At 41.8% G+C, this 57,671-nt stretch carries 51 protein-coding genes, 1 other RNA gene, 3 pseudogenes and 1 riboswitch (2 of these 56 cut by a window edge); of the genes and pseudogenes, 48 read left to right on the top strand and 7 right to left on the bottom strand.

What is annotated here, in order from left to right; translation table 11 throughout:
• The 4 genes from nagA to ACWJAF_RS04635 all read left to right on the top strand — a co-directional run.
• Nucleotides 1-165: the end of an N-acetylglucosamine-6-phosphate deacetylase gene (gene nagA / locus ACWJAF_RS04650; protein ID WP_448862511.1), read on the top strand. 981 nt of this gene lie to the left of the window's left edge; 165 of the gene's 1,146 nt are visible here — the last part of the coding sequence; the start codon falls outside the window, past its left edge; the stop codon is at nt 163-165.
• Nucleotides 166-223: 58 nt separating this feature from the next.
• The gene (locus tag ACWJAF_RS04645) at nt 224-847 is read left to right on the top strand and encodes an SGNH/GDSL hydrolase family protein (protein WP_448862509.1); all 624 of its coding nucleotides are present in this window, start codon (nt 224-226) and stop codon (nt 845-847) included.
• 469 nt (nt 848-1,316) lie between these two features.
• Nucleotides 1,317-2,540: a tyrosine--tRNA ligase gene (gene tyrS, locus ACWJAF_RS04640; protein ID WP_117596930.1), complete on the top strand. Its 1,224-nt coding sequence runs from the start codon at nt 1,317-1,319 to the stop codon at nt 2,538-2,540.
• A gap of 89 nt (nt 2,541-2,629) precedes the next feature.
• Complete coding sequence (locus ACWJAF_RS04635) at nt 2,630-3,142, top strand: flavin reductase (protein WP_448862507.1); 513 nt, start codon at nt 2,630-2,632, stop codon at nt 3,140-3,142.
• 112 nt (nt 3,143-3,254) lie between these two features.
• Here ACWJAF_RS04635 and ACWJAF_RS04630 read toward each other — a convergent pair whose 3' ends face one another.
• Nucleotides 3,255-4,562 (bottom strand): alpha-amylase family glycosyl hydrolase, encoded by a 1,308-nt coding sequence (locus ACWJAF_RS04630; protein ID WP_448862505.1) that lies wholly within the window; start codon nt 4,560-4,562, stop codon nt 3,255-3,257.
• Nucleotides 4,563-4,643: 81 nt separating this feature from the next.
• A complete protein-coding gene (locus tag ACWJAF_RS04625) occupies nt 4,644-5,996 on the bottom strand; it encodes an MATE family efflux transporter (RefSeq protein ID WP_448862504.1) in 1,353 nt (450 codons plus the stop codon).
• A gap of 246 nt (nt 5,997-6,242) precedes the next feature.
• Between ACWJAF_RS04625 and rplM the strand changes: the two genes are divergently transcribed.
• Entirely contained in the window at nt 6,243-6,671 is a 429-nt protein-coding gene (gene rplM, locus ACWJAF_RS04620) for a 50S ribosomal protein L13 (RefSeq protein WP_028087194.1), read from the top strand.
• Between the two features lie 25 nt (nt 6,672-6,696).
• Nucleotides 6,697-7,089, top strand: a complete 393-nt coding sequence (gene rpsI, locus ACWJAF_RS04615) for a 30S ribosomal protein S9 (RefSeq protein WP_006427798.1) — start codon at nt 6,697-6,699, stop codon at nt 7,087-7,089.
• Between the two features lie 275 nt (nt 7,090-7,364).
• On the opposite strand, the gene ACWJAF_RS04610 is transcribed toward rpsI, so the two are convergent.
• The gene (locus tag ACWJAF_RS04610) at nt 7,365-7,697 is read right to left on the bottom strand and encodes a hypothetical protein (protein WP_448862501.1); all 333 of its coding nucleotides are present in this window, start codon (nt 7,695-7,697) and stop codon (nt 7,365-7,367) included.
• 253 nt (nt 7,698-7,950) lie between these two features.
• Between ACWJAF_RS04610 and ACWJAF_RS04605 the strand changes: the two genes are divergently transcribed.
• The 14 genes and pseudogenes from ACWJAF_RS04605 (at nt 7,951) to thiD (ending at nt 21,324) form a co-directional block, all read left to right on the top strand.
• Nucleotides 7,951-8,109, top strand: a complete 159-nt coding sequence (locus ACWJAF_RS04605; protein WP_448862499.1) for a hypothetical protein — start codon at nt 7,951-7,953, stop codon at nt 8,107-8,109.
• Between the two features lie 146 nt (nt 8,110-8,255).
• Nucleotides 8,256-8,903 (top strand): GntR family transcriptional regulator, encoded by a 648-nt coding sequence (locus ACWJAF_RS04600; RefSeq protein ID WP_448862497.1) that lies wholly within the window; start codon nt 8,256-8,258, stop codon nt 8,901-8,903.
• Nucleotides 8,904-9,065: 162 nt separating this feature from the next.
• Nucleotides 9,066-10,445, top strand: coding sequence for an APC family permease (locus ACWJAF_RS04595; RefSeq protein WP_448862495.1), 1,380 nt, complete (start codon nt 9,066-9,068; stop codon nt 10,443-10,445).
• 2 nt (nt 10,446-10,447) lie between these two features.
• Complete coding sequence (locus ACWJAF_RS04590; protein ID WP_448862493.1) at nt 10,448-11,881, top strand: serine hydrolase domain-containing protein; 1,434 nt, start codon at nt 10,448-10,450, stop codon at nt 11,879-11,881.
• 197 nt (nt 11,882-12,078) lie between these two features.
• Nucleotides 12,079-12,582, top strand: a complete 504-nt coding sequence (locus tag ACWJAF_RS04585; protein WP_296033977.1) for a GNAT family N-acetyltransferase — start codon at nt 12,079-12,081, stop codon at nt 12,580-12,582.
• A gap of 165 nt (nt 12,583-12,747) precedes the next feature.
• Nucleotides 12,748-14,304 (top strand): ABC-F family ATP-binding cassette domain-containing protein, encoded by a 1,557-nt coding sequence (locus tag ACWJAF_RS04580; protein WP_296033976.1) that lies wholly within the window; start codon nt 12,748-12,750, stop codon nt 14,302-14,304.
• A 124-nt stretch (nt 14,305-14,428) separates the two neighbouring features.
• Nucleotides 14,429-14,992: a TetR/AcrR family transcriptional regulator C-terminal domain-containing protein gene (locus ACWJAF_RS04575; RefSeq protein WP_296033975.1), complete on the top strand. Its 564-nt coding sequence runs from the start codon at nt 14,429-14,431 to the stop codon at nt 14,990-14,992.
• Between the two features lie 285 nt (nt 14,993-15,277).
• Complete coding sequence (gene fucO / locus ACWJAF_RS04570) at nt 15,278-16,423, top strand: lactaldehyde reductase (RefSeq protein ID WP_296033764.1); 1,146 nt, start codon at nt 15,278-15,280, stop codon at nt 16,421-16,423.
• 326 nt (nt 16,424-16,749) lie between these two features.
• On the top strand, nt 16,750-17,535 hold the full coding sequence (locus tag ACWJAF_RS04565; protein WP_296033766.1) for a Cof-type HAD-IIB family hydrolase: 786 nt from the start codon (nt 16,750-16,752) through the stop codon (nt 17,533-17,535).
• 26 nt (nt 17,536-17,561) lie between these two features.
• On the top strand, nt 17,562-18,065 hold the full coding sequence (gene greA, locus ACWJAF_RS04560; RefSeq protein ID WP_006427809.1) for a transcription elongation factor GreA: 504 nt from the start codon (nt 17,562-17,564) through the stop codon (nt 18,063-18,065).
• Nucleotides 18,066-18,087: 22 nt separating this feature from the next.
• A riboswitch (TPP riboswitch) is annotated at nt 18,088-18,201 on the top strand.
• A 201-nt stretch (nt 18,202-18,402) separates the two neighbouring features.
• Nucleotides 18,403-19,224, top strand: coding sequence for a hydroxyethylthiazole kinase (gene thiM / locus ACWJAF_RS04555; RefSeq protein ID WP_296092338.1), 822 nt, complete (start codon nt 18,403-18,405; stop codon nt 19,222-19,224).
• Nucleotides 19,211-19,879: a thiamine phosphate synthase gene (gene thiE, locus ACWJAF_RS04550; RefSeq protein ID WP_448862489.1), complete on the top strand. Its 669-nt coding sequence runs from the start codon at nt 19,211-19,213 to the stop codon at nt 19,877-19,879. Before thiM ends, thiE begins: the two co-directional genes overlap by 14 nt.
• A pseudogene (locus tag ACWJAF_RS04545) lies at nt 19,876-20,412 on the top strand (HAD family hydrolase); the annotation flags it as partial. The gene thiE and the pseudogene ACWJAF_RS04545, both read left to right, overlap by 4 nt.
• 99 nt (nt 20,413-20,511) lie before the next feature.
• On the top strand, nt 20,512-21,324 hold the full coding sequence (gene thiD / locus ACWJAF_RS04540) for a bifunctional hydroxymethylpyrimidine kinase/phosphomethylpyrimidine kinase (RefSeq protein WP_448862513.1): 813 nt from the start codon (nt 20,512-20,514) through the stop codon (nt 21,322-21,324).
• A gap of 12 nt (nt 21,325-21,336) precedes the next feature.
• Here the strand turns inward: thiD and ACWJAF_RS04535 are convergent, their stop codons facing one another.
• Nucleotides 21,337-22,695, bottom strand: coding sequence for a radical SAM protein (locus ACWJAF_RS04535; RefSeq protein ID WP_448862487.1), 1,359 nt, complete (start codon nt 22,693-22,695; stop codon nt 21,337-21,339).
• A gap of 343 nt (nt 22,696-23,038) precedes the next feature.
• On the opposite strand from ACWJAF_RS04535, the gene ACWJAF_RS04530 reads away from it, so the two are divergent.
• The 4 genes from ACWJAF_RS04530 (at nt 23,039) to ACWJAF_RS04515 (ending at nt 26,453) form a co-directional block, all read left to right on the top strand.
• Nucleotides 23,039-23,752, top strand: a complete 714-nt coding sequence (locus ACWJAF_RS04530; RefSeq protein ID WP_296033775.1) for an IMP cyclohydrolase — start codon at nt 23,039-23,041, stop codon at nt 23,750-23,752.
• 85 nt (nt 23,753-23,837) lie between these two features.
• Nucleotides 23,838-25,016 carry a phosphoribosylaminoimidazolecarboxamide formyltransferase gene (locus ACWJAF_RS04525; protein WP_296033776.1) on the top strand — a complete coding sequence of 393 codons (1,179 nt, stop codon included), beginning with the start codon at nt 23,838-23,840 and terminating at the stop codon, nt 25,014-25,016.
• Nucleotides 25,017-25,253: 237 nt separating this feature from the next.
• Nucleotides 25,254-25,832, top strand: a complete 579-nt coding sequence (locus tag ACWJAF_RS04520; RefSeq protein WP_448862485.1) for a manganese efflux pump MntP — start codon at nt 25,254-25,256, stop codon at nt 25,830-25,832.
• Between the two features lie 27 nt (nt 25,833-25,859).
• Nucleotides 25,860-26,453 (top strand): TetR family transcriptional regulator, encoded by a 594-nt coding sequence (locus ACWJAF_RS04515; RefSeq protein WP_296033779.1) that lies wholly within the window; start codon nt 25,860-25,862, stop codon nt 26,451-26,453.
• Between the two features lie 9 nt (nt 26,454-26,462).
• Here the strand turns inward: ACWJAF_RS04515 and ACWJAF_RS04510 are convergent, their stop codons facing one another.
• Entirely contained in the window at nt 26,463-27,305 is an 843-nt protein-coding gene (locus ACWJAF_RS04510) for a YitT family protein (RefSeq protein WP_448862483.1), read from the bottom strand.
• A gap of 163 nt (nt 27,306-27,468) precedes the next feature.
• On the opposite strand from ACWJAF_RS04510, the gene ACWJAF_RS04505 reads away from it, so the two are divergent.
• The 14 genes and pseudogenes from ACWJAF_RS04505 to ACWJAF_RS04440 form a co-directional block, all read left to right on the top strand.
• Nucleotides 27,469-28,584, top strand: coding sequence for a 4-hydroxybutyrate dehydrogenase (locus tag ACWJAF_RS04505; RefSeq protein WP_296033781.1), 1,116 nt, complete (start codon nt 27,469-27,471; stop codon nt 28,582-28,584).
• A 92-nt stretch (nt 28,585-28,676) separates the two neighbouring features.
• On the top strand, nt 28,677-29,993 hold the full coding sequence (eno, locus tag ACWJAF_RS04500) for a phosphopyruvate hydratase (RefSeq protein WP_296092346.1): 1,317 nt from the start codon (nt 28,677-28,679) through the stop codon (nt 29,991-29,993).
• Between the two features lie 93 nt (nt 29,994-30,086).
• Nucleotides 30,087-30,329 (top strand): preprotein translocase subunit SecG, encoded by a 243-nt coding sequence (gene secG, locus ACWJAF_RS04495; protein WP_296031073.1) that lies wholly within the window; start codon nt 30,087-30,089, stop codon nt 30,327-30,329.
• A 174-nt stretch (nt 30,330-30,503) separates the two neighbouring features.
• Nucleotides 30,504-32,660: a ribonuclease R gene (gene rnr, locus ACWJAF_RS04490; protein ID WP_448862481.1), complete on the top strand. Its 2,157-nt coding sequence runs from the start codon at nt 30,504-30,506 to the stop codon at nt 32,658-32,660.
• On the top strand, nt 32,647-33,111 hold the full coding sequence (smpB, locus tag ACWJAF_RS04485) for an SsrA-binding protein SmpB (RefSeq protein WP_296031080.1): 465 nt from the start codon (nt 32,647-32,649) through the stop codon (nt 33,109-33,111). The genes rnr and smpB overlap by 14 nt, the downstream gene beginning before the upstream one ends.
• Before the next feature lie 80 nt (nt 33,112-33,191).
• Nucleotides 33,192-33,425, top strand: a complete 234-nt coding sequence (locus tag ACWJAF_RS04480; RefSeq protein WP_296031084.1) for a hypothetical protein — start codon at nt 33,192-33,194, stop codon at nt 33,423-33,425.
• A 383-nt stretch (nt 33,426-33,808) separates the two neighbouring features.
• On the top strand, nt 33,809-35,563 hold the full coding sequence (locus ACWJAF_RS04475; protein ID WP_448862478.1) for an ammonium transporter: 1,755 nt from the start codon (nt 33,809-33,811) through the stop codon (nt 35,561-35,563).
• A 320-nt stretch (nt 35,564-35,883) separates the two neighbouring features.
• Nucleotides 35,884-36,231: a transfer-messenger RNA gene (gene ssrA / locus ACWJAF_RS04470) on the top strand.
• A gap of 310 nt (nt 36,232-36,541) precedes the next feature.
• A complete protein-coding gene (locus tag ACWJAF_RS04465) occupies nt 36,542-37,621 on the top strand; it encodes an FAD:protein FMN transferase (protein ID WP_448862476.1) in 1,080 nt (359 codons plus the stop codon).
• Between the two features lie 90 nt (nt 37,622-37,711).
• Nucleotides 37,712-39,493: an FMN-binding protein gene (locus ACWJAF_RS04460; RefSeq protein ID WP_448862474.1), complete on the top strand. Its 1,782-nt coding sequence runs from the start codon at nt 37,712-37,714 to the stop codon at nt 39,491-39,493.
• An 11-nt stretch (nt 39,494-39,504) separates the two neighbouring features.
• A complete protein-coding gene (locus ACWJAF_RS04455) occupies nt 39,505-39,939 on the top strand; it encodes an FMN-binding protein (protein WP_448862472.1) in 435 nt (144 codons plus the stop codon).
• Nucleotide 39,940: 1 nt separating this feature from the next.
• A complete protein-coding gene (locus tag ACWJAF_RS04450; RefSeq protein WP_448862470.1) occupies nt 39,941-40,813 on the top strand; it encodes a 4Fe-4S binding protein in 873 nt (290 codons plus the stop codon).
• A gap of 263 nt (nt 40,814-41,076) precedes the next feature.
• Nucleotides 41,077-44,859, top strand: coding sequence for a penicillin-binding Tp47 domain C-containing protein (locus ACWJAF_RS04445; protein ID WP_448862468.1), 3,783 nt, complete (start codon nt 41,077-41,079; stop codon nt 44,857-44,859).
• 171 nt (nt 44,860-45,030) lie between these two features.
• Nucleotides 45,031-45,240 (top strand): annotated as a pseudogene (locus ACWJAF_RS04440) (DUF6783 domain-containing protein); the annotation flags it as partial.
• On the opposite strand, the pseudogene ACWJAF_RS04435 reads toward ACWJAF_RS04440, so the two are convergent.
• Nucleotides 45,175-45,318: pseudogene (locus tag ACWJAF_RS04435) on the bottom strand (hypothetical protein); the annotation flags it as partial. The pseudogenes ACWJAF_RS04440 and ACWJAF_RS04435 overlap by 66 nt on opposite strands.
• A 155-nt stretch (nt 45,319-45,473) precedes the next feature.
• Here ACWJAF_RS04435 and ACWJAF_RS04430 point away from each other — a divergent pair.
• Genes ACWJAF_RS04430 through hflX form a run of 7 tightly spaced genes read left to right on the top strand, consistent with a single transcriptional unit; the run spans nt 45,474 to nt 51,646 of the window.
• Complete coding sequence (locus tag ACWJAF_RS04430; RefSeq protein ID WP_296031100.1) at nt 45,474-46,154, top strand: response regulator transcription factor; 681 nt, start codon at nt 45,474-45,476, stop codon at nt 46,152-46,154.
• A 26-nt stretch (nt 46,155-46,180) separates the two neighbouring features.
• Nucleotides 46,181-47,659 (top strand): sensor histidine kinase, encoded by a 1,479-nt coding sequence (locus tag ACWJAF_RS04425; RefSeq protein ID WP_448862466.1) that lies wholly within the window; start codon nt 46,181-46,183, stop codon nt 47,657-47,659.
• Nucleotides 47,660-47,708: 49 nt separating this feature from the next.
• A complete protein-coding gene (hisH, locus tag ACWJAF_RS04420) occupies nt 47,709-48,314 on the top strand; it encodes an imidazole glycerol phosphate synthase subunit HisH (RefSeq protein WP_296031105.1) in 606 nt (201 codons plus the stop codon).
• Nucleotides 48,315-48,327: 13 nt separating this feature from the next.
• Nucleotides 48,328-49,089: an imidazole glycerol phosphate synthase subunit HisF gene (gene hisF, locus ACWJAF_RS04415; protein WP_448862464.1), complete on the top strand. Its 762-nt coding sequence runs from the start codon at nt 48,328-48,330 to the stop codon at nt 49,087-49,089.
• Nucleotides 49,090-49,132: 43 nt separating this feature from the next.
• Nucleotides 49,133-49,801 carry a uracil-DNA glycosylase gene (locus ACWJAF_RS04410; RefSeq protein WP_296031110.1) on the top strand — a complete coding sequence of 223 codons (669 nt, stop codon included), beginning with the start codon at nt 49,133-49,135 and terminating at the stop codon, nt 49,799-49,801.
• A gap of 34 nt (nt 49,802-49,835) precedes the next feature.
• Complete coding sequence (locus ACWJAF_RS04405) at nt 49,836-50,357, top strand: tetratricopeptide repeat protein (protein WP_296031112.1); 522 nt, start codon at nt 49,836-49,838, stop codon at nt 50,355-50,357.
• A gap of 20 nt (nt 50,358-50,377) precedes the next feature.
• Nucleotides 50,378-51,646, top strand: coding sequence for a GTPase HflX (gene hflX / locus ACWJAF_RS04400; RefSeq protein ID WP_448862462.1), 1,269 nt, complete (start codon nt 50,378-50,380; stop codon nt 51,644-51,646).
• On the opposite strand, the gene ACWJAF_RS04395 is transcribed toward hflX, so the two are convergent.
• On the bottom strand, nt 51,598-52,437 hold the full coding sequence (locus ACWJAF_RS04395; protein WP_448862461.1) for an AraC family transcriptional regulator: 840 nt from the start codon (nt 52,435-52,437) through the stop codon (nt 51,598-51,600). The two genes, hflX and ACWJAF_RS04395, sit on opposite strands and share 49 nt — an antisense overlap.
• A 415-nt stretch (nt 52,438-52,852) precedes the next feature.
• Here ACWJAF_RS04395 and dapF point away from each other — a divergent pair, with 415 nt between their 5' ends.
• The 3 genes in view from dapF to addA are tightly spaced (at most 57 nt apart) and all read left to right on the top strand, a layout consistent with a single transcriptional unit that may run on beyond the window.
• The gene (gene dapF / locus ACWJAF_RS04390; protein WP_296031122.1) at nt 52,853-53,710 is read left to right on the top strand and encodes a diaminopimelate epimerase; all 858 of its coding nucleotides are present in this window, start codon (nt 52,853-52,855) and stop codon (nt 53,708-53,710) included.
• 57 nt (nt 53,711-53,767) lie between these two features.
• Nucleotides 53,768-57,121 carry a helicase-exonuclease AddAB subunit AddB gene (gene addB / locus ACWJAF_RS04385; RefSeq protein ID WP_448862459.1) on the top strand — a complete coding sequence of 1,118 codons (3,354 nt, stop codon included), beginning with the start codon at nt 53,768-53,770 and terminating at the stop codon, nt 57,119-57,121.
• Nucleotides 57,122-57,124: 3 nt separating this feature from the next.
• Nucleotides 57,125-57,671, top strand: partial view of a helicase-exonuclease AddAB subunit AddA gene (gene addA, locus ACWJAF_RS04380; RefSeq protein WP_448862458.1) — the start only. It continues 3,131 nt past the right edge of the window; only the first 547 of its 3,678 coding nucleotides appear in the window; its start codon is at nt 57,125-57,127; its stop codon lies off the right edge, out of view.

The following is a 57,671-nucleotide window of genomic DNA, read 5'->3' as shown; positions in this document are numbered from 1 at the left end:
ATTCCGCTTGAGACGGCTGTAGCATGTGCAACCATCAATCCGGCCAAGAGTCTTGGAATCGAAGATACTTATGGTTCTATTGCACCTGGAAAAAAAGCGAATATCGTATTATTGGACGAGAATCTGGATCTTAAAATGGTAATTAAGGATGGCCGGGAGCTATAATAGAATTCGTGGATTTGCATTAATGTATGGAATCGAATACGGAAAATAGATAGGAAAAATGAAGAAAATTATATTTTTAGGTGACAGCATTACAGACGCAGAGCACTGCTTTTCTGAAAATCCACTGGGGAACGGTTATGTGGATATGGTGGATAAAAAGCTGAATCACAGTACCGGCGGAGGGAAAAAGTACGACATTGTGAACTGTGGACATGACGGTTTCACAATCCAGGGTGTAAAGCGTATGTTAGAGCATGACTGTATTTTAAGACAGCCGGATATTGTGAGCCTGCTGATCGGATGTAATGATGTCGGAGTCATGATGAATACAGGAAAAAGTCTGGAAGAACAGGAATTTGAAGCAGGCTATGAATCCGTTCTAAGAGAACTTACGGAGAGAACCCGTGCAAGAATTATCTGTATGGCACCATTTATCTTTCCTTATCCAAGAAAGTATGCGAACTGGATTCCGGGAATCAGACAGGCAGAAGCAATTGAGAAAAGAATTGCAGAAAGATATCATGTGGAAGTTCTGGAATTACAGGATCTTATGATATCGGCAGCAGGAAAAGCCGGGTATGAAAATATCACAACAGACGGCATTCATCTGACGGAAGGTGGGAATGAAATTATTGCAGGAGCATGGCTGCAACGTTTTGAAAAAATAAAAGATGAAGATTGAAAATCGTCTTGACAAAATACTCTAAATCAGTTAGTCTTTAACACAGACAGAAAAAATAATATACAGATATCACAAAGGCTTAGAAAAGAAGAAGTAGTGATCCACACACCCATACAGAAAGCTGCCGGTTGATGAGAGGCGCATGAAAGAGTGAAGAATGAATACATCTTGGAGCTGCACACCGAAACGGATGAAAACGTGGAATATTAATTTCACAGGTATTTCCGGAAGTAGGCTGTGACGTCAGGCACACGTTATCGTGCAAAGGTCTGTGAACACGCAGACTGAATGAGGCTGAAAGCGTAAGCAATCAGTAAAATAAGGTGGTACCACGGTTAATATCGTCCTTATCCAATGTAATGTTGGGTAAGGATTTTTTGCATTTACCGGGGAATAACAGGAAAGGCTTTTAAGAAAAGTGAGAAATCTGTAAATGATCAATCATAATAATAAAAAGGAGAATCTTAAAATGGGAATTTATGAAGAACTCGTTGCAAGAGGCCTGATCGCACAGGTAACAGACGAAGACAGGATCAAAGACTTGGTTAACAATGGAAAGGCTACATTCTACATCGGATTTGACCCGACAGCAGACAGCCTTCACGTAGGACATTTCATGGCACTGTGCCTGATGAAACGTCTGCAGGAAGCAGGAAACAAACCAATCGCACTGATCGGCGGAGGAACAGCTATGATCGGTGATCCATCCGGAAGAACAGATATGCGTCAGATGATGACACCGGAGACAATCCAGCATAACTGTGACTGCTTTAAGAAACAGATGAGCCGTTTCATCGATTTCTCAGATGGAAAAGCACTGATGGTTAATAACGCTGACTGGCTGATGGGATTGAACTACATCGAAGTATTACGTGAAGTCGGAGCACATTTCTCCGTTAACCGTATGCTGACAGCAGAGTGCTACAAGCAGAGAATGGAAAAAGGACTCAGCTTCCTTGAGTTCAATTACATGATCATGCAGGCATATGACTTCTATGAGTTATACCAGAAATACGGATGTAACCTTGAGTTTGGCGGGGACGACCAGTGGAGCAACATGCTTGCAGGTACAGAGCTGATCCGTCGTAAACTCGGAAAAGACGCTTCTGCCATGACGATCACACTGCTTCTGAACTCAGAAGGTAAGAAGATGGGTAAGACACAGAGTGGTGCTGTATGGCTTGATCCGAACAAGACATCTCCATTCGAATTCTATCAGTACTGGAGAAATGTTGCAGATGCAGATGTATTAAAATGTATCCGTATGCTGACATTCCTTCCATTAGAAGAGATCGACAAGATGGACAGCTGGGAAGGAGCACAGCTTAACACAGCAAAAGAGATCCTTGCATTCGAACTTACAAAACTGGTTCACGGTGAAGAAGAAGCTCAGAAAGCACAGGAGGCAGCAAAAGCATTATTCTCAACAGGTGCAGCAGCAGATATGCCAAAGACAGAACTGACAGAAGAAGACCTTACAGATGGAAATATCGATATCCTGACGATGTTAGTAAAATCAGGACTGACAGCTTCCAAGTCAGAAGCACGCCGTGCAGTACAGCAGGGCGGAGTATCTGTAGATGGTGAGAAGGTTACAGATGTATTCCAGACATTTGCAGGAGAAGCATTAAGCGGAGACGGTGTAGTCCTGAAAAAGGGTAAGAAAAACTTCCGCAAAGTGTTAGTAAAGTAGTATAATTATAAAAGAATATAGTAAAAATGCAGGCAGTGAATATTCACTGTCTGTAATTCTAAAAGAAAGACGATAAGGAGAATGTGAAAATGGCATTTAAAGAAGTAGCAATTGAAAGCCTGGAATTCAACCCGTTTACAAAGATTTCCAAAGAATGGATGCTGGTAACAGCAGGAGACGAGAAAAAGAGTAACACTATGACGGCAAGCTGGGGCGGTGTCGGAATCATGTGGGGAAAGAATATTGCAACGGCATATATCCGCCCACAGAGATATACGAAGAAATTCATGGATGAGACAGGTATGTACACACTTTCTTTCCTTTCGGAAGATTACAGAAAAGCACTGAGTGTATGCGGTTCTGTATCAGGAAAAGATGTAGAAGATAAATGGAAAGAAGCAGGACTTCATCCATATGCAGTAGACGGAACAACAGCAGTTGAAGAAGCAGACCTGATCTTCGTATGTAAGACACAGTATACACAGGATATGAAACCGGAATGTTTCGATGTTAAGGAAAATGATAAGAAATGGTATCCGGATAAGGATTATCATACGATGTATATGGGAGAAATCGTGAAAGTATTGAAGAAGTGCGAGTAATATTTCTACTTAATTCACTATAGCGTTAGATACACACGTAATAAAAGGTGGAAAGGTATTCCTTTCCACCTTTTATTACGGTTCGGGGATCTGGCTTAGTGAATATAAACGATCAGAATTTCAAATACTGTACACTATAAGGTTTTAATTCCAGTTGACCATTTAAAGTAACGGTTTCATCTGTCAGAAGATCTGTTGCTGTACCATTCAATTCACCGGCATTCGTAGTATAAGAATAATCAGCGGCATTGATCGCTACAATAACACGTTCTTTTTCTGAACAACGTTCGAATACTAGCTGATGGTTCTGAATTACCACATTTTTATAAGAACCATTGCAAAGAGCATCACTGTTCTGACGGATGTGAATCAATTTTTTTATGAATTCTGTCAGTTCATTTGGCTTTGGCTCTTCAAAGCATGGACGTAGCGCATAGTCATTGTCCGGCGCCTTTTCACCCGGTTCAGCCCATTCACTTCCATAATAAAGGCATGGGATACCCGGCATGCCAAGAAGAAGACCGTAAGCGAGTGGAATGTGTTTTTGGTTGGTTAATATGCTTGCAAGTCTTGTAACATCGTGGTTATCAACAAATGTCATAAGATGTTTGCCGCGGTAGATACACCACTGGTCACTTCCGAACTGACGATGCAGGGAATGTGCAATCTCGAACATATTCATGCAGTTGAAGCTGGAATAAAGTCCCTTGTAGCATTCATAGTTGGTACAGCTGTGAAGCATGTCGTCATTGACAATAATATTGTAATCTCCGAAGAGTACTTCACCGATCAATGCAAAATCAGGCTTTAATTCCTGTGTGTAAGAACGAAGACGTCTCATGAAGTTATGATCCAGACTGTATGCAACATCCAGACGCAGACCGTCGATGTCGAATTCATCAATCCAGAATTTCACACATTCCAGAAGATAATCTACGACGGCAGGATTCTGAAGATTTAATTTTACCAGTTCAAAATGACCTTCCCAGCCTTCATACCAGAATCCGTCATTGTAACAGCTGTTACCGTCAAAGCTGATGTGGAACCAGTCTTTATAAGGAGAATCCCATTTCTTTTCCTGTACATCCTTGAATGCCCAGAAACCTCGTCCGACATGATTGAATACACCGTCGAGAACGATCTTTACATTATGTCTGTGCAGATCCGCACAGACTTCTTTGAAATCTTCGTTCGTACCAAGTCTGCAGTCAATGCGTTTGAAATCTCTGGTATCATATCCATGATTATCAGATTCAAAGATTGGATTCAGAAGAATAGAATCTATCCCCAGACTTTCAAGATATTCCGACCATTCCATAAGTTTGCGGATACGCGGAACACATACACCATCATTGTGTACGGGAGCACCGCAGAATCCAATCGGATAAATCTGATAAAAAATACTGTTATAAGCCCACATTTCAAGTCCTTCCTTTCCGCGCCTGTTGCATCATCGTTCACAGCAGGCGGCTCACTACTTCATTATACCACATCCGGAACTTTAAGATGGTAAAATTTTTTCACGGTGCATAAACACCAGAAAGCATAAAAATAATAAGATACCTTTAAAAATACTGGAAATCGTAATACTCCACCAGATACCATTTAACCCAAGTGCAGTATGGACAAGAAACATTGCAAGTGGAATACGAAGGGCAGTAAATATAATGCTGATCACAGAAGGAGGTACGGTTTTACCATAACCGGAGAATGCTCCGGCAGTTGTGATCTCAAGGCTCATGAAAAGCTGGGATACACCCAGAATCCGCAGATAGTCAACTCCAAGTGGAAGCACTTTTTCCTCTGTAATAAATATCCGGAATATCGGAGCCGGACAGAAAATTAATAATAAGGTACAAAAGATACCCCAGACAAATACAACCTTCAGAGCACTGATATATCCATGGTAAATGCGTCCTTTTTTTCCGGCACCATGATTCTGAGAGGTGAAAGAATTGACCGCAGCAGCGAATCCGTCAGCCGTCATCCAGGAGATGGATTCAATCTGGGAGCCGACCTTTTGTACGGCAACAGCGGCATCGCCGTATCCGGCAACCAGACGTGCGATGATCATAGAGATACCGGTAAATAACATGCTTTGTATAGAAGTTGGCAGTCCGATCTTTATAATAGAAGCCAGGATAGGAAAGTCGGGCTTTTGCAGGTAACGGACATGCCGGAACAGTACAAGATCTCTTGCGGCAAACAAAAAGAACATTCCCGTAACGATCATCTGTGCGATCACTGTGGCAATTGCAGCACCGGTAACGCGCAGAACAGGAAATGGACCGATTCCGAATATCAAAAGTGGATCCAGGATAATATTGACAATCAGTCCGGTGGTCGTTGCCAGAAATACAGGACGGCTGTTGCCGATAGCAGTAAAAAGTCCGGTAAAAGTCTGGTTTAAAAATGAAAACAGGACAAGTCCGCAGGTAATCTGCAGATAATGGATGGCATCCTGAATGACCTGAAGCTGATTCAGATGAAAAAAATGAATCAAGGGTTTGGCTGCCAGGATACAGATGCTTCCATAGATGAGTCCAAGAAATAAAGTAAGTATGAGTGATTGCGCAGCATAGTCGGCAGCACATTTCCGGTCGGATGATCCGAGGGCATGACCGACATTTACCTGTCCACCCATCTTGGCAAGTGCGGCCAGTCCATTGGAAAGCCACATGTACATGCCGGCAGCCCCCACAGATGCAACGGCAGAACTTCCGATACGACCGATCCAGATCATATCTGTCATATTGTATGCCATTTGGATCAGCGATGTAGCCATGATCGGGATGGCAAGTCTGGTAAGAGAAGACAGAACCGGTCCATTAACCAGATCAATTTTCTTTTGCATAATGTAAAATCCCCCTCAATGAAAAAATAAGATGTTCCTGTCGACGATTATAACATGGAAGTATATAGAAAGAAAGAGAGCAGAACGGTAAAAAAATGTGAAAAAACAGTTGACACACACGGTAGAGTATAATATAATAAGCAAGTATGACAAAAGGAGAAACAGTAAGAGGCCAAAGCCCCGGAATCTTGCTGATTCTGATATATTATCATGAAAATGTTAATGATTCACAGGAGGTAAACCACAATGAAAACTTATATGGCTAATCCAGATAAGATTGAAAGAAAATGGTATGTAGTTGACGCTTCGGAATATACATTAGGACGTTTAGCATCAGAAGTTGCTAAGGTTTTAAGAGGAAAGAACAAACCGGAGTTTACACCACACGTTGATACAGGCGATTATGTAATCGTTGTAAATGCAGAAAAGATTAATGTAACAGGTAAGAAACTGAATCAGAAGATTTATTACAATCACTCTGAATATGTAGGTGGAATGAAAGAAACTACATTAGCAGAGATGATGGCTAAGAAACCAGAGAAGGTTATCGAACTTGCTGTTAAGGGAATGCTTCCAAAGGGACCTTTAGGAAGATCTATGATCAAGAAACTTCACGTATACGCTGGACCAGAGCACGCTCAGCAGGCTCAGAAACCAGTTGAACTGAAATTCTAAGAAAGGTTAAAAGGAGGATTTTACAATGGCTACTGCAAAATTTTACGGAACAGGTAGAAGAAAAAAATCTGTTGCTAGAGTATATTTAGTACCAGGAACAGGTAAAATTACTATCAATAAAAGAGATATCGATGAGTATTTCGGACTTGAGACATTAAAGGTTGTTGTTCGCCAGCCATTAGCTGCAACAGACACAGAAGGAAAATTTGATGTAATCGTTAATGTTAAGGGTGGTGGATACACAGGACAGGCTGGAGCAATCCGTCACGGTGTTGCAAGAGCACTTCTTGAGGCTGATGCTGATTACAGACCAGTTCTTAAGAAAGCTGGATTCCTTACACGTGATCCACGTATGAAAGAACGTAAGAAATACGGTCTCAAAGCAGCTCGTAGAGCACCACAGTTCTCTAAACGTTAATTTATACAATTTATTCGAATATACAGAAGATACACAGCAGCCCCGGAAATGCAATGTTTCCGGGGTTTTTCTTTACTTTCATTACAATGTAGAATACGGAAAAACACGTGAATTATTGACAGTAAGTAACAAGTAAGTAACAAGTAACTAACAAAAAGTGGGATTATAGAATAAAAGAAAAAGCAGGACAAAGAGAATGAAAGCCTTGTCCTGCTTTTCTTTGGAACGCTATGCGTTCGAAAAAAAACTGCCAGTGGCAGGTTCTGTATGGTTAATTATTCCTGCAACAACTGTTTTTCGAAAACAGATAACAATTTATTAATTGTGAAGAAATAGCTCTTACATTCACTGCGTGTTTTCGCATCAACGTCAATATCTCCGAGGATAATAGACTTGGCAGCCTGCAAAGCTGCGAGAATGGTACGGAATTCGTCAGGTGTTATGTCGGTGTCGTGATTAATTAATTTTTTTGCTGCAGAAGTACAGCACTGATAAATGATTTCTGCCTGGCTTTCTGATTCTGAAAGATCAAGACCCGGCAGAATAGTAAGAGCATAAGCGGTTGCTTCTATGTCAGAATTATTAAAGGCATAGGAAATATGGCTCATAGTAAAACCTCCTTAAGTTTTTAAGAAAAGTATAACATAAAAAGAAGGAGCGCGCGAGAATATAAAGAAATAAACTGGATATTTGAATTATTAATTGTTATTTGAATTGCCATATAATAGCAGTTTAGGAGTTGCACAAATATGTGCATTTTTTGCGTGTCAAAACATCGGAAATGCGAAAAAAGCTATGTGACAAAGCTATAAGCACCGAGAATGTATGTGGTTTGTAGATGTGATTGGATAGGATAATAGAATGAAGGATAAAACGTACGAAAGAGACATTAATTTATATCAGGAGGAGAAGATTTATTGCGTAGATGGAAGTGAGCCTGGACAGAAGAACTATGAAAAGATCCGTTATGCAATAGGAGAAAATAATGCAGTTGGTTCAGTATCAGGATATCATGGATAAATTAAGCAGCGTGATGGAGAGATGGATGTAGTTTTCGCGAGAATGAAATGAAAGACTTATCAAAGAAAAAGGTTTACATTATTGATTATAATGTATACAATATAAAATGTAAGTACGAGGAAAAACTTTGATAAGGAGAATAAAAAATGCTTGGTTTAAAACCGATAAAAATGCTGCCTGCAAGAGAACGTGTAGCGGCGGCACTTAGAAAGGCGATTATTTCAAGACAGATCAAAGAGGGAGAAGTTTTAACTCTTGAAAGTACAGCTCAGGAACTGGGAGTATCGATCACTCCGGTCAGAGAAGCTTTCCAGATATTGGAAAGAGACGGGCTGATAGATTTGAAACAGAATAAGGGAGCTGTTGTTCTTGGAATTAATGAGACAACGCTCCGGGAGCATTTTCAGATCCGGGCGGCATTAGAAAGTGAAGCATGTGCCCTGTGTTGTAAGAATCATATTGATCTTAGCCGGATAGAACAGGTGCTGACTGTATCAAAAGAGATGATAGAAAAAGAAGATTATGAGAATTATTCGAAGCTGAATCAGTCTCTTCATATGGAGATCTGGACAGCAGCAGGTAATGAAAAACTGAAAAAAATGCTTTCGGAACTCTGGAGCGGATTGTCTCTGGGGGTAAAGATGACAGAAGCAGAATATGCTGTAAAATCATTAAAAGAGCATGAAGATATCATCGAAAGTATGAAAAAATATGACACAATGGAAGCCTGGAGAAAGATGCATCAGCACATAGAACGTAGTTGTGAAGATGTATTGGCAGAATTTCAGAAGTAATTATGCACAAAAAATAAAGGTAAAATTTATGTAAAACGTCGAACTTGTTATTTGTGATTGACAAGTCCGGCGTTTTTAATTATAGTTTGATTATGGATACATTATCATTTATAAATAATAAAAAATAAATGATAATAAATTAAAACAAAGGAGAGAGAACAAATGAGTAACAAGAATTTAATCGTGAACACTCCAGAACCTAAACCTGGTATACTGGAGCGCACAGATCTGTTTGCTATTGCTGTGGGAATGGTAATTGGATCAGGAATGGTAACGTTGATCGGACCAGCCATGGCAATGACAGGATATTCCGTATGGCTTGCATATCTGACAGCCATTATTATGGGGTTTTTTATGGTATTTCCATATATTATCCTGGGAGGAACCATGCGTGTGGCCGGAGGACCTTACTCAATTGTAACAAATTTATCAGGTGTCAGTGCAGGAGGGCTGGTTGCGTATACGAAGCTTGTTACTCCGATCCTGAACAGCTCGTTCGCCCTGGCGTTAGGACTTTATGTGAATAACCTGCTTCCTGGAATCACGGTAAAAGCAATTGCGATTGCAGGAATCTGTATTTTATTTGTACTGAATCTTCTTGGAATGGATATCTTTGCAAAAGTAAGTAAGATCTTATCGACCATTCTTTTGATTACAATGGTGCTGTATGTAATCTTCGGATTGACACAGATCAAACAGCCGATCTTCCAGTTCTCGGGAGATAAGATGTTTACAGGTGGTTTTAAAGGATTTATGTTGGCAGCTCTTCTTTTGATCAATTCAGCAAATGGATATTATAATATCCTCTGGTATGGAAAAGATGCGAAGAAAGCGACAAAGGATGTTCCGTTTGCAAGTATGGCATGTGTGCCATGTCTTCTGTTCATCTATGTAGGACTTGCAATGGTTACAGGTGGAGTCCTTCCACATGATGAGGTTGCCGGAGCACCGACAATCTTACCGGCAGCACAGGCAATTCTCCCGGGTGTTGTATATAAGATCTTCATGATCGGCGGACCGATTATGGCAATCATTACAACATTGAATGGAGTGTTTAATGATGTGCGTTATCCGTTGGCACAGGCGGCAAAAGACGGATGGCTTCCAAAATTCATATTAAAAGAAAACAGATTTGGAGCCCCATATCTGATTTATACATATACATTGATTGTTGTCCTGATCCCGATAGTAACGGATATGAGTATTGTAACAATAACAAATATTTTCCAGGTAATCACATTCTTTATGAATGTAACAGTAGTATATGCAATTTCAAGACTGCCAAAGAGATATCCACAGGCCTGGAAAAAGAATAAGTTTCATTTTTCAAATGGAGCACTGTATACATTCTGTACCGTTAGTATTATTATCTACACAGTTATATTTGTAAAAGGTATTTTCAGTATCGAAGCCGTTTATGCAGTAGCAGCGGTAGTAGTTATGATAGCGTTAATTCTGAGTGGAGTTTATCTGACAAAGAAAGGTGGAATCCGTATCGAGACATCTCTTTGGGAGCCATCATTTAAGGAAGGGGAAAAATAAGCATGAAAGCAGCATATGTAAAACCAGGAGAACTTGGACTGAATCCGGAAAAGTTAACAGAGATGTTAAAAGAACTGGAAGAAACCGTGGAACTTCACAGCATTTCTGTAAGAGTTGGTGGAAAAGTTATTCTGGAAGGAGCATGGGATCCATTTTCATTGGAAAAGCCGCAGATGATGCATTCGTTATCTAAGATAGGAACAAGCATCTGTCTTGGATTTGCATTAGATGAAGGCAGGATACATCTGGATGATAATCTGCTGGAGTATGTCGGAGATGAGCTGCCGGAAGAATATGATCCGGCACTGAAAGACCTGACTATTTATCATCTTCTGACCATGCAGGCAGGATCAAAAGAATGTTGTAACAATGTATGGTTTTCCAGGCTTGAAAAAGAATGGGAGACGAACTGGTTAAAACAGCCAAAGATTAGAGAAGATATCGGAAAAGCATTTCATTATGACTCCGGATGCAGTTATACACTTTCCAGAATTATAACGAAAGTTATGGGAAAGAATTGTCTGGCAATTATGCAGGAGCGTGTATTTGACAAGATGGGATTTGGCAAGATCAATTGGCTGACAAGTCCGGAAGGGCATAATACCGGAGGATGGGGAATGTACCTGACGGCCAATCAGATCTCAGCTTTGGCGCAGCTTCTGGTTCAGAGAGGAAAATGGAATAGTGAACAGCTGATACCGGAATGGTGGGTGGAAGAGATGAGTAAGATGCGTGTTGAGATACCAGAAGATAAGAAAAAAGCACTTACACATTATGCTTACCATATCAAGGCAGGAAAAGAGATTTTTGCAGCTGAGGGTGCATTTGGCCAATATCTTATTTGCTTCCGGGATTATCCGGTTGCAATTGGAATCACTGCAGGAGCTTCGGAATATCTGGCAGCAGATATTTGCCTGAAATATATAAAAGATGCAATTCAGATTCCATGTGCGAAAGAAAAACTGGATGAGGCGCAGGAACAACTGGAAGAAAAAGTTGCACATCTGACACTTACGGAACCGGAAGGCGATAGAAAAGAAACGGATAAGGCAACAGAAAAACTTCTGGATAAGACAATTGTATTTACCGAAAATCCAAGACAGATAGAGTCGGCACAGATTTCAAAGTATGGTGATGAATTAAAGCTTGTATTGACTGTGGACGGCGAAAAGAAAGTCTTGTTTGCCGGATATAAAAACTGGAAATGCAATGATATGTATCCGAATGACTTTACTAGAAGATATCATGCTATATCTTATGCATTTGATGAGGATGCACTGTATATTTCGGTGGGACTTTTGAATACGTCTTATAGAGAAGAGTATTGTCTGTGGGTGAATTCGGAGGATGTAGTTGTAGGAACATGGAGACCGAATGTAACCTATCTTCCTGCAGAAGAAAATATGACCTGGAAATTCACCGGAACATTTGCATAATATCATAATCTCCAATATACCAACAATTCTGCTATGATGATATATAGAATCCCTGAAAGTAAAAGCTTTCAGGGATTTTTTGATGCCAAAGCATGCAGGAGAAGCTGCCGGTGGCAGGTTCTCTGTATATCACAGGATATTTACAGAAAAATGTATTTGCGGTATGATAGAAAAAATGGGAAAAAGGAGAGGCTTATATGAATGAAATAATACTGGCGACGGAGCAGGATATCCCGGAACTCATGGCAATGATCCATGAGATCTATGATGCAATTCCAATCAAAGAATGGTTCTGTCTGAATGGGGATGAGGCAGTGACCAGTTACATGACAACGGGAGGATTTTCTTTAAAAGCGATGTGTGACGGAAAGCTTGCGGGCGTATTCATTGCACGTACAAGTGATCTTGGAAAAGAAAATATCGGATACGATCTGAAATATGATGAAGAACAGAGAAGACAAGTGGCACACATGGAGATTGCCATGGTAAGAAAAGAATACAGAGGACAGGGTCTGCAGAAAATTATGATGGAAAAAGCGGAGCAGATATTAAAAAAGCAGGGATTCCACTATCTGCTTGGAACGGCGCATCCGGATAACGCAGCAAGTGTGAATACATTTCTGAAGTTAGGTTATAAGCAGGTGATGACGAAGGAAAAGTATGGCGGGATGAAGAGGAGCATTTTCTGTAAAGAGGTATAGGGGGGAGTGTCAAAAGTAAATCTTATTACCTGCGGATGCAGCCGGGTTGCAAAAGATTTGGATTACAAACGAAATGAAATTTAGATAATGATTGAAAGACATCATGTTCCCCGCTATAATATACGAAGAACTTGCTAAAAATATAGAACAATCAGGGAGAAATATATGAGCATATTAAATGTTGAACATCTGACACATGGTTTTGGTGACAGAGCCATCTTCTCAGATGTTTCTTTTCGACTTTTAAAAGGAGAACATATCGGGCTTGTAGGAGCCAATGGAGAGGGTAAATCTACCTTTATGAATATCGTGACAGGAAAGCTTGTGCCGGATGAAGGAAAAGTAGAGTGGTCTAAGAATGTACATGCCGGATATCTGGATCAGCATGCAGTCCTGAAAAAGGGAATGACGATCCGTGATGTATTAAAGTCAGCATTTGACCCACTGCTTCAAAAAGAACAGAGGATGAATGAAATCTGTGATCTTCTCGGAACTGCAGATGAAGATGAGATGAACCGTCTGATGGATGAACTTGGAACCATCCAGGATGAACTGACATTACATGATTTTTATACCATCGATGCGAAAGTAGAAGAAGTGGCAAGGGCACTTGGACTTCTGGATCTTGGACTGGACCGGGATGTTACCGACTTAAGTGGTGGACAGAGAACAAAAGTACTTCTGGCGAAACTTTTATTGGAGAAACCGGATATCCTGCTTCTTGACGAGCCGACCAACTATCTGGATGAAGAACATATCGCATGGCTGAAGCGTTATCTGCTGGATTATGAGAATGCATTTATCCTGATCTCACATGATATCCCGTTCTTAAATGAAGTGGTAAATATCATCTATCATATGGAGAATCAGGAACTGAACCGCTATGTCGGGGATTATGATCATTTCCAGGAAGTCTATGCAGTCAAAAAAGCACAGCTTGAGGCAGCGTACAGAAGACAGCAGCAGGAGATCAGTGAGCTGAAGGACTTTGTAGCACGTAATAAGGCACGTGTATCAACAAGAAATATGGCAATGTCCAGACAGAAAAAATTAGATAAGATGGATGTGATCGAGCTGGCAGCAGAAAAGCCGAAGCCGGAATTTCATTTTCGTTATGGAAGGACACCTGGAAAGATGTTATTCGAGACACATGATCTGGTGACGGGATATGATGAGCCATTATCGAAGCCGCTTAATTTTAGTATGGAACGTGGTCAGAAGATCGCACTTGTCGGAACGAATGGAATTGGAAAGACTACCTTATTAAAAAGTATTCTGGGCCTGATCCCTTCTTTGTCCGGAAGCTGCGAACTGGGAGAAAATCTGGAGATCGGATATTTTGAACAGGAAGTAAAGGGAGAAAATAAGACAACCTGTATCGATGAGATCTGGCAGGAATTTCCTTCATTTACACAGTATGAAGTCCGTTCGGCACTTGCAAAATGTGGACTGACAACCAAGCATATCGAAAGTCAGGTAAGAGTATTAAGTGGTGGAGAGCAGGCGAAGGTAAGATTATGTAAGCTGATCAACCGTGACACGAATATCCTGCTTCTTGATGAGCCGACGAACCACCTGGATGTAGATGCGAAAGATTCGCTCAAGAAAGCACTGCAGGAGTACAAGGGAAGCATCCTGCTGATCTGCCATGAACCGGAATTTTATCAGGATGTGGTGAATGAAGTGTGGGATATGAGTAAGTGGACGACGAAAGTATTCTAAAGCATTTTTCATACACGTTCTAAAATGAAAAAACAATGGATTGTGAAAAGCGATAAGCGCTGGATGATGAATTGCTGTGTGTCCGGAACGGAAGAGGCATATGAAAAAACTGGGGATGATATAGATGGAAGAAAAGAAACAAGAAAAGATGAAGTATCGTCTGGCAGAAGCGATGAAGACCTGCATGAAGACCATGCCGGTAGAGAAGATTACCGTAAAAGAAATCGTGGCAGAATGTGGTACGACCAGACAGACATTCTATCGGAATTTTCAGGATAAATATGATCTGATCAACTGGTACTTTGACAGAATCCTGCTGGAATCTTTTCAGCACATGGGCGAAGGCAAGACGGCTTACGAAGGTCTGGTTAATAAGTTTCATTATATAGAAGAAGAAAAACTGTTTTTCAAAGCGGCATTTCGCAATGATGACCAGAACTGCCTGCGGGATCATGATTTTCAGTTGATTCTCAAATTCTATGAAAATCAGATCCAAAGTAAGACAAAGCAGTCAATTCCGGAGAATTTACATTTTCAATTAGAAATGTATTGTCAGGGATCTGTATATATGACAACGCAGTGGGTACTTGGCGATATGAAGAAGCGCCCGGAAGAGATGGCAAAGAATCTGGTGGCGGCAATGCCGGCAGAGTTAGAAACACTATTTAAGAAATTGGAACTCCTGTAGCAGGGAGTTCTTTTTTGCATGAAGTTGAAATGAAAAGAAAATATATGTTGCAATGTTATGTAATTAACAAAAAACGATATGGTAATTTGTTGAGAAGGTACATAAAGTTACAAAAATACAAAAGTGTAACGTGTATATGTTACAAAATGAACGGTTTGTAACTTATATTTTTGTGAAATGATTGTTAAAATAAAGACATAAAGAAACGGGATATGAAGAAGAAATATTATAAGAAAGATTCATATCTAAATAATACAGATTATGTAAAAAGGAGTGTCAGTTACTATGGCAAACAGAATTAATTTAAACCAGACATCATTTCACGGAGCAGGAGCAATTCAGGAGATCGCAGCAGAAGTTAAAGTAAGAGGACTGAAAAAAGCGCTGGTATGTTCAGATCCTGACCTGATTAAATTCAATGTAACAACAAAGGTAACAAAAGTTTTGGATGATGCAGGACTGGAATACGAATTATATTCTGACATCAAACCAAATCCGACAATTCAGAATGTACAGCACGGAGTAGAAGCATTCAAAAAAGCAGGAGCAGATTACATTATTGCAATCGGTGGCGGATCTTCTATGGATACATCAAAAGCAATCGGCATCATCATTGCAAACCCGGAATTTGAAGATGTAAGAAGCCTGGAAGGCACAGCACCGACCAAGAATCCGTGTGTTCCGATTATCGCAGTACCAACAACAGCCGGAACAGCAGCAGAGGTAACTATCAACTACGTTATCACAGATGTAGAAAAGAAGAGAAAATTCGTCTGTGTAGATCCACACGATATGCCTGTTATCGCAGTTGTAGACCCGGAGATGATGTCTTCTATGCCAAAGGGACTGACAGCTTCTACCGGTATGGATGCCCTGACACATGCAATTGAAGGATATACAACAAAGGCTGCATGGGAGATGACAGATATGTTCCATCTGAAAGCCATCGAACTCATTTCCAAATCGCTTAGAAGTGCGGTTGCCAATGAAAAAGAAGGCCGTGAGGGAATGGCTCTTGGACAGTACATTGCAGGAATGGGATTCTCTAACGTAGGTCTTGGAATCGCACATTCTATGGCTCACACACTTGGAGCAGTATATGATACACCACATGGTGTTGCATGTGCTATGATGCTTCCAATCGTTATGGAATACAACGCAGACTGCACAGGCGAAAAATACAAAGAGATTGCAAAAGCAATGGGTGTAGAAGGTGTAGATGATATGTCTGTAGAAGAATACAGAAAAGCAGCAGTAGATGCAGTACGTAAATTATCTGTAGATGTAGGAATCCCTACAAAGCTGGAAGCATTAAAAGAAGAAGACCTTCAGTTCCTTGCAGAATCAGCTCATGCAGATGCATGCGCACCTGGTAATCCGAAAGATGCAAGTGTAGAAGACCTGAAAGAGCTGTTCAGAAAATTGATGTAATAGACAACGGTATAAATAATGCATAAAACAAAATCATCATAACTATAGGGAAGACTGACACGTTTGTAATGAGCGGGTCAGTCTTTTCTATCGCCATGCGTTCAGAAGGAGCTGCCAGTGGCAGGTCCTGTAGATGCCAAAGCATGTAAGAGACGAAGCCAGATACCAAAGTATCGGGAAGGAGCGCCGGTGTCAGGTATTCTGTATCTGTGAACCGGGTGTAAAAGAAAATAAAGTATTGAAAAGGCTGATGGGTTTATTTATAATATGCTATGTTAGTTACGTATATAGTAAAGAATGTAAATGAATCGGTAACGGAGGAAAAAATGTCAGCATTATTTTTTGATATTGATGGAACAATTTTAAGTGATATTACACATGAGATACCGGAAAGTGCGCTGGAGGCATTGAAAAAAGCGCAGGAAAATGGACACAAAACATTTATCAATACCGGACGTACCGTGTGTAGTATTCCGCCGGTGATAAAGAATATACCATTTGACGGCTTCTTGTGTGGATGTGGGACACATCTGGTATATGGGGATGAAGTTATCTTTCATCATTCCATTCCATATGAAAGAGGGCGTGAGATCATTCAGTCGATGAAGAACTGTAAGGTAGAAGGATTCCTTGAGGGAACGGAAGATATCTATTATTCGAACCGTATATCCAGACTGGAGCCGGTCGAAAGCAGCAGAAGATATATGGCAGGACTTGGGCTTGGAAGAGAGCAGGCGATGGAAGAGACCGGATATGAGTATGATAAGATCCTGATCTACATAGATGAGATTGCAGACGGAGAACGTTTCTTTAAAGAAACAGGAGATGTACTTCAGCATATCGACCGTCTGGGCGGAGTCTATGAATGTATACAGAAGGGTTATTCCAAAGCGACGGCAATCGAGTGCGTCAAGAAAGAGCTGCACTTGTCAGATGATGATATCTATGCATTTGGAGACAGCAGTAATGACTTCGATATGATTAAGGCAGCAGGGCATGGTGTGATCATGGGAAAACACGACCCGGTACTGGAGCCGTATGCGGAATATATTACAGATACTGTAGAACATGACGGACTTTATAAGGCAATGGAGCATTATGGACTGATATAACAGGATAGGAAAGGAAGTGCATTTTCATGGGAGAGCAGTTAACGGAAAGTGATGTTAAAAAAATCAAAGAAGAGATTGAATACCGTAAGATTGTTGTTCGTAAGAAAGAGCTGGAAGCGGTAAAAGAAGCAAGAGCGCAGGGAGACTTAAGTGAGAATTTCGAATACAAAGCAGCAAAGCAGGATAAGAACCGTAACGAAAGCCGTATCCGTTATCTGGAAAGAATGCTGAAGAATGCTAAGATCGTATCGGATACATCAAAAGCAGACGAAGTGGGAATCAATAATACAGTGGAAGTATATTTTGAAGACGACGATGAGACAGAAACTTACCGCCTCGTGACAAGTATCCGGGGAAATTCACTTCAGGGACTGATCAGTATCGAATCGCCGCTTGGAAAAGCAATCCAGGGACATAAAGTCGGAGACCGCGTGCTTGTAAAGACGAACGGAAATGATGGATATTATATCGTAATAAAAAATATTGATAATACAACAGATGACAGCCACGATACATTGCGCAAATATTAAAAGCGTAGTATAATAGTGTTTGTCAATTGAACAGGGGAGTCCGTAAGCTGAGCGGGCTGAGAGTAGACTATAGATGTCTAGACCCATAAACCTGATTTGGATCATGCCAACGTAGGGAAGGGAAAAGTGCCGGCAGGGCAGGTGTATCTGAAAACAGGTATATCTGTCCTTTTTTTGTGCGGGAGCATGAAATGCGAAGCAATCCGTGTATCATAGGGGTCAAAATACCTTTTGACCCCTATGATACAGAGACAATGACAGAACAATCAGGAATATTGAAACAGAGAAAAACTGTGACAGAAAAATCAGGAATATACATATAACAGGAGGTAGAAAAATGTTAGGAAACTGTATCGAAAATCTAAGAAAGAACGTACCACTGGTACATAATATCACCAACTATGTAACTGTCAACGATGTTGCGAATGTATTATTAGCATGCGGAGGAAGCCCGATCATGTCAGATGAACCGGAAGATGTAAAAGACATCACTTCGATCTGCGGGGGACTCAATATCAATATCGGAACATTGAATACACGTACGATCAGCGGTATGTTCGCTGCCGGCGAAAGAGCGAATGAACTGGGACATGTAACTTTGTTAGATCCTGTCGGAGCGGGTGCAAGTGCACTGAGAACTAATACAGCAGTAGAACTGATGGAGAAGATCCGCTTTGATGTGATTCGTGGAAATATTTCGGAAATTAAGACACTGGCACAGGGAAGTGGAACGACGAAAGGTGTGGATGCAGACGTAGCAGATGCGGTGACAGAAGAGAACTTAGAGGAAGGTGTCGTATTTGCCAAAGCATTTGCAAAAAAGGCAGGTTGTATCGTGGCAATTACCGGAGCAATTGATCTTGTAAGTGACGGTGAGACCTGTTATGTCATCCGTAACGGGCGCCCGGAGATGGGAAAAATTACGGGAACAGGATGTCAGTTATCCGGAATGATGACCGCATTTTTAACAGCGAATCCGGACCGGAAGCTTGAAGCAGCAGCTGCTGCAGTATGCACGATGGGTCTTGCAGGAGAAATCGGATGGAGCTACATGCAAAAGGGAGATGGAAATGCAACATACCGTAACCGTATCATCGATGCAATCTACAACATGGACAAAGAGACATTAGATCAAGGAGCAAAGTATGAGATCAGATAATAATATGAAAACTAAGAATGTAAAAAAAGAGGATATGTTATTATATGCTGTAACAGACCGCCACTGGTTAAATGGTGAAACCTTATACAGTCAGGTGGAAAAGACGCTGGAAGGCGGCACAACATTTGTCCAGTTAAGAGAAAAGGAACTGGATGAGGAACATTTTCTGGAAGAGGCTAAGAAAATCAAAAAATTGTGTGCAAAATACAATGTACCATTTGTAATTAATGACAATGTAGAGATTGCGCTTGAAATAGATGCGGACGGAGTGCATGTAGGCCAGAGCGATATGGAAGCAGGAGATGTCAGAGCAAAGCTTGGTCCGGATAAGATCATCGGAGTATCTGCGCAGACAGTAGAGCAGGCATTGCTTGCCCAGGAACGAGGGGCGGATTACCTTGGAGTCGGAGCGGTATTCCATACAGATTCGAAAGCGGATGCGGCGGATGTGGATCATGAGACATTAAAAGCCATCTGTGAAGCCGTAGATATACCGGTGATTGCAATCGGTGGAATCAGTAAAGATAATGTAGGGGAACTTGCAGGAAGCGGAATCTGTGGGATTGCAGTAATCAGTGCGATATTTGCAGAAAAAGATATTAAAGGTGCAACACAGGAACTTAAGAATCGCACGAAGAAGATGGTGGAAGCATGATAAAAGGAGCAATATTTGACGTAGATGGAACACTTTTAGATTCTATGGAAATATGGGAAGATGTAGCCATCCGTTACCTGAAAAGCATAGGTGTGGAGGCAGAGCCGGATCTTCCGGAGGTCATGTTTACAATGAGCCTTCCGGAAGGTGCGGCATATGTGAAGGAACATTATCGTCTGACACGGGAGACAGACGAGATCATAAAGGGAGTTCTGGATATTATCCGTAAGTATTATGAAGAGACCGCCCCACTAAAACCGGGGGTAACGAAGATTTTAGAAGAGTTGTCCGGGAAAAGGATACCGATGACAGTTGCTACCTCTAATAATAAGGAAGAAGTAGAAGCAGCATTTAAAAGACTTGGAATCGCATCATATTTTTCACGGATATTTACCTGCGAAGAAGTCGGTGCGGGAAAGACCAGACCGGATATCTATATGAAAGCAGCAGAATATATGGGAACCAGACCGGAAGAGACTGTGATATTCGAAGATGTACTGCATGCAATCCGTACGGCGAAAAAAGCAGGATTTCTTGCGGTGGGACTCTATGATGAAGCTAGTAAAGCAGATCAGAAAGCAATCGAAAAAGAAGCAGACTGGTATGCTAAGAGTATGGAAGGATTAGATATTATGGAATCACAGAAATTAAAAGTAGTACTTACAATCGCGGGAAGTGATTCAAGTGGAGGTGCCGGAATTCAGGCGGATATCAAGACGATGCAGGCAAACGGAGTGTATGCCATGAGTGCGGTTACGGCACTTACCGCTCAGAACACAACAGGTGTAACGGGAATCATGGAAGTAACACCGGAATTCCTGGGAAAACAATTAGATGCAGTGATGACAGACATCCGTCCGGATGCAGTCAAGATCGGCATGGTATCGTCAGGGAAACTGATAAAAGTCATTGCAGAAAAGTTAAAAGAGTACCAGATAGAAAAGATTGTTGTAGATCCGGTTATGATAGCGACCAGCGGATCACGTCTGATCAGTGAAAATGCAATCGCTACCTTGCAGACTTATCTGCTTCCAATCGCAACCGTGATCACGCCGAATATTCCGGAAGCAGAAGTGCTTGCCGGTATGGAAATCGCATTTGAAAAGGATATGATAGAAGCAGCAAAAAAGATCAATGAAACCTATCACTGTGCGGTCCTTTGTAAAGGTGGTCACAGCTTAAATGATGCCAATGATTTATTGTATGAGAACCAAAATGCAACCTGGTTCCATGGTAAACGGATCAACAATCCAAACACCCACGGAACCGGCTGCACCCTCTCAAGCGCCATCGCATCCAACCTGGCAAAAGGATATTCCCTGGAACAATCCATCGGACGCGCCAAAGCCTACATCAGCGGAGCACTGGAAGCCATGTTGGATCTCGGAGCGGGAAGCGGGCCGATGAACCATGGGTTTGATATTAAAAGTGAATTTGTTGTTTAATGAACCAGTGTATTAAACACCTTTAGCTTTCATCCTCTCCTCCCACAGCTGATCCGCCATCTTCGTCCAGGCCTCGGCATAAGGCTTGCATTTGTCACAAAGATGATCAACATCCTCCGGTGACTGTGGATCGGTGGAATGTGCGCCGGTTTCTTTGACCATTTTTGGAAGACATTCCGGGTTCTCAAGCATTGGACATGGGCGCAGCATGTTGTCGTTGAATGGCTGGCCTTTTCTGTATGCCTGGAAGATCGGGCTATTTAATGCATCCAGAAGAGTGACTTCGTGGATATTTGCATTGGAATAATGGATGAATACACAAGGATCTACATCCCCGGCGGCATTGATATGAAGATAATAACGTCCGCCTGCGATACATCCGCCGATGTATTCCGCATCGTTCTGGAAGTCCAGACTGAAGATTGGTTTGGAACTTCTGAATGCACGGATGTGTTCGTATACCGCTTTTCTTTGTCCCGGGTTTGGCATCAGTTCCGGTGCGGCGTCATTTCCAACTGGCATGTAATGGAAGAACCAGATGAATAAAGCACCGGCTTCGATGATCATATCGTAAAATTCTTCGCTTGTGATATCCTGGTAGTTTGCGCTTGTATAGCAGGTAGAAATACCAAATGGAAGATTGTGTTCTTTTAATAACTGCATGGCATGTTTTACTTTATCAAATACACCAGGACCACGGCGTCCGTCATTGGCTGTCTCGAATCCTTCCAGACTGATAGCAGGAACAAAGTTCTTGACGCGTAACATTTCCTGACAGAACTCTTCGTCAATTAAAGTTCCGTTTGTGAATGATAAGAATTCACAGTCCGGGTGGCGTTCGCAGATGGTAATGATATCTTTTTTGCGGACCATTGGTTCCCCGCCGGTGTAGATATACATATATGTACCAAGTTTCTTTCCCTGTGTTACGATATCGTCGATCGTATCCAGATCAAGATTCAATTTGTGTCCGTATTCTGCAGCCCAGCATCCGGTACAGTGCAGGTTACATGCGGAAGTAGGGTCTAAAAGAATGGCCCATGGAACATTACAGTCTTCTTTTTCTTCGGTTTCTTTCTGAAGGGCAGAACCTTTCAGAGAAGCATTTACAATAAAGTTTGTAAAGAAAGTCTTTCTTACACCGGCATCCAGCTCCCATATTTTTTGTGCGAGCTGATACCAGTTACCTTTTTCGGCAATTCCCTGGCGGATCGCATTTCTCTGACCTTCATACCAGCCTTCCGGAGCAGCCTTATCGACAATACTCATAACTCTTGGAATATTTGTTTCAGGATCCTTATCCATATACTTAAGTGCTGCCTGAATAGCGGATGCAAAGGCGGCATTTTTTACAGTGTCTACAACGTTCATAGTATTACCTCCTCATTTACTGCATTATATTCTTCTTGCAGTTACCTTATATTATCTCTTTTGATTTTCAGATTCAAGCGAATGCGACACTAATCTGAAATTGTAGTATTTTTGACAAACATGTCGGAACATGTAATATTTAGCCCCAGATTTTAGTTACAAATGAAGGAAAATAATAGGAATATATACAAAAAAGATAGAAAAAGACCTGGTTCTATGTATTGTACTTATAAAAAAACGATATTTTTTAATTATACTTATAAAAAGGGGTGGAAAAATCAGCAGACATTATATATAATAAGAGAAGAAGTTCAAAAACCACATATGAAAAGGAGAGGTATTCATGGAAATGTTATCAATCGAGAAGGAACTGCAGGGCAATTCTTACCCGGGACGTGGCATTATTATTGGAAAGAGTGCAGATGGAACAAAGGCTGTAACAGCATATTTTATCATGGGCAGAAGTGAGAACAGCCGTAACCGTGTGTTTGTAGAAGAAGGAGAAGGCATCCGCACACAGGCATTTGACCCATCCAAACTGACAGACCCAAGTCTGATCATCTATGCACCTGTAAGAGTACTTGGCAATAAGACGATCGTGACCAATGGAGACCAGACGGATACTATCTACGAAGGCATGGACAAGCAGCTGACTTTTGAACAGTCACTCAGAAGCCGTGAATTTGAACCAGACGGACCGAACTATACACCTAGAATTTCTGGTGTTATGCATATTGAAAATGGAACTTATAACTACGCAATGTCTATCTTAAAGAGTAACAATGGTAATCCGGACAGCTGCAACCGCTACACATTTGCATACGAGAACCCGGCAGCAGGAGAAGGACATTTCATCCATACGTACAAATGCGACGGCAATCCGCTTCCAAGTTTTGAAGGCGAGCCGAAGCTGATTGGGATTCCAGATGATATGGATGCATTTGCGGATAGCTTATGGAGCAGTCTGAATGAAGATAACAAAGTATCTTTATTCGTACGTTATATTGATATTGCAACAGGTACATATGAGACTAAGATCATTAACAAGAACAAATAAACGTACAGGAAGCAATAGCATTTACAAAAATGAAAATAGAATTCAAGAATAGAACCGGTAAAAAAGCCGATAAGGAGAATCGATTATGAACGAATTAGAACTGAAATATGGATGCAATCCAAACCAGAAACCTTCCAGAATCTTCATGGAAGACGGGAGTGAACTGCCAATCAAAGTTCTGAACGGAAGACCTGGATATATCAATTTTCTGGATGCTTTCAACGGATGGCAGCTGGTAAGTGAGTTGAAAAAAGCAACCGGACTTCCGGCCGCTACATCATTTAAACACGTATCTCCGGCAGGAGCTGCAGTTGGACTTCCGCTGAGTGATACACTTGCCAAGATCTACTGGGTAGATGATCTGGGAGAATTATCCCCACTTGCATCTGCATATGCAAGAGCAAGAGGCGCAGACCGTATGTCTTCATTTGGTGATTTTATCTCTCTTTCTGACGTGTGTGATGTAGACACAGCAAGACTGATCAAACGAGAGGTATCCGATGGTGTGATCGCACCTGGATATGAGCCGGAAGCTCTTGAAATCCTGAAAGAAAAGAAAAAAGGCAATTATAATGTAATCCAGATCGATCCTGATTATGTACCGGCACAGCTGGAGCGCAAGCAGGTGTTTGGAATTACATTCGAGCAGGGAAGAAATGAATTAAAGATTGATGATGATTTCTTCTCAGATATCGTAACAGAGAATAAAGAACTGACAGAGCAGGCTAAGATTGATCTGGCTATCTCCATGATCACATTAAAATATACACAGTCAAACTCTGTATGCTTCGTAAAAGACGGACAGGCAATCGGTATCGGTGCCGGACAGCAGTCCAGAATCCACTGTACACGTCTGGCCGGCGGTAAGGCAGATAACTGGTGGTTAAGACAGTCTCCGCAGGTTATGAATCTTCCATTTGTAGATGGAATCAGACGTGCAGACAGAGACAATGCGATCGATCTTTATATCGGAGAAGATTATATGGACGTGCTTGCTGACGATGCATGGCCGGCAATCTTCAAAGAAAAACCGGAAGTATTTACAAGAGAAGCTAAGAGAGAATGGCTTGACAAACTGACAGATGTAGCACTTGGATCCGATGCATTCTTCCCATTTGGGGATAATATTGAGCGTGCGCACAAGAGCGGTGTAAAATATATTGCACAGCCGGGTGGATCTGTACGTGATGATAATGTCATCGAGACATGTAACAAATATGACATGGTAATGTCATTTACAGGCATCCGTCTGTTCCATCATTAATTAGCAGACTGCTGAAGTTAATATAAGAAGCAAGAAAGTTAACGTTCACAGACGGGAATTTTCTGAACTAAAAATTTTGTATGATACAGTAACGCAAGAAGCGGGAAGGTTACGACAGACGTAGCTTTCTCGTTTTTTTATACAAAAAGAAGAAAATGTATCCGTATTTATACGGTTTCTTTCTTCAAAAAATGCAGGAACTAAGATAGAATAGGAGAAAAGAAAGAAGGCGATAACATGTCAATTGTAGAAATATTGCTCGTATCTGTCGGATTATCCATCGATGTATTCGTTGCATCGGCTTATATAGGGGCAGGATTTTCAAAGATCAAATGGAAAAATCTGGTGTTGTTAAGTATATTATTCGGAGGAATCCAGCTTGGGGTACTGGTGCTTGGCAATCTGGTTACATTACTTCCACTGCTTTCCATTACAAGAACGCAGACTGCTGCAGACAGGTGGGAAGGACTGACGGTCCTTATATTTGCGGCACTAGGAATCTATATGATCATAAAAGGAATCAAAAAGAAAAAAGTCCTGGAACGCAGAAAAGATGATATTGAATGGAGCAAAACAGCGGTACTGGCGCTGGTGACGAGTGTGGATGCGTTCTTTGTCGGTATGGGACTTGGCTTTCTGGACACGGCGATGATCGAGGAGTCTCTTGTGTTATTTCCAGTAACTATTATAGAGTCGCTAATAGGAATCTTTGCAGGATACAGGCTTGGAATGAATGAGAACCGGCGTGCATACCTGATTGGCGGAGCACTTCTGCTTCTGGCCAGTTTTGATGTAATTATTCATTATTATATGTAAAAACTTGAGATAGATTAAGGTGATAAAATGGAGCGGAAAAGTGAGTTGACGAAAGCTCTTCTGGGCGAAAAGTTCAAAGAACTGGTTGCGAAAAAGGGCTTTGATAAACTGACAATTAAGATGATTACGGATGCGGCGGGAGTGATCCGGCCGACATTTTATAATTATTTTCAGGATAAATACGAAGTAATGGAATGGCTTCTGTGGGAAGATGTATTCAAAGAGGCGACAAGAATGATGGATAACGAAGAAGGAATGGAGTCTCTACGGTATCTGTTTCAAAGATTTGACGAAGATAAAATGTATTATGAAAAAGTCTTTGAAGTAACCGGACAGAATTCATTCGAAGAGATGCTGTATCAGCAGATACTGGATACGGAGAAGATCCTGGTAAAGCATCATCCGTTGAAGCATCTGAAAGATATGCCACATATTAGTGAAAAGCTCTTTCTGGAATTCCACGCAGTGTCACTTATGAATGGAATAAAATACTGGATAAAAAGAGAAAAAGACAATGTGTCGGCAGACGATGCACTGGAATTTTACAGATATATGATGGCACATTCGGTACTGGATCTTCTGGAAATGGGAACGAAAGAAAACAGGATAAAGAAAAAGTAAAGGGTTTCACTACACAGAGTGGAACCCTTTTCCTATAATTTCACTGGTGTTGGATATCAATAAGAACGCGCCAGTTGTATGTTCTTTGATAAAGTTACGAAGCTTGATCGCTTCATTAGGACTAAGTACGGTCAGGATGATGTATTTGTCATCGCCGGTAAATGCGCCCTGTGCAAGCACGATCGTAGCGCCGCGCTGCAGGTCATTTTTAATAAAGTCACAGATCGGTTCCGGTTCGGAACAGACCACATGAAAATATTTGGAACGGTTCAAGCTTTCAATCAGGCTGTCGATCAGCGTGGATCTCATGGTAAGACCAAGCAGTGAGTAAAGACCTGTCTTGATGTCGAATACAAAGAAACCGGCCAGTGTGAACAGGATATCGGAAGCGAGAAGTCCTTTTCCGATGTCGACGCTGGTGTATTTCTTTAAAATCATGGCAATGACATCCGTTCCTCCGCTGGATGCTCCGATGTTAAAAAGAATTGCAGATCCAATAGCAGGAAGTACAATTGCAAAGACCAGTTCCAGAAGCGGTTCGTTTGTAAGTGGATGGCTCATTGGATAGATACGTTCCAGTCCGGACAGTGTGACAGACAGTAAGATACTGCTGTAGGCAGTCTGTGCGGCAAACTTTTTACCAAGAACGAAGAGTCCTACGATCAGAAGGAGCATATTCGCAATGAATGAAAAGTCACTGGCTGAAAGTGGCGTGAATCTTGCAACAAGTACCGCAAAACCGGTAATACCGCCAAACGTGAAGTTGTTGGCGAACTTGAAGAAATAGATTCCAACGGCCATGATAAGTGTACTTCCGGTGAGAAGTCCAAAGTTTTTTAAATGTTCTTTCATAGAAAAATTCCCCAGTTTTTCTTTAGTAATAGATTTGGTATGAAGAAAAAAACGTTCATGCCACAAACGATTGTAACGCTCAGATATAGAAAAGTCAACGGAATAGTGGTATATTGATAAGAGATTAAATATTCAGAAAAATGACCGGGAGGACACAAGAAAAATGAAAGCTTTTTGGCAGAAAACACAGATTCACAAAATTGAGTATGCAGCAGATTTTGTGAAAGAATATGAGATAGGAAAAAAGGATTTTATCCTTGCAAGTAAGAGTACCTATGAGACATATTTTGCGCCGCTTGGACTGGAGGCGCATGTAGAATATAAGAGTAAATACGGAAAAGGAGAGCCGACGGATGTGATGGTAAATGCACTCCTTTCGGACTTCAGAAAGACGGACTGTGACAGAATCATAGCAATCGGAGGCGGGGCAGTCATCGATATGGCAAAGATCCTGGTATTAGAAGGAGAGTATACAGCAGCGCAGATTTTTGGACGTGAAGTGCCGTTAAAAAAGGAAAAGACACTGATCGCAATTCCGACAACTTGTGGCGCGGGATCTGAAGTATCGAATGTATCGATTGCAGAATTTACAGAATTACACACAAAGATGGGACTTGCCGTAGATGAAATCTATGCAGACCAGGCAGTTCTGATACCAGAACTTCTGACAGGACTTCCATATCCGTTCTTTGCAACAAGCGCGATTGATGCATTTATCCATGCAATAGAATCTTACGTATCACCAAAGGCAACCATGTATACACAGATGTTCAGCATGAAGGCGATGGAAATGATCGTAGACGGATTTCAGAAGATCGCACAGAACGGGGAAGAGTACAGACTGAACTTACTGGATGAATTCCTGACAGCAAGTAACCTTGCGGGAATTGCATTTGGCAATGCAGGAACAGGAGCAGTACATGCAATGTCTTATCCGTTAAGTGGTGTGTATCATGTGACACACGGAGAGGCAAATTATCAGTTTTTAACGGCTGTATTTGCAAAATACCAGGAGCTTGATCCAGATGGAAAGCTTAAGGGACTGAACCAGTTCTTAAGCGGCCTGTTAAAATGTGATGCAAAGGATGTATACACAGAGCTTGAAAAACTGCTGGATCAGATCATTGCAAGAAAAGCGCTTCATGAATACGGCATGAAAGAAGAAGAGATTGAAAGCTTCGCAAAAAATGTCGAAAAGACACAGCAGAGACTGCTGAACCAGAGTTATGTAAAGTTTAGCTGGCAGCAGCTGGCAGAGATATACAAAGAACTGTATTAAAAAGGAAAGCAATTTGCAAATTCAGTTGAAAATACCGCATGATTTGACCTGGAAAAGAACATAATATCTTCCATAAAGAGGAGGATATTATCATGTATAAGTATTTACCGATTACGGATGTATACGCAAGAGAAATACTTGATTCAAGAGGCAATCCAACAATAGAAGTGGAGGTGCTTGCAGGAGATGAATTCTGCGGGCGGGCAAGTGTTCCGTCAGGAGCATCAACGGGAAAATATGAAGCAGTAGAATTAAGGGATAAAGAAAAAAGATACAGAGGCCTTGGTGTATGCCAGGCGGCGGATCATGTGAATGCAAGGATTGCCCCGGAGGTGATCGGGATGAATGCACTTGATCAGGCAGCTGTTGATCAGGCGATGATACGGCTGGATGGAACCCGGAATAAGTCGAATCTGGGGGCGAATGCGATGCTGGGAGTGTCACTTGCAACGGCAAGGGCAGCAGCGGCAGCACTTGGGATTCCACTGTATTCTTATCTGGGTGGAGCGAATGTCAAAAAGCTTCCGGTTCCGATGATGAATATCATGAATGGCGGAAGACACGCAGATAATACGATCGATATACAGGAATTCATGATCATGCCGGTAGGAGCAAAAGACTTCCGGAGCGGGCTTCAGATGTGTGCGGAGATCTATCATGAATTAAAAGAGATCTTGAAAAGCCAGGAATACAGTACAGCAGTCGGGGATGAGGGTGGCTTTGCACCGGATTTTCATAATGCTGATGAAGTCCTGCGTATGCTGGTGAGGGCAACGGAAAAAGCAGGATATAAGCCTGGCGAAGAGATCTCGATTGCATTGGATGTGGCAGCATCGGAGTTATATGATAAAAACTTTAGAAAATACGTCTTTGACGGAGAGGCAAGAAAAAAAGGATATAAAGTCGTGCGTTCTTCGGAAGAGTTAATAGATTATTATGAAGAGCTGATTGAGTCGTATCCGGTGGTATCTATTGAAGATCCGCTGGATGAAGACGATTGGGAAGGATGGAAGACGCTGACAGACAGACTTGGGGACCGGGTACAGCTCGTTGGAGATGACTTGTTCGTAACCAATACCAGACGATTAAGAAAAGGAATTGAACGGAAGGCGGCAAATGCAATCCTGATCAAGGTAAACCAGATCGGAACACTTACAGAAGCTTTCGAGGCGGTGAAAATGGCACAAAAGGCAGGATATCAGACGATCATATCCCACAGATCGGGTGAAACTGCAGATACCTTCATTGCGGATATTGCGGTGGCTGCTGAAGCCGGACAGATTAAGACCGGTGCACCGTGCAGATCGGAACGCGTGGAGAAGTATAACCAGCTCCTTCGCATTGAAGAGCGGCTGGGAGATGTGGCAGAATATGAGAATCCGTTCGAGGTGGAGCCTGTGATTGATTAATACAAAATTTGCAAAGATTCGTATGAGATTGACTTGCCTTATTGAAGCTTCTGTGCTAGAATAAATTTGGTTTATCCGCAGGAGGTGTGAATAGTGGACATTTTGAAGATTGTATTAATGATAATATTTGCAATAGACTGTATCGCATTAACAGCTATCGTGTTGATGCAGGAAGGTAAGTCAGCTGGGCTTGGTGCCATTAGTGGTATCGCTGATACTTACTGGGGACAGAACAAGGGACGTTCTATGGAAGGTGCGCTGGTGAAGTCAACAAAATTCCTTGCGATTCTGTTTATTGTACTGGCAGCAGTGTTGAATTTGAAAGTATTTGCGTAGGATAAAGCATATTTTTAAGACATGAGAGGGACACTCCTGTATGGGAGGGTCCCTTTTTCAGATACCATAGTATGCAAGAGAAGTTAGCAGTGGCAAGTTCTGTGTATCGCCACGCGTTCGGAAGAAGCTGCCGGTGGCAGGTTCTGTAGATATATACATGCAAAGGAGCAGAAAATGAGTAATAAATTCGAAAAAAGAAAAAAAGTGGTCTACAGTCTGATCTGTGATGACTTATATACGCCAATGAAGTTCAAGGAGCTTGCGATGCTTCTTCGTGTGTCAAAAGAAGAAAGAGATGAATTAAGACAGATCTTAGAAGCTCTGGAGCAGGAAGGAAAGATCTATCTTTCGAAAAGGGGAAAATACTGCAAAGGACATGCGAAACGTCTGACCGGTGTATTCAGGGCAAGTCTTAAGGGATTTGGATTTGTAGTATTGGATGAAGGAGATACTGACGATGTATTCATAGGTGCAGATGATACCTGTGGGGCATTTGACGGGGATCATGTAGAGGTTGTAATCTCAAAAGAACCGGAAGGAAGAAGCCGGGAAGGAAAGATTGTAAAGATTCTGGAACGTGGAATCCTGAAGGTTGTGGGTCTCTATCAGAAAAAGCCTGGAAAGAATTATGGTTTTGTGATTCCGGACAATCAAAGATTTGACCAGGATATCTTTATACCGGTAGAACGGTCAAAGGGGGCTGTAGATGGACATAAGGTTCTTGTGGAATTGACATCTTACGGAGAAGACGGTAAAAAGCCGGAAGGAAAGATTGTAGAAATCATAGGTCATATCAATGATCCGGGTACGGATATCATGTCCATTGTAAAAGGTTATGATCTTCCGGTGGAATTCCCGGAAAAAGTATTAAAACAAGCAGAACGCGTGGCAAAACCGGTGAGTGAAGCCGATATGAATGGAAGAAAAGACCTGCGTGACTGGCAGATGGTGACGATTGACGGAGAAGATGCCAAAGACCTGGATGATGCAGTATCCCTTACAAAAGAAGGAGAGAATTATGTTCTTGGTGTGCATATCGCAGACGTAACGAATTATGTGCAGGAGAACAGCGCACTGGATAGAGAAGCGTTAGAGCGGGGAACCAGTGTGTATCTGGTAGACCGCGTGATCCCGATGCTTCCGCATACATTGTCCAACGGAATGTGTTCGTTGAATGCAGGAGAAGACAGACTTGCACTCAGCTGTATCATGACGGTAGATCCATCCGGAGATGTGATCGCTCACGAGATTGCGGAGACAGTGATTCATGTAGACAGAAGAATGTCTTATACCAGTGTGAAGAAGATTCTGGCAGATCATGATGAGGCGGAAATCGAAGAATATAGAGAACTGGTTCCGATGTTCGAAAGAATGCAGGAACTTTCCGGAATATTAAGAGCAAGAAGAAAAAAACGCGGTTCGATCGACTTTGATTTTCCGGAGACGAAGATGATCCTGGATGAACAGGGAAGACCGGTAGAGATTAAGCCGTATGACAGAAATGTGGCGACAAAGATCATCGAGGACTTCATGCTTCTGGCGAATGAAACGGTAGCGGAAGATTATTACTGGCAGGAGCTTCCGTTCGTATATCGTACACATGAAGCACCGGATGAAGAAAAAATCCGGACATTAGCTACGTTTATCAATAATTTCGGATACTCTATGCACATTGGTGCCAATGAGATCCGGCCAAAAGAAATCCAGAAACTGCTCAGCAAAGTAGAAGATACACCGGAAGAAGCCATGATCAGCCGTCTGGCGCTCCGTTCGATGAAGCAGGCAAAATATACGGCAGAAAATGATGGACATTTCGGTCTGGCAGCAAATTATTATACACATTTTACCTCACCGATCCGAAGATATCCGGACCTTCAGATTCATCGTATTATCAAGGATAACCTGCGCGGACGGATGAATGAAAGCAAGATTGAACATTATCAGTCGATCCTGCCGGAAGTGGCAAAACGTTCCAGCGAGATGGAAAGACGTGCAGATGAGGCGGAGCGTGAGACGATCAAGCTTAAGAAGGTAGAATATATGCAGGCACATATCGGGGAAATCTTCGAAGGCGTGATCTCGGGAATTACAAAATGGGGCATGTATGTAGAACTTCCAAATACAATAGAAGGGCTTGTACATGTTACGAATATGACAGATGATCATTATGAATATGATGAGGCAAGATACGAGATGATCGGAATGCATACACGGAAAGTGTATAAGCTTGGTGAAAAGATTATGATCAAAGTTCTGGATGCAGACCGTCTGATGCGTACGATTGACTTTAAGATTGCAAGCAAGGGGGATATAGAAGATGGCGAAGAGTAATGACAAGATGGTTGCGAATAACAAAAAAGCATATCATGATTATTTTATACTGGAAAAATATGAGACAGGAATTGCACTGCACGGGACGGAAGTAAAGTCCTTAAGAATGGGAAAGTGCAGCATCAAAGAATCATTTATCCGTATTGAAAATGGAGAAGTCTTTATCTATGGCATGCATATCAGCCCATATGAAAAGGGCAATATTTTTAATAAAGATCCGCTCAGAGTCCGTAAGCTTTTGCTTCATAAGTCAGAAATCAATAAACTGATCGGAAAGACAAAAGAAAAGGGAATGGCGATCGTTCCTCTGAAGGTATATTTTAAAGGAAGCCTTGTAAAAGTAGAGATTGGTCTTGCAAAAGGTAAGAAATTGTACGATAAACGTCAAGATATTGCAAAGAAAGACCAGAGACGTGAAGCAGAACGTGACTATAAGATGAAGCTTCGCTAGAGTGTGACATATATTTTGCAGGAATAATTTTTCAGACATGCTCTAGAATAGATTAGGATTGAACAGGGAGAAGACAGGATATGGTACCTACAAAGAAGGAAGAATTAAGAAAACTGGTTACACAGACAACCATGGAGACATATGAAGAACTGACACCACATCTGGTGCAGATGATTAATGACACAGCAGCAAATCCGGAACTTACCGATGCACAGAAGCAGGATGAAATCTCTTTACATATGATGGGGTTTGTAAAATCATGCACCAATGAGATCATTATAGAAGTATTAGCAGACATCCTTGGGCTTGAGTAAGTGAAAAATATAGAGAAAAATAAACGGGAAAATAATTAGTCATTGTTGGAAATGTACGAAAATGCATTTTGGACAAACAAAAAGTCAGAAATCTTCTTGACAAAAAAAGTTTATGGGGGTAAACTACGGGACATAAAAGCAAGGGCGCTTCGAAAGATAACATTTCGAGGCGCTTTTCTTTTTTTTGTAAGATAACTGCCGGGAGCTGTCTGTGGCAATTCCCTGCGGATGCATGATAACACAAGGGCGTGTATATTCTGTGAGTCGGCCACAGAAGGTACACGCTCTTTTTGTTTGAAGGTTGTTGTCATGTATCCGAAAGGAACTGGCGGAGGCGGGGAAAGGACGTTATCGTACATCTGAAGGATGAAGGAGGTAACATTATGACGAAAGAAGTATTAACGGCCATACAGGAAGCTGTAGGCACACAGGTATTTGGAATATGGTTCCTGATCGGTGCGGCTTTTGTATTTTTTATGCAGGCAGGATTTGCAATGGTAGAGGCAGGATTTACCAGAGCAAAGAATGCAGGTAACATTATCATGAAGAACCTGATGGACTTTTGTATAGGAACTTGTGTATTTATCCCACTGGGATTTGGAATTTTACTTGGAGAGGATGCACTTGGAGGATTTATCGGAGTACCGACACTTGGAATCTTTACCGATTATGCACATTTTGACTGGTCTAACTTCGTATTTAACCTTGTGTTCTGCGCAACAACAGCAACCATCGTATCCGGAGCAATGGCAGAAAGAACCAAGTTCTTATCTTATTGTATTTATTCAGCAGTTATTTCAGCAGTTGTATATCCGATCGAGGCTCACTGGATCTGGGGCGGCGGCTGGCTTGCAAGCTTAGGCTTTCATGATTTTGCAGGTTCTGCGGCAATACATATGGTAGGTGGAACAACCGCATTTATCGGAGCTGCTCTGGAAGGAGCCAGAATTGGTAAATTTACAAGAGACAAAGATGGAAAAGTTACAAAAGTACATGCATTTCCAGGACATAACCTTGTAATCGGTGCACTTGGATGCTTTATCCTCTGGTTTGGATGGTATGGATTCAACGGTGCAGCGGCATCTACAGGATCCCAGCTTGCTTCAATCTTTATGGCAACTACGATCGCACCGGCAATTGCAACCGTTGTATGTATGGTATTTACATGGTTAAAATATGGAAAACCAGATGTATCTATGTGTCTGAATGCTTCCCTTGCAGGACTGGTAGCAATTACAGCTCCTTGTGATGTGGTAGATGCAGCAGGTGCTGTTATCATTGGTGCCGTAGCCGGATTGTTAGTTGTATTTGGCGTATGGTTCTGTGATTATGTGGCACATGTAGATGACCCGGTTGGTGCTGTTGCAGTACATTGCTTAAATGGTATCTGGGGTACGATCGCAGTCGGACTTTTTGCAACAAAGAGTGCGCCAGAGTGTACCATCAAAGGCCTGTTCTATGGTGGTGGTTTCCATCAGCTGGGATTACAGCTTCTTGGTGTTGTAACTGTTATGGCATGGACGATCATTACGATGACAATCGTATTCAAAGTAATCGATAAGACAATCGGACTCAGAGTTACTGAAGAAGAGGAAATCGTAGGTCTGGATGTGAAAGAACATGGTCTTGCATCTGCATACGCAGGATTCAGTTTGATGGATATCACAGAAGGAAGCATGAGTATCAATGAAAATACAGAGCTTGGTGAGAATGATTACGATGAAGCAACAGAAGCTCAGAGAGCAGCAGCTATCAAAGTGGCAGCTCCGGTAGATCCAGAGACAGGAATCCACAAAGTGGTTATTATCGCAAAACTTTCAAGATATGAGAAACTGAAGAGTGCCTTAAATGATCTTGGAGTAACTGGAATGACTGTTACACAGGTTATGGGATGTGGAGTCCAGAAAGGTGCCGGCGAGAAATATCGTGGTGTTGAAATGGACGTAACCGTACTTCCAAAAGTAAAAGTAGAAGTTATCGTAGGAAGCATTCCGGTAGAAAAAGTCATCGATACTGTTAAGAGAACACTCTACACAGGACATGTTGGAGATGGTAAGATCTTCGTTTACAATGTACAGAAAGTTGTAAAAGTACGTACAGGTGAGGAAGATTATGACGCATTAAGAGATGTGGAATAAAAGAGAATTATAAAGATTAGAAATGACTGATAATGGAGACAGCTGTTATGATAGAGAGAAATTTCTATATGGCAGCTGTCTTTTTTATGCAAAGTATTCGAAAGAAGCTGCCAGTGGCAGTTTCTGTAGATGTCAAAGCAAGCAAGAGAAGTTTCCGTGGCAGGTTCTGTAGATGTCAAAGCAAGCAAGAGAAGCTTTCAGTAACAGGTTCTCTGTGTTTTAGAAAAGAATTGAAGCAGTATGCTTGACATAAAGAGATTCTGGCACTATAATAAAATTTACCTAAAAGACAGTCTGCAAACCAGAAAAGCAACAATTCAGGGCTTGTACTGGTTTCGACGGGGGTCTGGAAGTTGGAGAAGCCATCCGTAGTGGGACACTACGTTAAAAGTTCCATCTAAATATAAACGCAGACAATGAATTAGCGTACGCAGCCTAATTAGGCAGCAGTCGGCCCCGGATCATCCGCTGTTCGGGTCACCGGCTTCAAACAGGCGGAGCACTTCGTTTCCAAAGCTTTGAGGAGATGGAAGAACTTATGAAGCTACTAAAGTGTGTAACCTGTCATTAGGTGACACATGGAGGGAATGTCAGAATAATGACTGTGATGGGAGATGCTCGAATGGATGGGCTTTCGGACGCGGGTTCAACTCCCGCCAGGTCCACTAAAAAAATATCCCGGAATTCTTAGTTGTAAGAGTCCCGGGATATTTTTTTGTACCAAAGTATGCAAGAGAAGCTGCCAGTGGCAGGTTCTCTGTATTAGAATATAATGAATGATAATGAGAATAAATATCAAAATAAAGAAAAGTAATTGCGCTTCTAAAAAAGCTATGCTACATTTATTGAGTTAGAAGCGTGCAACAAAAGTTCAATAGACTAACTTGATAAATATATGTTGGTTTAACAATATAAAGAAATTATCACAGATAGTCTGAAAAGCTTGAGGATATAAAAAGACAAAACAAGGATAAAAGTATGAAAAAGCGGATTGTAATTGCTATTTTATGTGCCACTATGTCGGTGGGAATGGTTGGATGTAATAAAACGGAGTCTTCTTCAGATAAGACCCAGACATCAACTGAGAATAAAACAACAAAAACAGATACAGCAAACGATGAAAAACAAAGCAAAGATATCTTTGCAATGGATACTTATATGACGGTCACAGCGTATGGAGAACATGCACAGGAAGCCGTGGATAAGGCAGAAGAAGAGATCAACAGATTAGACGGGATGTTATCTACCGGAAAAGAGACCAGCGAAGTATATAAACTCAATCAGGCAGGAGAAGGAACGGTATCAGAGGATACCGCCTATCTGTTTGAAGAATCAGAAAAGCTCTATAAAGAAACTGACGGCGTATTTGACATCTCTATCTATCCGGTAATGGATGCCTGGGGATTTACCACAGAAAATTACAGAGTTCCGGGACAGGATGAATTGAACGCATTGCTTGAAAAAGTGGATGCATCGAAGATTACTTATGACAAGGCATCAAAAAAGATTACTCTTCCGGAAGGAGTAAAGATTGATTTTGGAGGAATCGCCAAAGGATATACCTCTTCCAGAATCATGGACATTTACAAAGAATGCGGAGTAACGAGTGGTCTTGTAAGCCTTGGCGGTAACGTACAGCTGTTAGGTAAGAAAACGGACGGAAGTGACTGGAAAGTTGCTGTGGAAAGCCCGGAAGAAGACGGCAATTATCTTGGAATCTTACAGGCAGCAGATAAGGCAGTTATCACATCCGGCGGCTATGAGAGATATTTTGAACAGGATGGTAAGAAATATCATCACATTATTGATCCGGCTACCGGATATCCGGCGGAAAACGGTCTGACATCCGTTACAATCGTAAGCGATGATGGAACATTGGCAGATGGACTTTCCACATCACTGTTTATCATGGGAAAAGATAAGGCAGAAGCGTTCTGGAAAAAGAACAGTGATAAATTCGATACGATCTTACTTACAGATGATAATGAATTATATGTATCTGAGGGAATTGCAGATAAGTTTGAATCTGATTATGACGTTCATGTAATGAAAAAATAAGGAATGTTAGCAGAAGGAAATGTTTGGAACGAAAGATTCCATATAGTACAGTGACATGAAAAGACATAAACATGAAATAGAGGCGAAGTTATGGAAAAGGAAAAGATTATCAGAAAAATCAAACAGGGAGCACCATTTACATCAGCGGTTGTAGTTGCAGCATGTATCGGGGTGTCGTTAAGCGGGTATCAGGCACCGGTGTATGAAGCACAGGCACAGACAAAAGAAACAAAACCAGTCAAGACTGAGGAGACGAAAGCTGAAGAAGCACAGGCAAAAGGTTCTTTTGATCTGGAAGATGGAATCTATAAAGGAACCGGAACCGGTTATGCAGGCGAGATCAGCGTGGCAGTTACGATCAAAGATAAGCAGATTACAGCGATTGATATCTTGAGTTCATCGGATGATGCAGCATTTTTTAACCGTGCGAAAGGTGTGATCGACCGCATCATTGCAGGACAGACACTGGAAGTCGACGTGGTATCGGGAGCGACTTACAGTTCTAACGGAATTATCAGTGCAGTAAAGAATGCACTGACAGGTGAAAAAGACAGCGGAACAACCGGGCAGTCACAGTCGGGCAATGCAGCGGCAGAAGGAAGTACGCTGACACTTGCAGATGAAGCGGAAGCGGCAGCATATAAAGACGGAACCTACTACGGAACGGGAACAGGATTTGGTGGTACTTTAAAAGTACAGGTTGTGATCAGCGGTGGAAAGATTACATCGATAGACGTGATCGAGAATCACGATGACAGCAGTTACTTAAGCCGTGCAATGGCTCTTATCAATAACATTATTGCAACACAGAGCACGAATGTTGATGTGGTATCAGGAGCAACCTACAGTTCTAACGGAATCAAGAGTGCGGTAAGAGATGCATTAAGACAGGCAGCGGTAAGCGGAAGCGCAGCAGCTGAAAATGCAGCGGATGACAGCCAGTCATCACAGGATACATCAGATACCACACAGGTAACCGGTAATTTCCCTTATAAAGAAGGAATCTATTACGGAACAGCAGAAGGCTATAACGGTGACATCGAAGTTGCGGTAGTCCTTCAGGATCAGTCCATCAAAGCCGTACTTGTGACAAAGAATCATGACGATGCCAGATTCTTCGACCGTGCGATGGAAGTTGTAAAGAATATTATGAAAAAGCAAAGCACCGATGTAGACGTGGTATCGGGAGCAACTTATAGTTCCAACGGTCTGATCAATGCAGTGAAAAATGCATTAAAAGAAGCCGAAAAAGCAACGAACGGACAGCAGACGATAGAAGAAGAGAAAAAAGCAGACACTACAGAACTTGAAAAGCTTCTGGAAGAAGCAGACGGACTGGTACAGGACGAATACACAGAAGCAAGCTGGGCGGTGCTTGAAATAAGACTAGAAGATGCGAAGAAGCTTGTAGACGCAGATAAGACAAAGATCACGCAGGATGAGGTAGACGAAGCAGTTTCCAATCTGAATCAGGCGATGGCGTTACTTGAGAAAAAGGACGACGGCGGAGACGATAATGATAATAACATTTTCAAAAATGGAATTTATGAAGGAATCGCGCTTTGTAAACCGGATGAGGATGAAGATTTTGAGGCATATAACCTGTCCTTAAAAGTTACGATCAGGAACGATAAGATTGTTGCGGTTACGGATGTGACAGGCGATGGAGATTCATCTAATGATAAATACATCAATAAAGCAGCAAACGGAACATCAAGCAAGAAAGGCGTCGCAAGTCAGCTGATCGGCAAATCCGATGCAGAAGGAATTGATGTGATCAGCGGGGCAACCTGCTCATCAAAAGCAATCCTGGAAGCGTGTGATAACGCACTGGTTGCTGCAAAGAACAGTAAGGCAGAAAGCGGAGAATAAGGAGAAAAAGAATGAGAGAATTCTGGGTGAGGCTGGTCAGTGCGATTGCTGTAGTGGGACTGATCTTTGGATATAATTCAGTCCTGGATACAAGAGCAAAAGACGACCAGATTGCAAAATTAAATGCCAAGATTACCGATGAAAAATCCGGTGATTCCGAAGAATCCTCCGACGGAGCTTATAAAAACGGAACTTATACCGGAGAAGCAGATGGATTCGGAGGAACGATTGAAATAGAAGTAAAGATAGAAAAACATAAAGTTGCAGAGGTAAATATCGTATCAGCGGACGGCGAGGATGGATCGTATCTGTCAATGGCAGAAGATATCATTCCGGAAATTGTAGAGGCACAGAGTGCAGATGTGGATACCATAAGCGGAGCAACCTTTAGTTCTACAGGAATCAAAAATGCAGCAAAAGAAGCACTGGAAAAGGCGGTAGAGTAAAGTGGCAGAAAAGACAGAGAAAAAGTTAAATGTAAAACAGATGAAAAAAATACATACCTGGTTAAGAGCAGCCATTCAGTTATTGTATTTTATCTTTATACCATCTGTGTATACCGCAGCATTTGCCGGAGTAAAATACATATTTACACAGATCGGAGCAGGTGAAAAAGTGGCACTTACTTCATTCGTAAGTGTACTGATCGTCGTATGTGTATATACGATGATCTTCGGAAGGTTTTTCTGTGGATTTGCCTGTGCGTTTGGAAGTTTTGGAGATGCAGTAAATGCAATATATAGAGCAGTCTGCAAGAAATTAAAGAAAAAGCCGGTTCAGATACCGGAGCATGTGGCATCAAAACTTGCATATTTAAAATATGTATTGCTGATCATCATCGTACTGATGTGCTATAACGGTGTATACAGCAAGGCGCAGGGAACAAGTCCGTGGGATGTATTCTCTATGCTTCATGCAGGAAACTTCCGCCTGGGAGGTTACGGAATTGGTCTTGTTATATTGATTTTGTTGATTGTGGGAATGTGTCTGGAAGAACGTTTCTTCTGCAGAAACTTATGTCCGATGGGAGCAGTATTTTCACTGGTTCCGGTATTACCGTTATTCTCACTTCACAGAGACCGGGGAAACTGCATTCCAAAGTGCAGTGGCTGTACAAGAAAATGTCCATCCGACATCGGACTTCCGGAGGACGGATCATGGAAGGTAGAGGGAGACTGCTTTCAGTGCCAGAAATGTATCGACACATGTCCGAAGAAAAATATCCACTGCGGAGTAAAGGCACTTCGTGGAAATGAAATATGGTTCACAGTACTTAGAACTGTGATTTTACTTGGATTGTTTATCTGGCTTGGTGTATAGCCGGATCATAACAGAAGAGATCCGACGGCGACGGATCCTGAGAAGTAGTCAAACGCATCCATATGGAATTATAAGTCACCTTACGTTCGAAAGAATCTGCCAGTGGCAGATTCCGTAGATACCATAGCATACAAGAGAAGTTGCCGGTGGCAGGTTCTCTGCATTACGGGGATTTGTAAATAGTCTTTAAGGATGCGCAATTTTTGGGTTATAGGTTAGCGATGGCTAACTTAATAATAAAATTTATCAATAAGGAGGCTTTTATGAAAAAGAAAGAGATGAAGACAAAAGCAATGGCTGTGGCCATGTCAGCAACAATGGCAGCCAGCATTTGCCCGGCTGTACCGGCAATGGCGGTAACAAAAGACCAGGTGGCAAAAGATGGCGTATATACAAAGACAGCTCATGTTACAAGAACAGAAGCAGATGTAGACGATGAATGGGATGAATATGACGTTGAAGTCTCTCTGACTGTAAAAGATGGGAAATTCTCAGATATCACAGTAACTCCGGGTGAAGGGTATACAGATGAGAATAAAACATATCTGGCAAAAGCATACAGTAAGTCAAAAGGTATCCAGACATTATTAAAAGATAAAGATGCAACAGAAGATACAATTAACGGATGGGATACTGTATCAGGAGCAACAAGATCCTCAACAGCTATTAAAAAAGCAGTCCTGGAAGCAATCCAGTCAGCACCAGTAGCAGAAGCACCGGTAACAGTGGATACATCTGCTCTGGAAAAATCAATCGAACAGGCAAAAGCGCTGAATGAGTCAGACTATACAGCAGAGACATGGAGCGTATTAAAAGAGAAACTTGCAGCAGCAGAGACAGCTGTTTCTGAAAAGAAATCCCAGGATGCTGTAGATACAGCAAAGAATGAACTGGATGCAGCAATTGCAGGACTTAAGAAAGCAGAAGTGGCAAAAGAAGTTTATGTATTGATGAATATTCCATATAATGCATTTTATCAGGCTGATACAAACAGTAAAACAGACGCCGTTTCTTCTGCAACACTTCAAAAAACAAGAGTCAGTCGTCTTGCGGGTGGATCTTATCATGTAGACCCGGAGGGTTCAGATATCAGCGGAGTGACATTCCCTGTTAAAATCAGTTCAGATGCGTTAAAGAATTATAAGCAGGTTACGGATGACAGTAAAGTTTCTATTACGACAAGTGTAAAAGGAAATACAAGTACAACAGAATATACAGGAAAAGATGCCCTTTTTGAAAGCGAAAACTATTCTTATTATATTTTGAGTGAAGAACCATCATATTATAAAGAAGCATCGGTTGAATCTGATGGAACTCTTTCGTTTGGTAAGGTTATAGGAACAGCACAGACATTAAGTGATGCTACAGGAGAATTTTCAACAGAGACACGTTACGGAGATTATGAATTAGATATGACTGGTTTGCCAGATTCTATTTCTAAAGTATACGGTGTTGTGATTGGAACGAAAGAAGGAGATAAATACGGACTTCGCCATGTGGAAAACATTTGGAAAAAGACAGAACTTGCATGGAGTACAGGATTTGTTACAGAATCACATGGAAACCAACTGAGTTATGAAAATTACAAGGCTATGATGGGACAGACCATTAACCAGGTAACTTATTATACAGATGCAGGAATTTATGAAATTCCGGTGAATATCTATGTGCCGGTTAAATTCTCAGGGGAAGTAAAAGTTGAAGATACTGAGCTGGAGTCTGGAGAAACAACGTATACAGTCAGTGGTATTCCGGATGATTACGAGGCACAGTACAGCGTAAAAGGGCTTAAAGATGTAAAAGCAAAAGATGGAAAACTTACATTTGACAGCAAAGATGCAACTCCGGGACAATACACTTTGACAATCAGCGACAAAAGTGGTAAATACGCAGATATTACTACAAAGTTCCTTCTTACAACAGATAAGGTACCGGTTAGTTATGATGAAGAAAGTAATGGTTTAGTACCGGCAGAAAAATATAGCCAGAATGATGCAGATGCGTACGTGAAAAATATTTCTTCAGTAACAGTAAATGGAGAAAAATATGCAGCAACAGGAAAGGGTTCTGTAAAGATTATTAAAGAAGATGGAACATTAGACACAACAGCAAAGCCGTTTGCAGATGCAAAAGATGGGGATAAATATGAAATCACAGTTGCATCAACTGGATATACAACTGATTATGATTTCACATATACAGTGAACGATCAGAATGAATACAAATATGTATACGCAGGACTTACATGGGCTGAGTACTGGGCAGCAGAAGGTGTACAGGCAGCAGGAGATGCTTCATCATCTGAGGCAGTAGATACAAAGGGAGAATCCGATAAGGGAGCATTCGATGTTGTAACACGTGCAACAACAAACCACGGATTACACAGAGGAAGCTATCAGTGCTCATCAGTCATCTATATGAAAGATGGATCTACTTACAGTGTAGCATACTATCCGGAAGCAGACAGCCGTACAACGGCAGTACTGACAAATGGCCAGAAAGTCACATACAATACAGATGATATTGACCACTACATCGTAACAGGACTGAAATATGTACCAGTGAAAGTTGCAGCAGCTGATTACGAGGCATTTGCGCAGAAATATGCAGTAGTAGAGAATGGCTCAGAGTTAACAGGAGGATTCTCAGAAGGAAATCTTTCAAGCTACTCAGGAATCACAGCAAATGTAACAGAGAACACCAATGGTCTTAAGACAGCAACTAAGAATGAGGATGGATCATTCAGCTTCTCAGCAAGAGAAACAGGAACAGAATCCGGAATCACAGGACAGGAATTAAAGACAGCACCAACAGCAGAGGATGCAGGACTGACAGTCAAAGAAGCAAAGGGATCATACGGAGAGTTCTTAAGAGTAGATCTGACTCAGAACTATGGAGATCTTGGAGCAAATATGCAGGCTGTAAAATGGACATATTATGGCGATGACAGCACATACAGCAATGCAAAAGCAACATACGGAACAAAATTCGCATCAGATAACTGGATGCATAAATCAATGGGAATCCAGCTCGGACTTACTGATTCCTTAAGATGTACCCTTCCAGAGGGAACAGATGGAACCGGATACTGGACAATTACAATCTCAGCACTTGGATATAATGATGTAACATATCAGTTCCAGGCAACCGATGAGAACATCGTAAAACCAGATGCCGGAGAAATCAATACAGCAAATCTGGAAGCAGCAATTGCCAAAGCAGAAGCACTGAATAAAGATGAATACACAGAAGCAAGCTGGGAAGCAATGCAGGTAGAGTTAAAAGAAGCCAAAGAAGAATTAGAGGCAAAACACTCACAGGCAACAGTAGATGAAGCAACAGAGCACTTAAATGCAGCAATCGATGCACTGGAAAAATCAGAGACACCTGCAGAAGTAGACACAGCAAAACTGGAAGCATCTATCGCCGTAGCAGAAGGTTTAAAAGAAGCAGATTACACAGCAGACAGCTGGAAAGCAATGCAGAATGCACTTGCAACAGCTAAGGCAGTACTGGAAGCAAAAGAAAGCCAGAAAGCAGTAGACAGCGCAGCAGAAGCTCTTGACAGTGCAGTAGCAGCACTTGTAAAGGCTGATTCAGAAGATCCGGTCAAAGAAGTATCTACAGACGCACTGGAAAAAGCAATCAGCACAGCAGAAGGCTTAAAAGAGTCAGACTACACAGCAGACAGCTGGAAAGCACTTCAGAGTGCCCTTACATCAGCTAAGACAGCATTGGCTGAGAAGAAAGATCAGACAAGCGTTGACGCAGCAACAGAGAACCTGAACAAAGCAATCAGCGCCCTTGTAAAAGCATCTTCAACAGCAGGAAGTACAACAACTACAACAGGTACATCCGGAACAAAGACAGGCACAACAGGATCAAAGACATCCGGAACAGCTACAGGATCAAACAGCAGCACAAAAGCAGCTAAGACAGGAGATCCGGCAGGTGTACTTGGATGGCTTGGACTTGCAGTTTCTTCACTCGGAGCAGGAATCGGTGGATTCAAACTGAAAAGAAGAAGAGACGAAGAAGAAAAATAGGCAGTGTTCATAGAAAAAGAGTATATCATACGATGATTCACTGAGAAGGAGTTTCAGAAGTGAAAGTGCTCTGTGAACATATCTGATAAAAGGCAGGATATTTATCATATCATGTATGGACTTCTGAAAAGTTAGAATTAAAAATCTAATGATTCGGAGAACAAACAGTACATGATAAGGTGGAAGTCCTGCCTTTTTTATTGCCATGGATTTGTAAGGAGATGCGAGAGTGTGTCTGAAAATCGTTCCTGCAATCTACATGCCCCATTTTGTGGTATGTTTTGCTTGCATTTGGTTGATGTAGACCATTACGTTGCCCTCATTCAGACAAAATCTCCCACAAATTGTGACATATATCTTGTAGAAAGCATTTTCAAGACACACTTTAGTGGCAGGTTCAAAAAAGATGTAAAAGTACTGACGGTGGAGAGCTGTATAAGAAAATATAAATATTTTCACAAAGCTAACATAGTTCTTTGTTATAATATAATTAAAATGTCGGAAGGCATGAGGATTTTCAAAAATAATGCAAAATCAGGACATTTATACCATTATGAGAAAAACATTTTTAATCCATAAGAATTGTAAGAAAGATATACGAGGAGGGCACACACATGGATAAAATTAAAATTTTAGTAGTAGACGATGAAAGCAGAATGAGGAAGCTTGTAAAGGATTTCTTGGGGAGAGAAGGATATCAGGTAATTGAGGCCGGGGACGGTATGGAAGCAATGGAAAAATTCTATGATGAGAAGAACATTGCACTGATCATTCTGGACGTTATGATGCCGAAGATGGACGGATGGCAGGTATGCCGTGAAGTGCGTCAGGAATCAAAAGTACCGATCATCATGCTGACAGCAAGATCAGAAGAAAGAGATGAACTTCAGGGATTCGATCTGGGCGTAGATGAATACATTTCCAAACCGTTCAGTCCGAAGATTCTGGTTGCCAGGGTCAATGCAATCTTAAGAAGAGCCAATGTATTGGGCGGTGGTGATGAGATTGATGCCGGAGGTATTCTGATTGACAAAGCAGCACATCAGGTGAAGATCGATGGAAAAGAGATTGAATTAAGCTTCAAGGAATTTGAGCTGCTTGCGTATTTTGTGGAAAATCAGGGCATCGCATTGTCAAGAGAGAAGATATTGAACAATGTATGGGATTATGATTATTTCGGAGATGCAAGAACGATCGATACCCATGTGAAGAAATTACGAAGCAAACTCGGAGAAAAAGGCAATTATATCAAGACCATCTGGGGAATGGGATACAAATTCGAGGTTGATGCATAATGAAGATAGAAAATTTAAAAAAAAGGATGAAACCACAGAATGTACACCGGTCTTTAAAGACGCAGATGAGTATGGTATTTGTGGGACTTCTGATCTGTCTGGTAGCAGCATTCATGATCATCAATGGAAGATTTCTGGAGCCATATTATATCCGTAATAAGGAATCACGTTTTATCGAACTCTATGAGAATCTGAACAATGTATCCAATGATGATGACTGGGATGCGAAAAAGAAGAATGATTCATTGCTTCATTTTGCAGAAAAGAATAATATATCTTATCTGGTTATTGAAAAAGATAGCGATGTCCATACCAATGTCCATGATAAGAATATGCTGAAAAATCAGTTGATGGGATATTTCCTGAATCAGGCGCAGAAAGAAAGCAGTGTGCTCAAATCAACGGATAATTACCAGATCACAAGATCCTGGGATCCGTGGAATCAGAACTACTATATCGAAATGTGGGGAAATCTTGATGACGGAAGCCAGTTTCTTTTAAGAAGTCCGGTAGAAAGTATAAAAGAAAGTGCGGCAATATCCAATCGTTTCTTATTATATATAGGAAGTATTCTGATCGTTATTACGGTTCTTCTGATCTGGTATTTTTCAAAGCGGATCACAGAACCGTTAAGAGAACTTGCAAGATTATCTGACCGTATGGCGGATCTGGACTTCGAAGCCAAATATACCAGTGGAGGGAGTAATGAGATCGGAGAACTGGGAGCGAACTTTAACCGTATGTCTGAAAAACTGGAAAGCACGATCTCAGAATTGAAAAAAGCGAACAACAGCCTGCAAAAAGATATTGAACAAAAAGACAAACTTGAAAAGATGAGAAATGAGTTCCTTGGAAATGTATCGCATGAGTTAAAGACCCCGATTGCACTGATCCAGGGATATGCAGAAGGGCTAAAAGAAGGGGTTAACGAAGATGCAGAGAGCAGGGATTTCTACTGTGATGTTATTATGGATGAAGCAGCCAAGATGAACCGTATGGTGAAAAATCTTCTTACATTAAACCAGCTGGAATTTGGTGATGAGGATATTGTATTTGACAGATTTAATCTGACAGCACTGATCAGAGGGGTGTTACAGAGTATGGAGATTCTTGCTGATCAGGCGGATGCAACTGTGAATTTCCGTCAGACAGAAGATATCTACGTATGGGCAGATGAATTTAAGGTAGAACAGGTAGTGAGAAATTACGTAAGTAATGCATTCCACCATGTAAGCGGAGACAAGGTAATAGAAGTTAAGATGATCGTAGAAGGTGATAAGGTAAGAGTCACAGTATTCAATACTGGTACACCGATCCCGGAAGAAGATATTGGTCATATCTGGGATAAATTCTACAAAGTCGATAAGGCGCATACAAGGGAATATGGAGGCAACGGAATCGGATTATCTATCGTAAAGGCAATCATGAAGTCCTTCCATCAGCAATACGGAGTAAAGAATTACGACAACGGTGTTGAATTCTGGTTCGAACTTGATGTAAAATAAAAACTAACAGTTCACCTGTGAAAACACATAATGAAAGGCAGGACAAAAAATGATCGCAATTATTGATTACGACGCAGGAAACATAAAGAGTGTGGAAAAAGCCATGCAGCTTCTGGGACAGGAAGTAACGATTACAAGAGACAGAGACACCATTATGAATGCAGACAAAGTCATTCTCCCGGGAGTAGGCGCATTCGGAGATGCCATGGGCAAGTTAAGACAATATGGTCTGGATGAAGTGATCCGTGATGTGACAGCAAAAGGGACGCCGTTCCTTGGAATCTGCCTGGGATTACAGTTATTATTTGAAAGAAGTGATGAGACACCGGGCGTAGAAGGTCTTGGTATCTTAAAAGGTGAAATCTTACGAATTCCGGATAAAGAAGGTCTTAAGATTCCGCATATGGGATGGAACTCTTTAAAATTCCAGAATAACGGACGTCTGTTCAAAGGCATTCCGGAAGATTCTTACGTATATTTTGTGCATTCTTATTATCTCAAAGCAGAAGATGAAGGAATCGTAACAGCTACAACAGAATACAGTACCCATATCCATGCATCCGTAGAACAGGGCAATGTATTTGCCTGCCAGTTCCATCCGGAAAAGAGCAGTGATATCGGAATTCAGATTCTGAAAAACTTTGTGGAATTATAGGGAGGATGAACAGATGCATACAAAGAGAATTATCCCATGTCTGGATGTTAACAACGGAAGAGTCGTAAAAGGTGTGAATTTTGTGTCACTGCGTGATGCAGGTGATCCGGTAGAGATTGCAAAAGCTTACGATAAAGCAGGTGCCGATGAGTTGGTATTTCTGGATATTACAGCATCTTCAGATGCCAGAGGCACAGTTGTAGACATGGTACGTAAGGTAGCAGAAAATGTATTTATTCCATTTACCGTCGGTGGAGGAATCCGTACGGTGGATGATTTTAAAGCATTGTTAAGAGAAGGGGCAGATAAAATATCCATCAATTCATCTGCGATTAATACACCGGATCTGATCTCAGAAGCTGCAGAGAAGTTCGGAAGCCAGTGCGTGGTTGTTGCGATTGATGCGAAGAAGCGTGCAGACGGAAGCGGATGGAACATTTATAAAAACGGCGGACGTATTGATGTAGGGATTGATGCGGTAGAATGGGCAGCAAAGGTTGAAAAACTGGGAGCAGGCGAGATCCTTCTTACCAGCATGGACTGTGACGGAACAAAGGCCGGATATGATCTGGAGCTTACAAAAGCAATCGCAGAAGAAGTGAATATTCCGGTGATTGCATCCGGAGGAGCCGGTAATCTGGAGCATTTTTACGATGCACTGACAGAAGGAAAGGCAGATGCGGCGCTGGCAGCATCGTTATTCCATTATAAAGAACTGGAAATTAAAGAAGTAAAAGAATATTTGAGGGAAAGAGGCGTATCTGTCCGTCTGTAATATAAGAGCAGACAGCAAAAGCAGATACAAAGAAGATAAAGAAATGGCAGCAATTAATAATGACTGGCTGGAAGCTCTAAAAGGAGAGTTTAAAAAGCCTTATTATAAAAAATTATTTGAAACGGTGAATGAAGAATACAGGACCAGACAGATATTTCCGCCGGCAGATGATATCTTTAATGCATTTCACCTGACACCTTTACATAATGTAAAAGCGGTTATTCTGGGACAGGATCCTTATCATAATGTAGGACAGGCGCATGGTCTTTGCTTTTCTGTAAAGAAGGGGGTAGATATTCCACCGTCTCTTGTGAATATTTATAAAGAACTCCATGATGATCTTGGATGTACGATCCCGAATCACGGATGCCTGACCAAATGGGCTGAGCAGGGTGTACTGATGCTGAATACAGTACTGACCGTAAGGGCGCATCAGGCGAATTCCCACCGGGATATCGGATGGGAAGAATTTACCGATGCAGCGATCATGGCATTAAACAGCCAGGACAGACCGATCGTATTCATCTTATGGGGAGCACCGGCGCAGAAGAAAGCGAGAATGCTGAACAATCCGAAGCATCTGATCTTAAAGGCTCCGCATCCAAGTCCGCTTTCGGCATACAGAGGATTCTTTGGAAGTAAGCCATTTAGCCAGACGAATGATTATCTAAGGGCGCACGGGGTAGAACCGATCGACTGGCAGATAGATTAAAGAAAAGTAAAAATTGAGGGAGTATAGAAGATTTATGAAACGAATAAAAGCACTGATTGCAGTAGTCGGAGCAGGAGTACTTCTGACTGCGTGTGGGAATCCATCTAAAAAAGGAGTGGAATACCTGCAGGAAGGGGAATATGATCAGGCAATCGAACAGTTTGAACAGGCAGTAGAAAAGAACAAAAATACAGGCGATGCCTACCGGGGAATCGGAATTGCCAAATGGGAACAAAAAGATTATAAGGGTGCAAGAAAAGCATTTTTAAAGGCACTGGATAATGATGCTGAGCAGACAGGAACGATCTACAATCTGATCGGAAGCTGCGATCTGAAACTTGAAAAAGGAAGCGAAGCACTGAATTACTTCAATCTGGGACTGGAGCAGGATGACATCAGTAAGAAGCTGAAAAAAGAGATGCAGTTCAATGTGATCGTTGCTTATGAACAGATGGAAGACTGGGAAAGTGCAGAGGTAAAATTAGAAGATTACCTGGCAAGCTATCCGAATGATAAAGCTGCGAAGAAAGAAGCGGAATTTTTGAAAACCAGATAGGGAGAATACAGAAAAAAAGTATGATTGAAATTAAGAAAGAGACAGAACGGGTTATTCTCGTTGGCGTAAGTCTTTCCGAGACAGATGATACAAAAGAGTCACTGGAAGAATTAAAAGATCTGGTATCCACAGCAGGAGCCGAAACCGTGGGAATGGTGATACAGAACAGGGAACAGCAGCATCCGGGAACGTACGTTGGAAAAGGAAAGTTAGATGAGATCAGAAGCCTGATCTGGGAACTGCGGGCGACCGGAATTGTCTGTGATGATGAATTATCCCCGGCACAGATGAAGAACCTTCAGGATGAACTGGATATCAAGGTAATGGACCGTACACTGGTGATCCTGGATATCTTTGCTGCAAGGGCATCTACAAGTGAAGGTAAGATCCAGGTAGAGCTTGCACAGTTAAAATACCAGCAGACACGCCTTACCGGATGGGGAAGAGCCATGTCAAGACTGGGAGGAGGAATTGGTACCAGAGGACCAGGAGAGAAAAAGCTTGAGATGGACAGGCGCCTCATTAAGAGCAGGATCGCGCAGCTTAACCGGGAATTAAAAGACGTTAAGAAGCACAGAGAAGTCACCAGAGAACAAAGAAGCAGAAGCCACATGCCGGTGGCTGCAATCGTAGGGTATACGAATGCAGGAAAGTCTACACTTCTGAATACATTGACAGGAGCAGGCATCCTGGCAGAGGATAAGCTCTTTGCAACGCTGGATCCGACGACGAGAGACTTAAAGCTCCCAAGCGGTCAGGAGATACTGATGACAGACACGGTAGGATTCATCCGGAAGCTGCCGCATCACCTGATCGAGGCATTCCGAAGTACCTTAGAGGAAGCAAAATATGCAGATCTGATCATTCATGTGGTCGATGTATCCAATCCACAGATGGATGAGCAGATGTATACGGTATATGAGACACTTCAGAATCTGGGAGTCAAAGATAAGCCGGTAATCACGGTATTTAACAAGATGGACCGTGCAGAGGAATCTTGGGTTCCAAGAGATATCCATGCAGATTATCATGCGAAGATCTCGGCAAGAACCGGAGAAGGAATCGAAGAATTCCTTCAGACGATCGAAGTAGTACTGCGGGAACAAAAAGTAGAGGTTGAAGCCGTCTATCCATACAAAGAAGCCGGGAAGATTCAGCTTATCAGAAAGTACGGGGAACTTCAGACGGAAGAATACAGAGAAGATGGAATCTTCGTACAGGCCTACGTGCCGGCAGAGCTTTACGGACAGGTACGTCCGGAAGGTGTAGATCCGAATAACTGCTTATAAGCTCTGGAAAATGTAGAATAATCTTTAAAACCACAATCGTAACAGACCTGTGTGCGTGGCACACCGGCAGATAATAATTCTTTTGCAAGCAGGAGCCGCTTCTGGGAAATGTATTGTCCCAGTGTATAGCCGGTTTCCTGCTTGAATAGTCTCATCATATAATATTTACTGATATAGAACTGACCGGCAATCTTATCGATGGCCAGGTCTTCACAGAGGTGTTCGCCGACATAGTCAAGGATGGCGAGCACTTTTTCGTTGCAATTATCGGTATCGATGAATTCGAGCCGGTTCTTTCTGGTCGCACGGTTTAAGTGGATCATGAATTCAAGAAATACAACCTGACGGTAAAGTTCAGAAGCATATCCACCGTCTGTAAAAGAGTGTTCTAACTGTGAGATGGACCGGAACAAAGAACTTTTTTCCGGGGACGGGATACGCAAAACATTCGAATGTTCCTTCTGGGCTTTCTGAAAGCAGTAGCTTAAGTCGTAAGTGTCTGTCTGATAAGCATTCATAAAATTTGGTGATATATATACGATGATACGTTCATAAGGATAGGTGTTATCAACCGTAAGCTTATGGATATCCCCCTGCTTTACCAGTACGATATCATAAGGCTTCAGATCATAAGAACGTCCTTCGATCATGTAATTGACCTTTCCGCGTATGAAGATAGTGATCTTGTCAAAATCATGATAATGGTATTCGACTTCGTTGGTTTCCTGGTCTGTCAGATGAAACAGCCGGAATTCGCTGTTTAAATATCCTTTTTTTGTATATTGTTCCATTGAAAAACCTCCTGTTGATCCATAAGCGTTATATGAAAACATCAGCTGCTTAAAGTAGATAAGAAATATTGGTGATGTCTGTTTGTATCAGAATATGTTCTGGTTATTTTAAGAAATCACCATGCGTTCGGAAAACATTGTCAGTGGCAGGTTATCTGTATTAATTTTAAATGAAAAGAGCATTATTTGCAATAAAACAAAGCATTATTTGTATAGAATATGGAAATAATGCCTGTTATGATAAGGATAGGTGAGAACACTTTTAAGTTGAAAAAGTATGGAAAATTCCGCAGGGATCTTTTGGATAAGGCAAAAATGAAGAACCAAAGATAAGAGGTACACGGAATGCCAAAAAGCAGGACAAAGAAGTAAAAAGAAGAAATAAAAAGAGTATATAAAATCAGGAGGAATAAAAATGAAGGTAGTATTAGAGCGTTATCATGGATTGGGGAATGATTATCTGGTATTTGATCCAAATCATAATGAGTTAGCATTAGACGCTGCCAATGTCAAGATGATTTGTGACCGTAATGAAGGACTCGGAGCTGACGGCGTTTTGGAAGGTCCGATTCTGAAAGAAGATGGAATGTACGTAAAAGTATGGAATCCTGATGGAAGTGAATCAGAGACAAGTGGAAATGGTGTGCGTATCTTTGCGAAATATTTAAAAGATGCAGGATATGTACAGAAGAAAAACTTTAAATTATATACAGGAAACGGACCGGTAGAAGTGACATTTCTTAATGAGGATGGAAGCCGTCTTCGTGTATCTATGGGGAAACTTTCATTCTGGAGTGATGAGATTCCGGTTATCGGCGAAAGAAGAGAAGTGATCAATGAGGATATGGTATTTGGAAGAACGCTGTATCCGGTAACCTGTGTATCCATCGGTAATCCACATTGCGTCATTCCGATGCGCGAGATATCCAGACCACTGGTATGCAAGATTGGTGATTATTCTGAGATTGCAAGATATTTCCCGAACAGAATCAATACACAGATTATGAAAGTAATCGATAAGGAAAATATTGCAATTGAGATCTTCGAGCGTGGTGCTGGATATACCAGAGCTTCCGGAACAGGAGCATGTGCAGCGGCAGGTGTTGCGTATAAGCTTGGACTTACGAATAGTAAGGTGATCGTGCATATGCCGGGAGGAGAGCTGCAGGTAGAAGTAGAAGATGATTGGAACGTCTATATGACAGGAGATGTCTTCTATGTTGCAAAGATGACGTTAAGCAACGAATTTGCAGAAAGACTTCGAGCGTTATAAGTCGTACTAGGCACAAACATATATTCGTGTTATACTAGGGCATAAGGAGGAAACCTTATGCCTTTAAAATTTGTATTCGGGCCGTCCGGCTCAGGAAAATCAACATATTTATATCAACATATTATCGAAGAATCGCAAAAATACCCAGAGAGAAATTATATCGTATTAGTACCGGAACAATTTACTATGCAGACGCAGAAAGATCTGGTCATGATGCATCCAAGACATGGGATTATGAATATCGATGTATTAAGCTTTGCAAGACTTGCATACCGTATATTCGAAGAGACGGGGGCGAAGAAGCTTCCGGTTCTGGATGATGAGGGGAAAAACCTGATCCTTAGAAAGATCGCAGGGGATTACGAAGAGAAACTGACGGTTCTGCGGGGAAATATCAGAAAACTTGGCTATATCAGCGAAGTAAAGTCGGTAATCTCGGAATTCACACAATACGATATCGGAGAACCTGAGATAGATAAGATGCTGGAAACAGTAGAAGCCGATTCCAGACTTTATTATAAATTAAAAGATATTGAGATCCTGTATGAAGGATTTCAGAATTATCTGAAAGAACGTTATATTACAAAAGAAGAGCTTCTGGATGTTTTAAGCAGACAGGTGAAGGATTCGGACATTCTTAAAAACAGTACGGTTGTGCTAGATGGATTTACCGGATTTACGCCGGTGCAGAACAGGCTGATGGTGGAACTGATGCGAAGATGCAGGAGTGTATGGGTGACGGTGACCATCGATGAACGGGAAAATCCATATGCATACAGACATCCGTATCAGTTATTTGGACTGAGTAAGCAGATGGTAACAACGCTGATAAAGCTTGCGCAGGATAATAAGATCAAAGTGGAAGAACCGGTAACACTTTATGGATATCCGGTACACCGCTTTCAGGATAATAAAGAACTGGCTTTTCTGGAAAGAAATATATTCCGGTACGGTGCAGGCGTGTATGGACAGAAAGTGGAAAATCTGGAAATACACGTAACGAGAAATCCAAGGCAGGAAGCAGAAGCTGTGGCAGAAGGAATCCGTGAACTGGTCAGAAAGGAAGGATACCGCTACCGGGAGGTAGGAGTCATTGTCAGTGATATGGAAGTATACGGGGATTATCTGGAACAGGCATTTCAGACATATGACATCCCTGTTTTTATGGATCATAAAAGAAGTATCCTTTTAAACTCCTTTGTGGAATATGTAAGAAGCCTTCTGAACATGGCGGAGAAAAACTTTTCCTATGAAAGTGTATTCCGTTTTTTGCGAACCAATCTTGCCGGGTTTACACCGCAGGAGACGGATGAGCTGGAAAATTACGTGATAGGACTGGGAATCAAAGGATATAAAGGATGGCAGAACCGGTGGATCAGACGTCTGAAAGGAATGGAAGAAGAGGAGCTTGACAGATTGAATCATTACCGGGTACAGCTTGTGGAAAAAGTAGATGGTCTGATGTTTGTTCTGAAACAGAAGCGCAAGACTGTCAGAGATATTACAATGGCTGTGTATGAATTCATGGTGCAGGAGAACATTCAGGCCAGGCTTCAGAAAACAGAAGAAGAATTCCAACAGGCACAGGAACTTGCGCTTGCCAAAGAATATTCTCAGATTTACCGGATCATCATAGAGTTGTTTGATAAATTTGTTGAACTTCTTGGAGAAGAACAGGTGAGCCTGATTGAGTATTGCAAATTACTGGATGCAGGCCTTGAAGAAGCAAGGGTTGGGGTCATACCGCCAAGCGTCGATCAGGTTGTGGTCGGAGATGTGCAAAGAACAAGATTAAAAGATATTAAAGCATTATTCTTTGTCGGGGCAAATGACAGCTTTCTTCCGGGAGCATTGATGAGAACAGGTCTGTTATCAGAAAGAGACCGGGAGAAGTTCAAAAAGGCGGATTATGCATTGTCTCCGGGTGGAAAGGAAAAGGCTTATGTCCAGAAGTTTTATCTGTATATGAACCTGACGAAGCCATCACAACAATTAAAAGTATATTATAGTAAGGTGTCATCGGCTGGAAAATCACTTCGGCCATCGTATCTGATTCAGGAGCTTTTGCGCCTGTATCCAAAGCTTAAGGTGCAGGATGAAGAAGAAAAAGCACTGGTCCAGAAAGAATTTACGGAGAGGACAGGAATTGCGTATCTGATCCAGGGACTGCAGGATAAAAATCTGGATCTGGTATGGCAGGAATTGTATACCTGGTATCAGAAAGATCCGGTGTGGAAAAGAAAAGTAGACAAACTTTTGGAAGCGTGGTATTACAAGCGTCCGGAAGATCCGCTTGCAGATCTGGTGGCAAGAAAGTTATACGGAGAGAACTTTGAGGGCAGTATTACCAGGATGGAGAGATATGCTTCCTGTGCATGTGCACATTTTCTGGCATATGGTTTACAGTTAAGAGAAAGACTGGTGTACGAATTCCAGGCTGTGGATCTTGGAAATGTGTGCCATCTGGCTTTGGAAATATTTTCGAAAAAAGCGGCAGAAGCGGGCGGCTGGACGACGCTTAGCGAAGAGCTTCAAAAGGAGCTGATCGATGAGTGTGTGGAAGAGGCGGTTACAGATTATGGTAATTCCGTATTATACAGCTCTGCAAGAAATGAGCAGTTGATCGTGCGTATGAAGCAGATGCTGGAGCGGACGGTATGGGCACTTACCAGCCAGCTGCGTGCCGGTGATTTTGTTCCGGAAGCGTATGAGTTACGCTTCTTTGGAGGAAAAATCGACCGTGTGGATGTATGTGAAACGGAAGACAAGGTATATGTCAAAGTACTGGATTATAAAACCGGAAGCAAGGCATTTGATGTCGTGGCATTGTATCATGGCCTGCAGCTGCAGTTGATGATTTATATGGATGCGGCTGTTTCGGTAGAAGAAAAAAGACATCCGGGAAAAGAAGTTATCCCGGCGGGAGTATTCTATTACCGTATTCAGGATCCGCTGGTAGATAAAACAGAGGATAAAGAAGAGGCAGACCGCGCGATCCTAAAACAGCTCAAACCAGATGGCATCATTCCGCTGGATACAGAGATACTGAAGCATCTGGACAGGGATGCATCGGGAGAATCACTTGCAGTTCCGGTAAAATATAATAAAAACGGGACGGTCTCAGGCTATTCCAAGGTTGTGTCAGGAGAAGATTTTGCGGCCATGATATCTCATGCAAGGAAAAAGGTAGATGATGCCAGAACCCGTATATTAAGTGGTGATGTAAGTGCACTTCCATATAGAAGAGGACAGGAGAGCGGCTGCGATTACTGTCCGTACCGGCACATCTGCGGATTCGATATAAAAGTACCGGGATACGAATACCGGGATATCGGAAGTGTTGGAAAAGAAGAAGCACTTGCGGCTATGAGACGGGAAACAGAGTCGGAAGAAATGAAAGGAGGCGCATAGAAGATGGGAGTAACGTGGACGCAGGAACAGCAAAAAGTCATAGACTTAAGAAACCGGAATATCCTGGTATCGGCAGCGGCAGGTTCCGGAAAAACAGCAGTACTGGTAGAACGTATTATTACGATGCTTACCAAAGATGAGCCTCCGGTGGATGTGGACCGACTTCTGATCGTTACATTTACAGAAGCGGCAGCGGCAGAGATGAAAGAAAGAATCCGGCTTGCGATCGAGAAAAAATTAATGGAATATCCCGACAATGAACATTTGAAGCAGCAGGCAACCCTGATTCATAATGCGCAGATTACAACGATACACAGTTTTTGTCTGTCGGTAATCCGTGACCATTTTCATGCGATTGATATTGACCCCGGATTCCGGATAGGAGAAGAGGGAGAGCTGAAGCTTTTAAGACACGATGTCTTAGAAGAAGTCCTGGAAGAAAAATATCAGGAAGGAAGCAAAAGATTTCTGGATTTTGCATCGGGATACAGTACAGGGCGTAATGATAAAAAGATTGAAGATCTGATCTTGAAGATATATGAATTCTCGA

Source organism: Dorea sp. (assembly GCF_977044405.1).
The sequence above is the reverse complement of the archived record's forward strand: the minus strand, read 5'-3'. Positions and strand labels throughout refer to the sequence as shown.

Excerpts from the sequence above, each read along its gene's own strand:
- hisH (WP_296031105.1), top strand. The coding sequence starts at position 47,709 with ATGATCGCAATTATTGATTACGACGCAGGAAACATAAAGAGTGTGGAA.
- tyrS (WP_117596930.1), top strand. The coding sequence starts at position 1,317 with ATGGGAATTTATGAAGAACTCGTTGCAAGAGGCCTGATCGCACAGGTA.
- ACWJAF_RS04445 (WP_448862468.1), top strand. The coding sequence starts at position 41,077 with ATGAAAAAGAAAGAGATGAAGACAAAAGCAATGGCTGTGGCCATGTCA.
- ACWJAF_RS04645 (WP_448862509.1), top strand. The coding sequence starts at position 224 with ATGAAGAAAATTATATTTTTAGGTGACAGCATTACAGACGCAGAGCAC.
- ACWJAF_RS04510 (WP_448862483.1), bottom strand. The coding sequence starts at position 27,305 with ATGAAAGAACATTTAAAAAACTTTGGACTTCTCACCGGAAGTACACTT.
- ACWJAF_RS04610 (WP_448862501.1), bottom strand. The coding sequence starts at position 7,697 with ATGAGCCATATTTCCTATGCCTTTAATAATTCTGACATAGAAGCAACC.
- ACWJAF_RS04535 (WP_448862487.1), bottom strand. The coding sequence starts at position 22,695 with ATGAACGTTGTAGACACTGTAAAAAATGCCGCCTTTGCATCCGCTATT.
- ACWJAF_RS04410 (WP_296031110.1), top strand. The coding sequence starts at position 49,133 with ATGGCAGCAATTAATAATGACTGGCTGGAAGCTCTAAAAGGAGAGTTT.
- ACWJAF_RS04505 (WP_296033781.1), top strand. The coding sequence starts at position 27,469 with ATGAAAGCTTTTTGGCAGAAAACACAGATTCACAAAATTGAGTATGCA.
- ACWJAF_RS04465 (WP_448862476.1), top strand. The coding sequence starts at position 36,542 with ATGAAAAAGCGGATTGTAATTGCTATTTTATGTGCCACTATGTCGGTG.
- ACWJAF_RS04590 (WP_448862493.1), top strand. The coding sequence starts at position 10,448 with ATGAAAGCAGCATATGTAAAACCAGGAGAACTTGGACTGAATCCGGAA.
- ACWJAF_RS04585 (WP_296033977.1), top strand. The coding sequence starts at position 12,079 with ATGAATGAAATAATACTGGCGACGGAGCAGGATATCCCGGAACTCATG.
- ACWJAF_RS04565 (WP_296033766.1), top strand. The coding sequence starts at position 16,750 with ATGTCAGCATTATTTTTTGATATTGATGGAACAATTTTAAGTGATATT.
- rnr (WP_448862481.1), top strand. The coding sequence starts at position 30,504 with ATGAGTAATAAATTCGAAAAAAGAAAAAAAGTGGTCTACAGTCTGATC.
- fucO (WP_296033764.1), top strand. The coding sequence starts at position 15,278 with ATGGCAAACAGAATTAATTTAAACCAGACATCATTTCACGGAGCAGGA.
- ACWJAF_RS04395 (WP_448862461.1), bottom strand. The coding sequence starts at position 52,437 with ATGGAACAATATACAAAAAAAGGATATTTAAACAGCGAATTCCGGCTG.
- ACWJAF_RS04595 (WP_448862495.1), top strand. The coding sequence starts at position 9,066 with ATGAGTAACAAGAATTTAATCGTGAACACTCCAGAACCTAAACCTGGT.
- ACWJAF_RS04455 (WP_448862472.1), top strand. The coding sequence starts at position 39,505 with ATGAGAGAATTCTGGGTGAGGCTGGTCAGTGCGATTGCTGTAGTGGGA.
- ACWJAF_RS04635 (WP_448862507.1), top strand. The coding sequence starts at position 2,630 with ATGGCATTTAAAGAAGTAGCAATTGAAAGCCTGGAATTCAACCCGTTT.
- ACWJAF_RS04430 (WP_296031100.1), top strand. The coding sequence starts at position 45,474 with ATGGATAAAATTAAAATTTTAGTAGTAGACGATGAAAGCAGAATGAGG.
- ACWJAF_RS04475 (WP_448862478.1), top strand. The coding sequence starts at position 33,809 with ATGACGAAAGAAGTATTAACGGCCATACAGGAAGCTGTAGGCACACAG.
- ACWJAF_RS04605 (WP_448862499.1), top strand. The coding sequence starts at position 7,951 with ATGAAGGATAAAACGTACGAAAGAGACATTAATTTATATCAGGAGGAG.
- thiE (WP_448862489.1), top strand. The coding sequence starts at position 19,211 with ATGAGATCAGATAATAATATGAAAACTAAGAATGTAAAAAAAGAGGAT.
- ACWJAF_RS04425 (WP_448862466.1), top strand. The coding sequence starts at position 46,181 with ATGAAACCACAGAATGTACACCGGTCTTTAAAGACGCAGATGAGTATG.
- ACWJAF_RS04580 (WP_296033976.1), top strand. The coding sequence starts at position 12,748 with ATGAGCATATTAAATGTTGAACATCTGACACATGGTTTTGGTGACAGA.
- greA (WP_006427809.1), top strand. The coding sequence starts at position 17,562 with ATGGGAGAGCAGTTAACGGAAAGTGATGTTAAAAAAATCAAAGAAGAG.
- ACWJAF_RS04600 (WP_448862497.1), top strand. The coding sequence starts at position 8,256 with ATGCTTGGTTTAAAACCGATAAAAATGCTGCCTGCAAGAGAACGTGTA.
- hisF (WP_448862464.1), top strand. The coding sequence starts at position 48,328 with ATGCATACAAAGAGAATTATCCCATGTCTGGATGTTAACAACGGAAGA.
- smpB (WP_296031080.1), top strand. The coding sequence starts at position 32,647 with ATGGCGAAGAGTAATGACAAGATGGTTGCGAATAACAAAAAAGCATAT.
- ACWJAF_RS04520 (WP_448862485.1), top strand. The coding sequence starts at position 25,254 with ATGTCAATTGTAGAAATATTGCTCGTATCTGTCGGATTATCCATCGAT.
- hflX (WP_448862462.1), top strand. The coding sequence starts at position 50,378 with ATGATTGAAATTAAGAAAGAGACAGAACGGGTTATTCTCGTTGGCGTA.
- ACWJAF_RS04405 (WP_296031112.1), top strand. The coding sequence starts at position 49,836 with ATGAAACGAATAAAAGCACTGATTGCAGTAGTCGGAGCAGGAGTACTT.
- ACWJAF_RS04460 (WP_448862474.1), top strand. The coding sequence starts at position 37,712 with ATGGAAAAGGAAAAGATTATCAGAAAAATCAAACAGGGAGCACCATTT.
- ACWJAF_RS04480 (WP_296031084.1), top strand. The coding sequence starts at position 33,192 with ATGGTACCTACAAAGAAGGAAGAATTAAGAAAACTGGTTACACAGACA.
- ACWJAF_RS04575 (WP_296033975.1), top strand. The coding sequence starts at position 14,429 with ATGGAAGAAAAGAAACAAGAAAAGATGAAGTATCGTCTGGCAGAAGCG.
- ACWJAF_RS04530 (WP_296033775.1), top strand. The coding sequence starts at position 23,039 with ATGGAAATGTTATCAATCGAGAAGGAACTGCAGGGCAATTCTTACCCG.
- dapF (WP_296031122.1), top strand. The coding sequence starts at position 52,853 with ATGAAGGTAGTATTAGAGCGTTATCATGGATTGGGGAATGATTATCTG.
- addB (WP_448862459.1), top strand. The coding sequence starts at position 53,768 with ATGCCTTTAAAATTTGTATTCGGGCCGTCCGGCTCAGGAAAATCAACA.
- ACWJAF_RS04630 (WP_448862505.1), bottom strand. The coding sequence starts at position 4,562 with ATGTGGGCTTATAACAGTATTTTTTATCAGATTTATCCGATTGGATTC.
- ACWJAF_RS04525 (WP_296033776.1), top strand. The coding sequence starts at position 23,838 with ATGAACGAATTAGAACTGAAATATGGATGCAATCCAAACCAGAAACCT.
- rplM (WP_028087194.1), top strand. The coding sequence starts at position 6,243 with ATGAAAACTTATATGGCTAATCCAGATAAGATTGAAAGAAAATGGTAT.
- eno (WP_296092346.1), top strand. The coding sequence starts at position 28,677 with ATGTATAAGTATTTACCGATTACGGATGTATACGCAAGAGAAATACTT.
- ACWJAF_RS04625 (WP_448862504.1), bottom strand. The coding sequence starts at position 5,996 with ATGCAAAAGAAAATTGATCTGGTTAATGGACCGGTTCTGTCTTCTCTT.
- rpsI (WP_006427798.1), top strand. The coding sequence starts at position 6,697 with ATGGCTACTGCAAAATTTTACGGAACAGGTAGAAGAAAAAAATCTGTT.
- thiD (WP_448862513.1), top strand. The coding sequence starts at position 20,512 with ATGGAATCACAGAAATTAAAAGTAGTACTTACAATCGCGGGAAGTGAT.
- ACWJAF_RS04515 (WP_296033779.1), top strand. The coding sequence starts at position 25,860 with ATGGAGCGGAAAAGTGAGTTGACGAAAGCTCTTCTGGGCGAAAAGTTC.
- thiM (WP_296092338.1), top strand. The coding sequence starts at position 18,403 with ATGTTAGGAAACTGTATCGAAAATCTAAGAAAGAACGTACCACTGGTA.